The organism is Chitinophaga sp. ARDCPP14 (assembly GCF_051362515.1).
Taxonomy (GTDB): domain Bacteria; phylum Bacteroidota; class Bacteroidia; order Chitinophagales; family Chitinophagaceae; genus Chitinophaga.
The window spans coordinates 230,686-288,356 of the sequence record NZ_JBKIXB010000010.1; the positions used below are offsets into that span (position 1 = coordinate 230,686).

The window sequence follows — 57,671 nt, forward strand, 5'->3', positions numbered from 1 at the left end:
GCAGGTACTGGTTGACTTAACCAAAAACTCGGGACGTGACGCAAGCTACACCTGCACCAAAACAGGTACAGATCTGCTAAATGAAATCAAAACATACCGCGCTATTGAGCTGTGGGGAGAAGGTTTCGATTGGTTTGATATGAAACGTTGGGGAGATCCTATTGTAAGACGCGATTACGCCAACGGTGGTAACTTTATAACTTCTTTGGCTATTACCATCACTCCTGAAAGTAATAATAAATGGACCTGGAAAGTTCCGTTGAAAGAATCAGATTATAATGGTGCTTTAGAATAGTATTCAATCAATCAAAAAAATGGGCTGCAGGTAATTTACCCGCAGCCCATTTTTAATTTTATAATGGAGAAATTAGTCGGTCTCCTCACACATCTTCAGGTAACGCCGGTGATTAGCCGGGTCAATATCAACCTTGCTGAATAGTTCCTTTGCCACTTCAAATGCAGTCAGGGAAGATGACATTTTTTCTCCCTTAAAATAATAATCCTTCTTATCCCTGGCAAAGGCCTTATATACCGGGTGTACTTTAAAAGAGGCATAGTCTGCTACTATTGGGTCGAGGCTGTATGTATAGTGGTAAACCTTTTTCCCATCAGTGATATACTTAGATCCTGCGTACACTTTCATACTTCCGGGCTTCACTTTATGGATCGGGAAGATCTGATAATAGAGTGTATCGCCATTCAGGAGATATCCACATAGACAATAAGAAAGGGGCCATGCTTTACAGTATAGCCCCTTCCCGTGGTATACCCTCTATCAGAGATCAAACCGGATCCCTTGTGCCAGTGGCAGATGGGTGCCGTAATTAATGGTGTTGGTTTGTCTTCTCATATAAACTTTCCATGCGTCGCTGCCGCTTTCCCTGCCACCGCCGGTTTCTTTTTCTCCGCCGAAGGCGCCTCCTATTTCTGCGCCGGAAGTACCGATGTTCACATTTGCAATCCCGCAATCGCTGCCGGAGGCAGACAGGAAGTATTCCGCCTCCCGGAGGTTCATGGTCATAATAGCGGAAGATAACCCCTGGGGCACCTCATTCTGTATAGCTACTGCCTCTTCTGTGGTTTTGTATTTCATGAGATATAGAATGGGGGCAAAAGTTTCGGTTTGTACGATAGGGTAACCAGGCAGTACTTCGGCAATACAGGGCTTCACGTAACAGCCGCTTTCATAACCTGGTCCCTCCATTACGCCGCCTTCCACAACAAAACGGCCTCCCTGCTCTTTACAGGCTGCAATAGCCTCTAGGTAAGCATTTGCAGCATCCTTATCGATTAAAGGTCCCACATGATTTAACTCATCCAGGGGATTGCCAATCCTGAGCTGGCCGTAGGCATGTACCAATAGTTCCGTGAAACGGGTGTATATCTCTTCATGGATGATCAGCCGCCGGGTGGTGGTGCAGCGCTGCCCGGCAGTACCCACGGCGCCAAATACGCTGCCGGTAAGTGCCATATCCAGGTCAGCATCTTTAGAAATTATGATGGCATTATTCCCGCCAAGCTCCAGCAGGCAACGTCCAAACCTGGCCGCTACGGCAACACCTACATTTCTTCCCATGAGCGTTGACCCCGTGGCTGATACAAGCGGTATTCTTACATCCGTGGACAGCAGCCTGCCGGTTTCTTTTCCACCATTGATTAAACAACTTACTCCTTCCGGCACATTATTACGCTTTAGTATTGCTGCAATAATTTTCTGACAGGCAATGGCAGATACCGGTGTTTTCTCGCTGGGCTTCCACACACATACATTCCCGCATACCATTGCCAGCATTGTATTCCAGCTCCATACCGCCACCGGGAAATTAAAAGCAGATATAATACCCGTAACCCCAAGCGGATGCCATTGCTCATACATCCGGTGCATCGGACGTTCGCTGTGCATGGTAAGGCCATATAACTGGCGGCTCAATCCTGTCGCAAACTCGCATATGTCAATCATCTCCTGTACTTCTCCCAAACCTTCCTGCAAACTTTTCCCCATTTCAAAACTTACCAGGCTGCCCAGTGCCTGTTTCTTTTGGCGAAGCGCCTCCCCTATCTGCCGTACTATTTCGCCGCGTTGCGGCGCAGGTACGGTACGCCAATACGCAAAGGCTTTTACTGCAGTATTGATCACCGTGTCATAATCAGTTTCATCAGCCGTCGTAACAGTAGCAATCAGCTGCCCGTTTACAGGAGAATATGACGCGAGAGCTCCGCCCCTGCCGTTCAGCCAGTTCATACCGGTGCTAACGCCGGAATTGTGCGGCATTATACCTAACTCCTTTAGAAATTCCATTATTTTTTATTGGTTTGAGATGAATACGTGCTTTCGAATATTTTGTTGGCATTGGCTGCTTCAAAGCCCTCCCGGCGATGTTCCCTTTTTATGGCTGCCGCATCCAGGTGCCGGAAAGCAGGCAACACGCGGCGCTCCGCGAATTCTACATAAGAACCGGAGATCGCGTGCTTTTCACCATCTGCAAATGCTGCTGTTATCATACCCGCTACAGTGGAGCTTTGCAGCAAAAGGCCATCCGGACTTTCCTTGAACTTGCCGCCGGCATCATTAAGCACGAAGCCATGTTGTTCAAGAAACCGGTTGAACGCTGTAATGTCATTATAGCCAAGCTTCAGGTTGTGTACACTAATGGTAAAATGATTGAGATAATAACGGTTGTAAATAGTCCATGAAGCATATTCACTTTCTTTCGCTAATGTTGAAAAATCGCTGTAAACAGGTAGTCGCCAAAGACCGCTGTGGAGAAAATCATCTACCGCAGCGGCATCGTTCAGATCCAGTTGCAGTACAGGATCCGCCGTAACTTCATCTGTATAATGGTGTATAATATGTTGAGCTTCGGGAGAAAGGTCTTTTACCCGGAGCTCACTGATAAAGATGCGGGGCAAAGAAGGCGCTGGCGGGGCATACCAGTAAGCGTCGAGTTTCTTTTCAGCGAAATAGTAATAATCCCTTTTGACATATCCATGGTGCAGGAATATTTTCTCCAGTGATTGGATGCCCAGGTGGGGCACGCCAATTGTCCGGAATGCGATGTGATCATTTTCAATTTCGTTTGCATGTTGTATCAGTCCTTCTTCCATCATGGCTGATATTACTTTTTCCACATCCGGCACCCGTTCTTTATAACGGCGCATCAGGCCGTCCAGTATCAATTGCAGGTTACTCATACCTGTTATATTTTAAGTTAAAGATTGGATAATACTTCATCAAGATGATGCACCATATCGGCGGCGTTTTCTTTACTGAACACCAGTGGCGGTTTTATTTTCAACACATTGTATAATGGTCCGTCGGTGCTGAGCAGAAACCCTCTTTCCTTCATTTCTTCCACTACCTTGTTGATCTCATCCACAGCGGGTTCCATAGAATTCCTGTTTTTCACCATCTCTGCCCCCACAAATAAACCGTGTCCTCTTACATCGCTGATAATGGTGTGTTTATTCATTAAACCACGCAAGCCTTTCATGAGGTAATTGCCTGTTTCCAGCGCGTGCTGCTGCAAATCTTCAGATTGTATTACGTCCAGTACTGCCCTGCCGGTAACCATTGAAACGGGGTTCCCACCAAACGTATTAAAATACTCCATACCGTTGTTAAATGCGGCGGCTATTTCTTTGGTAACCACCACGGCAGCCAGTGGATGACCGTTGCCGATAGGTTTTCCCAACACTACAATATCAGGTTCCACCTGCTGCAGCTCAAATCCCCAGAACTTCTCTCCTACCCGTCCGAAGCCTACCTGCACTTCATCTGCAATGCATACGCCACCTGCTTCACGCACATGCCGGTATACTGCTTCCAGGTAATGATCCGGTAAAGGGATTTGCCCACCTACACCCAACAGTGTTTCACAGATAAAGGCCGCTACCTTGCCCGGGTTCTCCGCAAGAATAGTTTGTACATCCTGCGCATATTTAACGCCTGCTTCCGGATCGTTGTACCGGTATGCTCCACGGTATAAATCGGGAGAGATGGCTTTGTGGATATAAGGCATTTGCCCGGAGCCGCCTTTGCCATCAAACTTGTAAGGGCTCATTTCCATTGCAACAGTAGACGTGCCATGATAAGCATGATCCAGCACCACCACATCGTTCCGGCGGGTAAAATGACGGCTCATGCGAATAGCCAGATCGTTTGCTTCACTTCCTGAATTGGTGAAGTAACATACGGAGAGCTTTGAAGGCAATGTGCGATGGATCGCTTTGGCAAACTCCACCAGGTGGTCGCTCAGGTAACGGGTATTCGTATTCAGCGTGGCAATCTGTTTCTGCATCGCTTTCACTACTACCGGGTGGCAATGCCCAACATGGCTTACATTATTTACGCAATCAATAAACGTATTTCCTTTGTCGTCGTAGAGGTATTGCAATGCACCTTTTACAATTTTTAATGGCTTGCGGTAGCTGATACTCAGGTTGGCGCCGATGAATGTTTTCCTTTCCTGCAGCAACGGACTGTAATCCTCGCCGGCATTGATGAGCAAGGACATGCCACAGGCTTTCCGGAAAGTATCGGCGGCTTTCAGCGGGTTTATCCGGATCAGTTGATTCAGCAGCGACCAGGCGTCCCGTTCTGTTACAAAGTGATGGCCGTTGACAGAGCCGAGCGAGGCCTGCCAGGCCGACTGTGTTACACTGATACAAAGCCTCGCAGCCACCAGGTAATAAATAAGATCTGTTTCCTGTTCTGTTAACGGGAAGGCGCCGTGATATCCCTGTATCACCCAGGAAGCTGCCTGTAAAGGATCTTCCGTGTTCAGCATCGCATAGGTACATGCAATAGCCACATTATTCACCAGTGCGGAATACACCATATCGCCAAGGTCTATCAAACCGCTTACTTCACCGTTTTGAACCAATACGTTATAATCGTTGGCATCGTTGTGGATGCTCGCATGACGAAGGGAGTCGAGCACCGGCAATACTTCTGTCTCAAAGGCAAGCAAAAAATATCCGGCCAGCCTTCTTTTTTCATGATCGCGGATGCAGTGCAGCAGGCGGTTAGCGCTTGCGGCAGTGCTGATATCCCAGGTGTAATGCCGGTGCAGGGCGTCGTGTTGAAAATCCTGCATCGCTTCATCTGTTTTGCCGAGGAAACTGCCGAGACCAAGATAGAGCTCCTTGTTTTTGTGCGGTACCTGCGCCCAGCATACTCCTTCCAGCCAGGAGAGGATACGCAGGTAATATTGTTTACCATCCTTGAAGATGGGCGTAAGTTCCTGCCGGTTTTTGTTGCGGAGTATCTGCTGAAAGTTCCACGCCACGGCGCTCACTGAAAGATGTTCCAGTATGCGGAGTTGCGCATCCAGGAAGGAGTAGCGCTTTTCTTCCCCCGTTATTTTGAGGATGAATTTACGGCCGGAGACATCCGTTATTTTATAATTAAATTCATCGTAGCCCTGGAGTGTTTCCACTTCTACTGCAAGCAGGTAATTCTTTTGTACCAGTTGCTTTACTTCATTTGCTGTAAATTCCATGACGATATTTATTTTTCAGTATCATTAACAAGTGTGCGGCCGACCAGCTGAAATTCTTTGCATTCAGCCCTTTACCGGTAAGCGGGTGATAGTTTTCATATACCGGTTCGTTGGCTGTCATGCCTGCTGCATTTTCCAATAGTTGCTTTTCGAATGCTGCTGCCAGGCTATCATAGCCGTATTTCCGTAAACCGCTTGTACCAAAGGCAAACTGGTCCAGCCATACCGGCCCGCGCCAGTATCCTTTCATCGGATCAAAGGCAACATGATCGGCAGCCAGGGTAGGCAGCGGTACTTTCGTATTGAATTTTGCCGGGTCTTCCATTTTTTCCTTTACTCTTTTAGCCTGCTGCGAGGTGGCTACGCCAGCCCATAACGGGATCCACCCTTCCGGGCCATCCACCTGCACACGGCCATTCGCCCTGGTGTCGTAGAAGTAACCGGCATGCTCATCGTAGAACTGTGTGCGTATCAGCCGGAGCAGCTTCTCCGCTTGCTGCCGGTAAGTATGTTGTTTGTTATCCAGGAGAGATGAGAGTTTTGCCAGGTACAATTTCTCCGCATAGAGGTAAGTATTGAGATCCACACTTTCCTGGTTCAGCGACCAGGCGCTGTTGTTGTTTTGCAGCATCACCGCGCTGTCGAAGCGTACGGCATTATCCATTCCGCTTTCCCATGCTGCGGCTATGCGGGTACCATCGGTAGCGCCGTATTCGCAGAGGCCATTCCGGTCGTGATCGCGGTTAGCATACCACCATTCATGATAGGCAATAAGTTTAGGCAGCATTTCTTTGACGAATGATTTGTCTTTTGTATGCAGATAGATTTCCCACACTGCCCAGGCGGCAAGAGGAGGTTTGGTATCCCGCCAGTTGTTTTCACGTTTATCTGCATAGATACAGTCTGCCACCATGCCGTGATCATCCTGGTAATCGAACATGGAACGGACGTTGTCTTTCGCCAGCTGGGGGAAAAAGGTGGCGAGGCCCGCGGCCTGCTTCCAGCTGTCCCAGCTCCACACGCCATAAAAGCCCTGGTAGTTTACAGAGGGAAATACGCCGTCGTGCAGGATGTCTTTAGCGCTGCTTCGCCAGTTGGTAATAAGCGTGATGATACATTTGACTGCCAGCCGTTTTTTTATCTCTGTTAAATGAGATGCCAGGGAGAAATACCGGGAGAGATAACCATTCCATCTCGCTTCATTTTTTTTGAGCGCTGTTTTGAAGTTGTATTGAAAAGGTTGCCGCGTTTCACCGGGATAATACGCCTGCACCTGTGTTTGTTCATAACTTCCGCCGGGTTGTATCACTACATTCTTCCAAAGCGCTTTATAAGTAAAGCTGTCCGCCTGCAATGCAGTGTCCTTGGGGAATACGGTTACAAAACCATTTACCCGCAGGGTGGAGGCCTCCGCAGTCATCCTCTTTTTTGTTTGCCCATAGTATTCCACATCCAGCATACGGGGATAGCGGGAGCTGTTGGTAATTTTTGTGTACAACAACGCTTCGCGGCTGGAAGCAAAGAGGAGCTGCTGGCATATCACCAGGCCGGCGATTTCAAATTGCTGCTGTAACAGCCCGGGATAAAACTTAATGTTGGCTTTCGCTGCCGGCAGGTTAAGCGGTACACCGTTTTCACGGACAGCTAATCTTGAGAAAGAGCCGGAAAGCCATTCTCCCTGCATATCCATCAACAAAGGACCCATAAAGGCGCCGTTGTTTTCTTTCCCCGAGGGCAGTGCATAGGCATGCCATGCACCCATATCGCTGAATACATTGGCCTCGATACTTTCACCGGCGGGAGGCGCCGTCCGCAAATCCAATACATCAGGATAACGGTAGCGCTGCGCAGTAGCTGCCTGCACGGTGAGCAATAGTAATATCCATATTCTCATCTGCTTCATTTTATAGCGGGACGTAGCGTAAAAGAGTAACTGTAATCCTGGTAAGGCAGCAAATATTCTGCGTGTGGGGTGGCGCCCCAGCTGTTGTCGCCGCCTACGCCCATTTGTTTATAATCGATATTCCACCATACCAGGTCTTCGTTCGTCATAGAGCCACCGTGGTTGTTCTCCGCTGCGTAGCGGTCAAATTCAAGATGGTCCATATTGAAATGCAATACGCCTGTGCTGATATGCGGCTGACCCTGTGCGGTCAATCCCACGCCGTTTTTGTTGGTCAGGGTTATCCAGCGCACATCCGTTCTGTAGCCGCTTTCCTGTGCACGCGGATAAGGATGGAAAAGCTGATCGGCGTTCATGCTGTATATATCAACAGCTGCAGCAGTTTGCCGGTCGGCATAATTATCAAAAGGGCCGCGGCCCAGCCACTTCACCTGATCGAATGCTCCATGCAGGATCATGCGCATACCGAATCGCGGAAGCTCCGGCATGGGATCTCTCCCGGATTTCATTGCTACGCTGATGTTTATTACTCCATCTCCCGTTACTATATACGCTGCTTTATACACTGCTTTTACCGCAGGCAGATAGTGCCAGGTGCGGATGATTACCTGTCGTTTATTTGTGGTGTCTATTTTCAGGGAATCAAGCCGGGCTGTTTGCAATACATCTTTCCATACGGCGCAGCGGATCTGCTGACTGTTACCGATGTCATTATCCGTGGCAGCGCGCCAGAAATGCGGCTCGAGGGGCGACTTCATCATTGCCTGCTGCTGCCAGTTATAAGCGCTCAGCCAGCCAGTTTCCCGGCTGAATGCCACTTCAAAATCAACCCCGGCAATTTTTATTTGCGATGGTTCTTCTTTAACCGATATTGCTTTAGTGCTTGCAGGAGCGGGCATTTCAGCCAGTGCCACAGGCAACGGGAACTGCTCCCATGCCGCGAGGTAGTGTGCAGGCACCAGTGGCGCATCGTGCCACGTCCTCATTTCTATCGTAACAAAATATTCCGTACCGGGCTTCGCTTTCAGCACCGGCAAAGGCAGTGTAATGATCTTTTCTTTATGGGGCGCCACGGAACCGGCATTCAGTTCACCTTTGGCGATCGTTTCCCCGTTTGACCTGATAACCCAGTTGAAATAAAACTGATCCAGGTCTGTAAAATCGAGGCGGTTAATAATGCGGATACTGTTTGCCGACAACGGCACAGGCTCAAAGCCTGCCGGCTGTATTACTTTTTTAAATTCAAACGCCTGTGGATGCGGCGTGCGATCGGCTGCAAACAACCCGTCAGCACAATAACTCGTATCACTGGTAAGACCTACATTACCCATATCCCGGCCATAGGCCCAGATATCCCTTCCTGCTTTATCTTTCTTTTTAAAAGTCTGATCAGAAAAATCCCAGATAAAACCGCCCTGCAATTGCGGGTAACGATACATCAGGTCCCAGTACTCTTTCAGGTTACCACCGCCGTTGCCCATCATGTGCGCATATTCGCAAAGAATAAACGGACGGCTGCGCCACTCTCTCACATATCCCAGCAGCACACTGGTGGATTTATACATCGGGCACACGATGTCTGTAAATTCATTATCTCCTGCCGCTTCATATTGAACCGGGCGGGTATTGTCTTTTGATTTAAGATACCGGTAGGTAGCTTCAAAGTTTTCACCAAAGCCGCTTTCATTTCCCAACGACCATGTAATAATGGAGCAATGATTCTTGTTGGTTTCAAACATTCTCCGGGTGCGGTGCAGATAGGCTTCTTTCCATTGCGGTTTATCGGATAATGTTTTCAGCGGATGAAACGACATGCCATCGCATTCAATATTGGCTTCGTCTACCACGTAAATACCGTATTCGTCGCAAAGCCGGTACCATTCCGGGCTGTTGGGATAATGACTGGCACGTACCGCATTGATGTTATACTGCTTCATCAGCCGTATATCTTCCATCATATTTTCCTGCGTAATCACCTTCCCGGTGTACATGTTGTGTTCGTGCCGGTTTACGCCTTTGATCTTTACCGCCACGCCGTTTATCAGCAATAGCCCGTTCCGTATCTCTATCGTCCGGAAGCCTGTTTCATGCGCAATACATTCCACCAGCTTGCCATTTTTATCGAATTGGGAAATGAGTAGTTTATAAAGATGGGGATGCTCTGCATTCCAGCTTTTTACATTACGCAGCGTAGCATCAAAGTGATAATCTGCAGTACCGTTCAATATTTGCTGTTGTTGTATAACGATGCTTCCCTTGTCATCCAGCAGTTTTATTTGCAAACGCCCGTGCTGTGCTGTAGAATTTAGTTGTACGTCCAGGCTAAAGATACCGTTGGTGTAAGTGCTGTCCAGTCCTGCTTTTACAAAGAAATCGCGTACAGCTATTTTAGGTTGTGCAATCAGCTGCACGCTTCGTTCTATTCCGCTTAGCTTCCACATATCCTGCCCTTCCAGGTAGGTGGCGTCGCTAAAACGGAATACCTGTACGGAAATGGTGTTCTCTCCTTTCCGTAAATAATGGGTGATATCAAATTCGGCGGCAGTTTTACTGTCTTTGCTAAAGCCTAAGTACCGGCCATTGATCCAGCAATAAAAAAAGGAATTTACGGCGCCGAAGCGGAGGATTATATTCCTGCCGGCCCATTCCGCGGGAATGGTAAAGCTCCTCCGGTAGGAGCCGGTGGGATTGTCGTTCTCCGGTGGATACGGCGGATTTACGGGAATAGGATATTCCACATCCGTGAAAATAAATTTATCGAAACCTTCCGTTTGCCAGTGCGCGGGCACTTTAATATTCTTCCAGTTGCTCACGTCATAATGGTCCGCAAAAAAGCTATCGGGGCTTGCTGCGGGTGATGCATCGAGCCTGAATTTCCAGGTGCCATCCAGCGAAAGCAGGAATGGGGACGGGGAACCCGACATGGCAGCGGCCTCCGAGATGGCGGGTATAAACCATGCCCGCGGCGCCAGGGCGTTTTCTGTTTGTATCTCCGGGTGCTGCCAGGGCTGTGGATGCTGTTGGGAACTGGCAGTAAAAATATTGAGCCATAACAACCAAACAATCATCAATCCGGTGCTGTATTTCATTAAGTTCCTTGCTTATCTTGAAAAAAAATTACCGGCCGGCATACAATGGCACACCGGCCCGGTTGTTTAGTACAAATTGTTTTGCTTCAGGAGCGGGTTTACGTTGATCTCTTTCAGCGGTATAGGGTAGCGGATGTGTTTATCTTCTACATAGTTGGCTGCAGCAGCTTTACCATGGTTTGTCAGCAGGGCTTTTATCGGTTGTTTGGCGGTAGCGCCACGGCCCCAGCGTACCAGGTCGAACCAGCGGATACCAAATTCCATTGCCAGTTCTACCGGTCTTTCGTGATTTCGGATCTGCTCCCGCAGCTGTTCTTTATTCAGACTGCCTGCTGCAATTGGTTTCGCGTGACTGCGGTTACGCACTTCATTCACGAGGTCAATAGCTGCTGCCGTTCCCCCATTTTCATTCGTTGCCTCTGCCAGCATCAGCAGCACATCTGCATAACGGATCAGGGAGATGTTCGTTCCTACATAAGAACCGCCCCTGTCGTTAGGGTATGCATATTTATTGAAGAAGGCGGGGTGGGAAAGATTGCCTGCCACATCTGCGTAGGGCACGAGGTTGGCGGGAATGTTGAGATCCCACATTTTTGACGCTGGATCGTTGAAAAAGATAGTACCATATACCCTGTCGCTATAACCACCTGTTGCGGTTTTATCTTTCATCAGTGTAGTCACCAGCCAGTCAGAAGGATAAAAGAGTTCCCAGCCATCAAGCGCATAAGGCCTCACTTCAAAATTGAAAGGATGTCTTTCATCAGACACGGAACGATCGCCACTGAATTGCACTTCAAAGATGGATTCAGGGCCATTTTCCTTTGTGCCGTTGAAGTTGTCGATATAATTTGTATTGAGGGTGTACTGCCCGTAAATCTCTCTGAATTTTGCTTCTGCCGCTGTCCATTTTTCCTGGAAGAGATATGTTTTTGCCAACAGCGCTTTAGCGGCGCCTTTTGTTGCACGACCTTTATATGCATCCGGATAAGCGGTTGGCAGCACGGCTTCTGCTTCTGTCAGATCTTTTTCAATTTGTGCCCAAACGTCTGCAGCGGGGGACTGCGGCGCTTGAAGCCTGGTAAGATCTTTTTCAAATTTCAATACCAGCGGCACATTTTCAAAACCATTTACCAGTATGAAATAATTATAGGCGCGGAGGAATTTAGCTTCTGCAACAATTTCATTTCTTTCTTTCTCCGTCATAGCGGTAATGCCTGGTACTTTTTCGATCACCTGGTTAGCACGGCCAATTCCTGCATAACAGGTAGCCCAGAGATTCCAGGGACCGCCTTCATCTGCACTGTTTACAAATGCAGCCAGATTTTTTCCATAAGGCTCATTTTTATTATTATCTATATCATCAGCCTTATAGGAGAGCGTGATATATATTTCCTCAAAGAAAGTCCACATGGAGCCGTCGTGTCCCTGTAAAGCCGCATAGCTGGCGGTAATTCCCTGCAAAGCATGCTGCCGGGTGGTCCAGAAAGTATTTTCTGTGAGGTTTTGTTTATCGTCCAGTTCCAGGTATTTATCGGAGCACGCAGTGAAGAGCGCAACGGAAAAGAAGAAGAGAACGGCTATTGGTAGTTTCATGATTGTCAGTTTAAAATTTCAGATTAGAATCCAACGTTAAGGCCGAATACAAAAGAGCGGCTCAGCGGGTAGTAGCCACGGTCTACCCCACGGCCAAAGATGCCGGTGTTGGAGAGGTCCGGATCAAAGCCTGTATACTTTGTAAAGGTGAGCAGGTTGTAGGCGCCGGCATAAACCCGTAAGCGGTCGATGTGTACTTTTGCCGTGAGTTGCTGCGGAAGTGTGTAACCCAGCTGTAGGTTTCGCAGGCGTACAAAAGAAGCGTCTTCCAGGAAGTAGTCGGACACACGGAGGTTTTCGTTTTCATCTGTATTGGAAAGACGATATACCGAAGCATCAGGATTGGAGGGGCTCCAGGCGTTCAGCAGGTCTGCAGAGCGATAGAAGCGGTACAGGAACATCTTTGCGCCGTTGTACATCTTCTGGCCCTGTTTGCCGTTGAAGAACACCATCAGGTCGAAGTTTTTGTAACTGGCGTTGAAAGTAATACCGAAGTCGAGGTTAGGAAGACCGTTACCCATCAGCTGTTTATCATTATCGTCTAATGCGCCGTCGGCATTTGTATCCACGAAACGAAGGTCGCCGGGTTTGGCATTGGGTTGCAGCGGATCGCCGGATTTATTGACGTGTGCATCCACATCCGCCTGCGATCTGAAGATGCCGTCTGTTTTATAAAGATAAAATGATGCCAGCGCCTCTCCTTTCTTGGTGAGCGTGGTACCGCGGTTGTTAAAATCAACATATCCGTCGGCAATCACTCCTTCGTCATACCCCAACCGGATGATCTTATTCCGGCTGTGTGAAATATTTGCAGTTATATCCCAGTAAAATGCATTGGACGCAGGGCGGCGGTAGGTAGCCGTTACTTCCCATCCTTTATTTTCCATATCCGCGATATTGGTGAGCGGCAATGCTGTGATACCGGATGATGCAGGGATAGGCGTTTCGGCCAGCATATCAGATGTTCTGGAACTAAAGTAATCGAAACTGCCGCTCACAGCACCTTTTAAGAAACTAAAATTCAACCCTGCATTGAGGGTAGCTGTTTGTTCCCATTTGATGTTGTTATTAGCCAATGTAGCTGCAATGGCGCCGACATATACCTGCTGACTGAGCGCGGAACCCAAAGGATAGTTCAGGTAGGGACTGGAGCCTGTCAGGAATATCTTGGCGAGGTACTGAAAGTTGCTCACGTTCTGATTCCCCACGGTACCATAGCTGATACGCGGCTTTAGTTCTGATATCCACGGGATATTGAAAAAGGATTCCTTATGCATGTTCCAGCCTGCAGAGAAAGAGTAGAAAGTACCGTAACGGTTCAGAGGGCCGAATTTAGAAGAGCCGTCACGGCGGAGGCTTCCCTGGAGAAAATATTTATCGTCATAATTATAGCTTGCGCGGCCAAAGTAGGATTGCAGCGTGCTGGAAAAATTCCAGCCGCCGGCGCGGATAAAATCTCCTTTACCGTCGATGATCAGGCCCGACAGTGATTCGATCAGCGGACTGCTCAAATGATTGCCTGCGCCGGTGGTACCCTGGCTCACAGACTTTTCACGGGAGAAGCCGTACATGCCTTTAATATTGTGCTTGCCCAGTTGTTTTTCGTAATTCAGGAGATGGGTAAACACGGTGAACTCATTCCGGCCACGGCTCTCGGAGCGGCTCGGATTTTCCACCAGCGCCTGTGCGCCAAAGTCGTAAGGATCTGTTTGCGTAAACTCGTAGGTGTTTACAATATTACGGCCCAGGGTAAAGTTGTAAGAGAACCCTTTCCAGAGTTGCAGGTCTGCAGCCATATTGAACTGCAGGTGATCATCTATTGTTTTGCCGTTGCTCAGCATTCTTTCACCTACCGGGTTGCCGGAGCCCAGCTCTGTTTCGGGTTTGGCATAACCGTTCACCGAAGCAGGGTCGTAGATGCGTTTATGTGGGAGCGTGTTATAAACGTTCATAATGGGAGAAAATCCTGCATTTCCATCACCGTTCACATCTCCAAAATTCTTATTGTCAAAACGGGTATAAGCGATAATGGGACTTAATTTGAGGCGATTGTTGAGTAGTTTGATCTCTGTATTCAGCCGGATGTTATCTCTTTTAGAGCCGGAATTAATGATGGACCCGGAATGTCCCCAGTGTCCTAACGACAGGCGGTAAGCAATTTTCTCTGAAGCGCCTGCCACATCAACATCATATTTCTGTTCCACGCCTTGTTTGGTGAAAGCGCTGAGCCAGTCGGAGTTAGCGTATTTATTATCATCCTGCACATAAATGGGAGGTGTTTCGCCGTCATTGGCATAGGCTTCTCTCACCACCTTATTCATGGGAACTTTCTCCAGCAGGTCAATATTATTATTCAGCTTGTGCAGGGATGCGTATGAATTGAAGGTGATACGCGGTTCACCCGTTTTCCCTTTTTTGGTGGTGATGATGATAACACCCCCGGCCGCCCGGGCGCCATAAATGGTAGCGGCAGAAGCATCTTTAAGGATGCTTACTGATTCGATATCATTGGGGTTGATATCATATGCATATCCCAGGGGAATACCATCCACTACATAAAGGGGGTTGTCGTTGTTGATACTGTTGAGGCCCCGCACCAGCACTACGGGATTGGCCGCAGGATTGCCTGTACCGGCACTTACGATCACGCCGGCCGCTTGTCCCTGCAGCATGGTACCGATGTTACCGGAGGGTTGTTTGGCGAGATTTTTTGTATTTACGGAAGATATGGCCGCTGTCACATCTCCTTTTTTCTGAGTTCCATAGCCGATCACCAGTACTTCATCCAGTCCTTTCACACTTTCTTCCAGGGCTACTACCAGTTCTTTGGCGCTGGTCAGTTTAATTTCTTTGGCGGTAAATCCCATCGCCGAAATAACCAGGGTAGCATTTTCAGGTACGGTTAGTGTAAAGACGCCCTTGTCTGAGGTGGCCGTTCCGTTAGCCGTGTTTTTTACCACGACGCTGGCGCCCGGAATAGGGTTGCCTGCGGCGTCTTTAATTCTCCCCTTCAGGGTCCAGTTAACGGATGCTGTTTGAGCGATTGCCGTTAACCCGGTAAATAAAAGGAATAATAATATTCCGTTCCTCCGTAATAGTTTCCACATACGCATTTTGGTTTTTAGATCTTTTTTTTAAAAAGTATAACATGGATCGTCCGGATGCTGCAGCATAGGTACCTGCTTTCAAACGTGAAATCGGCAGCAACGGATCAGGGAAGTAATGTAGGCAGGAAAGATGGGCACAGGAGAGTTGTAAGCCTCTATATGAGCCTTACAGGCACCTCTACATGACCTCTACAAGAGAGACAGGTAGTTGATAATTAATTGGTTAGAAATTCTTCAGAAAATCAGACAGGTTGTCTTTGTGTTCCAGGTTGAATGCTTTACGGAGGCGGTAGCGAGCCATTTCAACTGATTTTACAGAGATATTATTCAATGAAGCGATGTCTTTGATAGAGAGATTTAACCGGATTTGTGCACAAAGGCGGCGTTCATTTTCTGTAAGGCCCGGATATTTTTGAAGGAGATTAAAGAAGAAGTCTTTATGGATTTCATTTACCGAGAGATTAAAATCCTGGGCATCTTTATTATGATCGAGGTCATGCTGGAATTTATGGACCAGGCGGTTGAAACGGGTGATATTCTCATTTCTGGCGTCGTTATGGATATCAAGGCTGGTCAGTTCATCAATAAAATTCCGGATCATTTCATTACGCTGGGAAATGTATAGCGCATAGTTTTTGAGGTCGTTATCGCGGAATTCCAGTTTACCATTCAGGGCTTCCTTTTCCATCAGGGCGCCATCAAGCTCCTGTTTGATCAGGGCACGTTTAACCTCTTCCAGTTCTTTCTCCTTTTTCTGCTTTTGTTTCATCTTGCTGTAAAACAGCAACCAGATAATAATAAGGAGTACCACCCCTGCTGCCAGCGCATTCCGTTGAAACGCCCGAAGTTCCTTCTGCGCCACCAGTGTGATGATGCGGGTTTCGTTCTCTTTTGCCTCCCGTTGCAGCTTAAGCGCCGAAATAGCTTCACTCTTGCTTTTGGAAAGGATCTGGTTTCGGACCCTGGTATATTCCTGCAGTTCGGTGAAAGCCTTCCGGTATTCTCCCAGCTCCTGGTATAACAATACTGAATTGGTAAGGTTATCCAGCAGCTTCTCCTTCTTTGTATTGGAGTTCGATTGGTTGATCAGTACCCTTGCATCCCGGAGGAGGGTTTCCGCCTGCGGATATTCCTTCAGCATAATGCGGGAGTAAGCCATCTGGTTCAGCACCTCCGCATGCGACAATACTTCTGCAGGGTTAATGATTGCCATTGCCTGGTTAAAATCAGCGATGGCCACCTGGTACTTCCCTTGTTCATTCCAGCAAATACCGCGGTTACTCAACGCTGTGGCAATCATCCCTTCCAGATGATTTTGCTTTGCGATGGCGAGCGTGCTATCAAAATACAGGCGGGCCGTTTCAAAATCATCTTTCATCAGGTAAACCAGTCCCAGTGCATTCATAGACACCGCCAGCCGGTGGGGATCGCCGCTTTTTTTATATAATGTGTGCGCCTGCTGGTGGTACTGAAGAGAGAAGTGAGCGTTCTCCGTATCATAAAAGACCCAGCCCAGGTTTGTAAAGCACCGGGCAATAGCGCTATCATTTCCCCACTCCAGGCAGAGATCCAGTGCATTATAGGCGTAATTGAGCGCCTGGTCGTATTGATCGTTATAGAGATATCCCTCGGAAAGGTTGAGGAGAGAGGCCGCCTGGAGCGGCTTGTTCTTTTCTTTCAGGGAAAGCAGGTAAGCCTCATTGGCCAGTACCAGTGCCACATTGGTGGAATCCTGGTTGTAATGGGCCGCCAGCATATTGAGCGCCGTAATCCTTTCCGGCGTGGTCATGTTTTTATTTGCCAGCAGTTGATTCAGGCTATCCGCATTGAGCTGGGCATTGGCAGTAATGCACGTACAGTAGCAGGCTGCAAGAAGGAGTAGCAATTTCATCATTCAGTCATCATTTTGGCGTGTTCGGGCGCCGATCCGTGGATTTGTGGATTGTAAAATACGGATTATAGGTATGCGAAAAGCGGGAAGGCAATACAATTTATAATTAACCATCCGTCTAAAACAGGAAACAGTAATATCCGGGGAGAATGCAGGGCATGTAGAAATTACATTGCGGAATAAGTATCATTGGAAATCATGTTCAGCCCGGACAGAAAAGACAGCAGACACAACACAATCATCATAATTTAAATTACAGTGCTATTAGCCAGGCGGCAATGCAATAAAGCAAAGCCGCCTGTACTTAGTAAAAATTGGACGTGGAAAATATTATAGTTCCACTTTTCGGGTAAAATAATCTAACAGAATAGCCGGTATGGCCTTTCAAAATTTACTCAAGCGTTGCCTGCACGATCTTTTCAATATCAAATTTTCGCATTTGCATAAACGCCTGGGCTGCTTTACCGGCCTTATTGGGATCGGTCATCAATTTCCCCAGAATAGTAGGTATTACCTGCCAGGAAACACCAAATTTATCTTTTAACCATCCACACCTGCTTTCTTCGCCGCTTTCGGTTAATTTTCCCCAATAGTGATCTATTTCTTCCTGTGTGTTGCAATGAATCGTTAAGGAAACGCCCTCGTTAAAGGCAAATTTGTGAGCATGTGCACTTTCCATTAGCATAAACTTCTGCCCGGCTAAGGTTATCACGGCATGCTTTACTTTTCCCTCTATATCGGGCTGTTCCTGTTGAGAGTAACGGAGTATCCCATCTGTTGCTGAATCCTGGAATATGGAACTATAATGCTGTATGGCCTCTTCCACACGACCATACTGATCCCCGACGAACATTAAAAAGGGCGTAATCTTTTGACCCACCGCGGCTACTGTTCCCAGGGTAACCTGCCATGAAATGCCAAACCGGTCGCTCACCCAGCCGTATTTTTCACTCCAGGGATACTTATCCAATGGCATCATTATAAAACCGTCGCTGGATAATCCTTCCCAGATATCCTTTAGTTCTTCTTCTGTTTCACAGATGTAATACATTGAAATGGATGGATTGGGTCTGAACATAGGCCCCCCATCTAACAGCGTAATATGCTGTCCGGCTATCTCTATTTCGGTGACAACAGGCGACTGCATTACTATTTTGGCGCCGGGAATTAATTTGCAATACAAAGCGGCGGCTTCTTTTGCCTGGTTATCGAACCATAAGCAAGGCGTGATTAGTTCTTTCATACATTTAAATTTTGTGTAAAGATGAACCAGCCACCAAACATCTCCTTGTACAAAACCGACATTATTTTTTCTTTAGCCCAAACTGCAGGTATTCATTGGGAGTGGTTGCTGTAAATTCCTTAAAAGAACGGATATAATGGCTCTGATCAAAATAACCATTGGCATATGCCACGTCGGTCAATTTATGAAACTGGCCGGACTTTAACTGGTAAAAAGCCATCTGGAACTGGCAGATCCGCCTGTATTCGCTGGCCGTTATACCTACATATTTTTTAAAGATCCGTTGAAATGTTCTTTCGGTGAGACTAAGCTCCTGCAGCATTTGTGCCAATACATCGGCTTCCGGGTTTTCCAATATTTTATCGGTCGCATACCGGATGATCCTGCATTCCCGCTGGTTGGCTGTAACCTGGGAAAGAATAAACTGGTGTAGCACCTCCACTTTCTCGGCTGTTGATGGAGCATAGGCTAGTTGAATGGTCAATGCCATTGCCTTTTGTGGATTCCAACGATTCAGCCCGATGGCTTCATTTTTTAACTGCTGTGCAGATAGCTTAAAAACAGGCCCTATGGCAAATGGTTTGAAGAAAAATGCGATCAGGGTAGCATTCCCCCATTCGGCCCATCTTTCTGAAGGAACGGTCTTTCCGAACAGCGACAGGCGACTTTCCTGATGCTGTGTTGTACACAATAAAGCCGGCATGCCGTTGGTAAATATGGGCAAGTCATCCGGCTCAGGGGGATCGGCACTATCAAGGATTAAGACGGCTTGGACAGTGTCTTTTAGGGCTGGGTCTAGTTTATTATACCATTGTTGCATATGAATTTACACTAGGCTTAATCAAAAAAAGGTATTTATTCCCCGGAAGAAACACTCTCTAATTAAAAATATGAAAAATGTAGCGAATCTGTTGAAACGTCACATATAAAAGCAATAAAGCCGCACAATGGCGGCCTTATTGCTGTCTTCACGTTGCTATTAAACCACTGGCGGTGTCAACTTCACCTGCCAGAAGATTTTGTTTTACGCGCATTTGATTTTTGCGACGTCGTCTTTTCTATGTGCTTAAAGAGTAATCAGTCTTATTCCAATGTGTTCTTCCATTTGGCAGTACGGCCCGTAAACCATACAGGGAGATCCGGATTATTAGAAGGACTAATAATTGACCAACCTTCCGGATCGGAAGCCTGAACGCTACCAGGATAAGTCATTCTTTCTTTCCACTTGTATCTTTCATACATTGAAGCAGGATTTGTACCCAGGTATTTAATTAACCTGCGGGCAGCGGTATACGGCACTTCAAAGTTCAACATATTATAATGCAACTGAAGCTGATTAAAAATTGCCTGAACTTTTTGAGTGCTTGACATCGCATCAAATTTCTGTGCTGCTACCTCTGCATAAACACTTGCGTTATATTCCATTGCGGGCCTGGCGCTGATTCTCGAATCGTCCATCGTTGTTGGCATAGCCGGCAAGGTTGTCTTAGAATATTGATTTGAGTTATTCAGTTCATACCAATATTTGCAGGATAAGATAATGGCATTCTTATAGTGATCGCGCGCGGCACCATTCAGTTGACCAAAACCTCTTACTGCTGCCTCTGCCAATGAAAGCTCCGTTTCAACCGCATGAATGGTTGGATATTTTAACGCAAAGTTAAATTGTGGGCGTACATTGTACTCCGCAACCAGGTTGTTTGCAGTGCCTACGTTCCAACCATTGTCATCGTAGTTGGCCACTCTGCTGCGAAGCGTATTTAACAGGAACGCCTCACGTTTACTCAGATCTGCTTTAGATGCTGCGTCCAACGCGATCGACTGGCTATTATTTACGCCGTAATAAAAGGTTGTTTTTGAAATATCGGTCAGGATAGGATCGTTGATGTAAAGGCCACGCAAAATTTTATTTAAGTAACTATTCTTATCAGTATTGCCATCCCATTTTGTATCAACACCCAGGTATCTGCCACTCCAGTCTGGAGCGAAGATATAAGAAACGCGCGGGTCAACAGTACCATCCAATAAACCTGTTGCAGAATTATCACCACTGAAATAATATAACGCTTGTCCGTTCACCACCTTACTGCTCATGGTCGGCTGGCAGTACATCACGTCCTGCAGGAATTTTTTCCCTGCACGGCAATCATCCGCTCTTTCCCTGAAAGCACGTGTAATACCCAGTTCGTTACAAATACGATTAAGTGCAATCACTGCTATGTCAGCTACACCAGCTACATCGTTATAGTCGGTCAGTAGGGGTTTGCCTTGCAACTCCGTAAGCACCTGCTTCGTAATAGCAGGCAAAACTTCGCTTACATTCATCGCACAACGCAACCTTAATGAATTAATATACTTACGCCATTTCAAAATATTTCCGCCAAAAATGATATCCTGCTGGTTAAATGATGCCTGCTCGGTAGACGTAAGTGTCAGCGTCGTCAACACTTCTTCGGCGGCCTTAAAATCACTGATTATCTTCGGATAGATGTCCGATTGGCCAAGGTATTTTGCTTTAACGCCATCAAGCCCACCCGCAGAACCTGTTTCTATGTAGGGAATCTTATCGTACATGTCGGTTGCTCTTTGGTAGGCATAACCTTTTAAAACATGCATTAAGGTGATATACAGGCTATCTAAATTGGTCCGTTTAGCTTGCGGTGTGTTGTTGTATTCACGTTGAGCCCAGAGTATTGGTGTGATCCATTGTGTATTAACAAAGTTGAAAACAGATTCGTTAAAACCACCCGTACCCCAGTCGTGCTCAACATCTGCGAGCGTGTAGGAACTTCCTTCGGTAGTTGTATTATAAATCTGAACGGCATTTGCCATAATCCTGTTTCCACTTCTCACCTGGTGGTAAACAGAACCGTAATCACCACTAAGAAAGAATCCCTGGGTTAGCTGAGAAGTGAAGAATCCGGCAATAACGCTTACTCCCGACTTATCAGCCATGTCTTTCGAATATCCGTCAGGATTTTGATATGAGTCTTCCAGGCTCTTCTTGCACGCGACAGAAGATAATAACAACGTAAGCAAGAAAAAAGATCTTAATTGTATATATTTCATCTTAGTTGTTTTTAAAATTTAGTTTTGATAGAAATACCTATTGAACGTTGTGAGGGTAATGCAGTTGTTCCATAGGAACCCACGCCCCAGCCTGTTCCGTTAGTTGATTCAGGTACTGAATTTGGTGCATCTTTGTAGAGGTAACCCACATTGTTCGCAAAAACTGATATTATCAGACTGCTCATATGGATCTTTTGAGGAATCTTTGGATTCAAAGTATAATCGATGGCCACATTACGCAGGGCTACGTAATCGCTTTTAAAGATCCTGTCTTCAGGGAAAAAGCCATTTGAAAAATAAGAATCGTAATAATAATTATCAGCAGAAACCACTTTTGTGTTCGTTTTGCCATCAGTACTAACACCATCCAATATTACACCGTCGTGAAAGGTGGATCCGCCATTAGGGTTTGTGCCTGCAACTTTCTTAGAATTGGCATCTAAATAATAAGCAGATCCTCCATGCGCCTCATCTCTATATTTCAATGTTTCGTTTAGCGCACCGGCTGCCATCATATAAGTTTCAGAGCCTGACAGGAAAGTGGCGCCAAACTGGTAGTCTATATTTGCAATAAGGCGAATATTTTTGTATGCAAAAGAAGTGAAAAACCCTCCTGTTACATCAGGAATTGTTTTGCCGATTAACTTTGCTGTGCTCGTATAATCATAAGCCGAGCCAGCAGCATTTACAACTCTTTTTCCATTGTTTGGATCACTTGGATCATTTGGATTATTGTAGGTGTAGGTTGACTTAGTCAGGTAAAGCTGACCATATTCCTGACCCACATTAGCCACTGCATTCACTGCGCCGAACGCGTTCCACAGGGTGAGAGATTGTAGTTTGCCATCCAGTTTTTCCACATAAGTTTTGCCATGTGCAAACATTAAGTTTACATCCCACTCAAAATCTTTTGTTAAAATTGGTTTTGTTTTAATAGCCAGTTCCCATCCTTTGTTCATCACGTTACCAGCATTCATACGAACATTTTTAACACCCATTCCCGGAGGAGCTGCTACCGCCATGATCTGGTCGTAGATATTTGATTTGTAATAAGAGAAGTCCACTCCAATTCTCCTGTTATGGAACAGATAGGTTTCAAAACCTACTTCAAATTCACGTTTACGCTCAGGTTTTAGATTTGGATTGCCGTTGGCATCCATTGGAGGAAGATCGGATGGAGGAGTAAGCACATATCCACCACCTGTTTGAGATGTAGCATAGTTCACGTTGCTGAAATAGCGTGGACCCGGACGGCCCACATCGGCCCATGACGCCCTTACTTTGGCATAATCAAACACCGCCGGTAATTTCAGGCTTTCGCTAAAGATCCATGCTGCACTTATACCAGGATAGAAATAACTATTCTGATTTGGAGGCAAGATAGATGACCAGTCTTGTCTGGCCTGGGCTTCTATATAAACCTGGTTTCTCCATGCCAACTGTGCAGATCCCAATAAACTGTATAACATATCCTCACCATTTGTAAACTGGTATTGAGGCTGCACTCCTAATGGTAAATTATTAAAAGAAAAGTAATTAGGAATAACCAGCTGTCCATAACCATTCACAGATGCACCTTTTCCTTCTGTGTAATTTTTTCTGATTACTCCACCTACAAAACCAGACAAATCAAAATCACTATTTATTTTGGTGTTGAAGTTAAGCATGCCCTGGCCATAGGTATTTTTGTATATGTTGGTTACATCACTATACATGAAACCACTATTAGGGCCTAATAACTGTGGATCCAACAATTTCCCTTTATACTCATTCCTCTCCGTGCTATAATCTATGCCCCCCATTAATGTGGCACTAAATATATTGGTGAGTTTTATATCGGCAGATAAAGACTGGATATTGTGCAATCTTGTAAAAATAGATTTATTCTGGAGCTGATCCCAAAGATAGCCTACCACTCCCTTCCTACCGTTGGAGATTAAATTTCTCTGGCTTGGGTTGGCAAAGTAATTATATCCATCTGGCGTTAGTAAATGTGACTTTAACAAGCCTACGTTGATATCAGCGCTATATGCCCCTATCTCTGCCTGCTGACCTTCTCCATTCATTGTACTCAGGTTGGCAGCATTCAGGTTTCTGGAAATAAAAAAGTTGCCGGTATATTTAAGGGTAATGTTATTATTTAACTTATAGGACGAGTTAAGGCTAAAAGTATTTTTGTCATAATCAGAACCTGGTCTGATGGGGGTCATACTTAAGTTAGTGTATGAAAAACGAATCTGTCCCTGATCATTCCCGCCACTTAAAGCCACATTAGTTGTGTTCTGATGCCCCGTTTGGTAAAGATCGTTATAGATATTTTTGGATTGAGCCTGCCATGGTCTTTCTACTCCGTCCCACCACAAAAGTTTCACGCTTGGGTCGAATTTTGGTCCAAATGCAGCTGCGCCAAAACCATCTCCCAATGTAGTTGCCAACGCTCTTTTTCCATTTGCATCAATATAGTATCCCTCAGCGTCATTCCTGGAGTTGCTAGGGCTGGAGCCAGTTCCATATTCATTTTGCAACTTAGGAAGGAACGCTGCGCGGTCCCATGAAGTTGTGAAAGAAGCCGCCACTCCCAGTCCTTTCCCTTTGGTGCCGCTTTTGGTAGTAATCAGCACAACACCATTGGCACCTTCACTACCGTATAGTACTGATGCTTTAGCTCCTTTCAAAATTTCCATGGAAGCAATGTCATCAGGGTTGATATCGTTAATACCTGTTCCGTTGTCGCGATCAGTAGCACCGAAACCCATTTGCGTATTCTGATCGTGAATGGGAACACCATCTACTACAATAAGTGGACGCGTTGATGAATTTTGGTCAAAAGATACCGCATTACGAATGTTGATTTTCATTCCAGCGGAGGGGCCGGCTGCTGTAGCTGCAACCTGCACGCCAGGCGCGGCACCGTAGAGTGCTTGTAAAGCATTGGTAGGTGTACCGCTGGCCATAATCCTGTCATTATCAATTTTGGATACGGCATAACCTAACGCTTTAGATTGTTTTTTGATACCCAAGGCAGTAACAACTACTTCTTCAGTACTCTGAACACTGGCTACTAGCGTTATCTGCATAGAAGATGTAGCCTGCAATTCCTGGGTTACAAAGCCAACATAAGAAATAACCAGTTTTGCATCTGGTTTTACATTGATAGTAAAGCTACCACCCTTGCTGGTCGGCACCCAATTGGATGTACCTTTTTCGCTCACGGTAGCTCCTTCAAGAACATTGCCGGTTGCGTCCTTGATGGTACCTGAAACCGTCATTTTTCCCTGCCCATAGGCAAACATGCTTCCTATGCAAAAGAGCATAAAAAGCAAAAGAGATCTTTTGGTTGACTGCATCGTTTTTTAGTTTTTATAATTGAATAGAACTGATTTTGGTATAGTATTACGAATGGAAATCTTCTATGTTGTTGGCTGTTTGTATCTTCCACATCAATCAGTGCCAGACTGCTAATTTCTATATCGAACAGACCACCCTGCTGATAACACTGATGGTAGATAGAGTTGGCGGAGATAGTATTTTTTGATGCATTAAGGTTAAACCCGTTTTCCCGGGAAGGTCACCATTGGTTGGTTATAAGACAGTAATTAGTCGCCATATACAATGTATGTAACATTGTATATGGTACTATATGTACCATTCTCGCCATGACAAAGGGTGCTCAGCTTTGTTTAAAATTTTAGCACTATAACCCGTAGGGCCGTTACCCATTCTTCCACGCAGTTTCAATCCTTGCTGCTGACAATGGCTGGATTTATATAGGTGTCATTGTTCAGTATTCATTCTTTTGGTTCATACTTTTCTGCGAAAGCAGTAGCTATTGTGCTCTTTCATAGCACAAAAAACAATGCTTAGTCATCCTGATTTATTAAGGCAATATGATCCTGTTTGAAAGACATCACTATTGTTCACCAACGCTGTTTGATGATAGAAACATTTTAACGCATATGCTTACGAATAACAAATTGATTGATAAAAAAGTCTGGTTATTTAGTGGAACTCTCGTCGACTGTTAAAAGAAATCTAATCTTTCCAATTGTTGCTGATGTTGATTGAATTTACAGTTTAAGGAAATACATTGTTGTAGGGACAAAATATGCTAATCGGTCATTAGTTAAACGTTTTAGCTACCAATAATGAATCTTTGTTTTCTTTGCTCTAATGCTCTTTTTTCGTCTTTCTCAAACCTATGTAAACTTTTTCAAGTCGCGCAATTTTTTAACAACTTTTTTAGGAAAAGGTCAAGATAGAATTGTTTTTTATCAAAATAGAATCATTAGTGTAGTTAGCTTATCCACTTAAATAAGGAAAGTTGGATAATGAACAAGACCCGGAAAGATTCCAAGCTGGCTTGTCTGGAAAAAATAACCAAAATTGATCCTAGTGTTAATGAAATTATCACTTGTCGTTGGGGAAAAGCGCTTGACGGAACTCAGCAGTGGATGAATGGGAATGGGAATGATAAATAAAATTTGATAACGATTATCTCCAGTAGTTGCATTTTATGCAACTACTGACTAAATTGCCTTTACCTCTTCAAAGCCCAAGCTCAATTGTTCAATTAACTGATAACATTCTTCCAAAGAAGTATCAAAATATTCCAGCATAATCAACGCCATTCTCCCAGAACCCTCTTCAGCATTTACTTTTAGGATATTATAAACGCGGTCATTTAGATGCTGACTCCTATCTGTAATCTTACGAATTTCCCGGCCCATAACCCTCGCCGCAATAAAAAGTAATTCAACACTCTCCTCCTCAAAGAGGTCATGGTGATGCTCCCATATAGCATCCCGATGCATATCGAAGAAATTATTCAGAATATCGCTAATGTCTTTGATGTCGTCCCGGCGCGCCTCCGGCCTATCATCCCAGGCTATCAATTTTAATAATACAATGCCTGGCAAAGTACAGACTTTAAAATGATGTCCCTCACCTATTTCTATTTCCGGCAGATCCTGGTCGTATACTTCCTTAAACCCTTCTACGTGTATGTTGGTATATCCATTGCCTTTAACGGTAACCTGGCGGTGTTCATCTTCAATTGCCCAAAAGGCAATAGGTCCACTTCAGTTCCATCTTTCCAGATTATCACGAAAGCATTACCACTATATGAGGTAAATCCCTGTACATTAATAAGATACTCCTTTAGCTCTTCGTATACGCCTTTATCGTTAATAAATACAGCAAAGTCAATATCCCCTGTAGTACGTCTGGGAGTGATTTTATTAATGCCGCTCATCCACACGTCCCTTGATACCGCTCCTACCAGGTAATAGTCAATTCCAAATTTCGATAGCACATTTTCCAAAGCTCCTAACAAATCTCCTAAACTTGGATGTTGCCGGATCTGATCAAAATTTATCCTGTAAGTACTCATCGTAAATTTTTTGAGCGGTTTCAATACATCGCCTATCACCTGTGTTAACTAAATCAACATACACAAGCAAAGGAGGGACTGTACTATCATTGGCGTTATCTTGCCAAAATTTCTGAAATACTTTTACATTGCCATTTGCATCAGAAACAAGACGATAATGTCTGATTATATCAGCTCGTTTTTCCAATGTATATAAAGTATACTCGCCCGGATGTAAGAAATTAGTGAGCAGGTCAGCGGCAGGTTCTCCGCCCCACCATGTCTTATCTTCCTTAAGAGAAAGTTTTTTCCAATGATTACGATCTTCTTCTGTTAAGAATCGAAAAGTCGCAACCAATAAGGATGGCTTTAGCTTTTCCTTGTAGGCGATCATCCATTTGTTTAACAACTCCTTTCTATTATTTAAAAAGTAACTGTTCTTATCTTTCGGGAGCAAAAAGCCTTGTTTCTTTAAATCACTAATGATCACATTAATGTTGCCGAAGCCCACTCCTGTTTTTAATGCTATTTCCCGATAAGTTTCATTTACCAGGTCTTCATTGATTAAGAAATGAAACACCAACTTAAGTCCTGTTTTAGTGAATGCCCGGCCCGCTTTTTCCGTTTCAGGGGGAATCACTTTTTGTCCATCCAGCCAGAGCAACAAATCGCCCTCATTGAAATAAATATTACCATTAGTTTCCAGGTAGCCAATATCTTCCTTCCTTAGCTCCTCTTTCAGTTTTGGAGAGATGTATTCAGCCATGACAATAAGGGGATGATGGCTCTCGTTTTGCCTTAGTAAATAGGGTAATTGGTGGTTGCGTAGCTCCTTTTTTATCGTCACAAATGCGTGATATTGCTTTTTATTATGCTTAAAAGCTACTTTCCCGTCAAGATCTTTAGGTGCATTGGGCTCCCATTTCATCTTGATGTTAGTCTGCTTTTCTAAAGCTACAATAGCATTTTGAGCGATTATTTCAGTTTCCATGTTTACATTTTTTAACTGTTTACGAATCGTAAACAATAAAATAATATAAACAAATATAGACAATCACCTTCTGTTTACAAAAAATAAATGTTTACGAATCGTGAACATCAGCTAAAACGTAAACAAGGCTTAATATTCGGAAACTCCGAATTTCTTAGCTTGGCGAGCTTTCATCATCACTTCCTCAACTATTCCCATTTTGGAAGTAGTTAACGATTCGGAAATTCCGAACAGTTCAATTAACTCTTAAAGACCCTCTGGTAAGATATTCATGTTTCTATACAATTACCACCTTAGGAACCCAATGAGCTGGTAGACATTAAAGCCTTATCCGCAATCACCCGGATAAGTCAGCGTACCTTATTCCGGCTTATAAAAAACGATAACGAGTTTCCACGGCTCCGCATTGACCGTAGCCTTTTCTTTCACCGGCAAACAGTAATGAATTATATCATCACCAAATTCGGGAACAAATGAGAGGGAAGTTGCGTAAAAAATTTTCGGCTAAATCGTTTACTACATTGAGTTTGGAAAGAAAATGGAAATAGAGAAAAGTATGAGCCCCCTACTTCCCGATACAGAAAATATAATTGGTTGGTTCAAAAATAGTTGCGATCCGAAGTTAATCATAGATTCGCCCATCGTGTCCATAGATCATGATTTGAACGATCTATTCATAATTTCACGTACTTTCATCCCCAACCTCAACCTTAAAATATGCGATCATCAACCGACCTCTGCCTATTGTGCCGCACGGCACCTGCGGATAAAACAAATTCCCACATCCTTCCACGCTTCATTTCTACGAATTTTCTTCAGGAACCAGGTAAACCGAGAAAAGGCTTCGAATTGGGCACCGAACACATAGATGGCAAGAGACCTAAGACCGTACAAGACTCGCCGAAGGAAGATTATATCTTATGCTCTGATTGCGAACATTATTTTTCCATTATCGAAGGCCTAGCTGCAGATACCTTCAAAAATTGGCGCACTCATCTGGCCGGAAGGTCTTTCACGGAAATTCCAATTACGCCACCACATCTATCAGTAGTAGAATGTGGGGCTAACATTGCCATGTATTCAAGACTGCTGGTCTATTCCATGTTCTGGAGAGCTAGTATTTCCTCGCATGACGTGTTTAGAGGATATAAACTCGAAGGCAGGCTGGAGGAGTCGCTTCGGGGCAACCTACATTCTGTAAAGGCGGAAAACAGAGCGAATGTCATTGCCAAGATCAACGCAACAGACATAATACTACACCCATATACGGCATTGACAAGCCGAGATTTTAAAGACAGTACAGCTAACAGCATCGCAGCAATAAACGATCAGATCCCTGCTTCTTTAAACGTAGATCAGTTTGGATTTCTGCTTTTCCCTGATTCCGCCTCCATTACTCCTGAAATCATAGCTCCGCTTTCCAATATTGTTGCGGTTGACCATAAAATTGCATTAATTGGTGCAGATCTATGGCACTCCATCATGGTAGAGCGTCTAATGAAAGAAGTGGTAAAGCGAGGCTGGAAATGAAAATAAAATCATAACAAATGAAGATAATAATCTTAGCAAAAAGTTATTGCATCAATGATGCCATCATTCGCAATCAATATAAACAATTGACCTATTTACAATAGTTCTAATGTCCAGATAATCATCATAACTCAAGCTTCCAAATTTCGACAATCAGGTTACGCATTATTTCCTGTCTTTCAGCAACTGTGTCCATATTCCATTCATCAAACGTCTTCAATTTAGTAGATGCGAAGCCATTAAATAACGTTTGTTCACCGATTCTTATTTGAGAAAAAGTACGGGTCAATAAGATATTGGAGTTGAGATAAGCATTTTTCTTTACATCAAACCATTGATTGGTTGAAATATCATTGGAAAAATTAAGGCTTTGATTGATGGGTGCTTCCAACAGCGTAAGATTGCCCAAACGGTAAACTGTGTTGGGATAATCGTATGGTTGCGTGTATCTATCAGCTGGAATATTTTCTCCTGTTTGAGGCAATATATGTTCTAATTGCTGAGCTTGATAAAAAGAATAGTTAGCTACTGGGAAATTAACTTTTATTCTTATGAAGTTTTCCAGTTTTCCTAAAATGTATTTTATCCTGTACAGTGGATTCAGATCTCCTTGGCCTTTAGAGGCAAATTGTGAATTGAACTTGGTTTGTTGATCTGAAAGTTCTTTTCGAAAATCGTCTTGCAAAAATGACTTTAATTGTTCACCTGTATTTATTGCCCTCAACTTTACCGCCCAATTAGCAAATTTCTCTTCATAAGATTTTGTCAGGATTCTGTTTATTGAATAGTAAAAAACAAGGCTTTCGATATTTCTTGCCAGTTGATTAATGATGTTGTTATCAATATTATCCTTTAAGGCCATTAGCAACACAAGATGTTGCCTTGAAGTTTTCTTACTGAGGTAACCAATACCAGTAATACTTGGATATACATTATCAGCATCCCTGCCGTTGGTGGCCTTTATGAATATTGAATATTTGGTTGCCGCAGATTTAAGCTCATTGGCGAACCCTACTGGGTCAGACTTGTATTTGATGTTAGCTTTGCCTTCATCAGAAATCATCCACTTATAGATTTCATCTTCTCGAATAATCCCCTTATGGTAACGCGCCATGAGAAAGTAACGGAGAAAACGAAGCGGCTTATCCCCCTCACCACTTTCATCAATGCTTTTCAACATTACTTTCCATGTTTGCTTAATGGGCTCAAAATCGTCATCCTTCGCATGGCTGAATAATAGATTCTTCAATAAATCCATAGCATTCAAGCCCACTCCCCTTTCATTAATGGTCTCAAATATCTTCAAAGCACTGCTGAGGTTATCAGGCTTAATTATTACCATTTCGACATTGGCAAGAAAATAACTGATAAAGTTTATTAATATGCCATCATCATTTACCTTTAACTCCTTCAAGAAGTCCGATATTGTTGAATAGGCTTCCATCATCTTTTTAATAGAAGGAGTTTTTATATCAGTAAACTCTTTTTCTCCAATCAACCTATTCAAATAATCTTTACTCTCAGCATATTGTAATGATAATCTAGGTGTGTGCTTACGACTGCTAATATCATACTTATAAAGTAGCTCCCTTACAACCTTTAAAAGCTCATCTCTAACCGTCCTTAAATCATCATCACACATATCCAATTGTTGCAATGAATACCTTATAGCACAAAGAGAAATCACAATAGTAGTAAGTCTTTGCTGTCCATCAACTACATCAAAAGCACCATCTTCACGTTTTACTATAATGGTAGACCCTATAAAGTAATTTGATTGCTTTCCTGAGTTAGGATTAAACTCATCGATAATATCTTGGAAGAACTGCGCCACATGAATATCAGCCTGCCAAACATACTCTCTTTGATAATCGGGAACAACAAAAAAATAATCTTTGATACTTTCGATTGATTTTACTTCTGCTTTAATCTCCATAAAACTAGTTATTCCAGTTGTTGATTAATTCTACTAATCTCCCCACTTTACACAAAAATAATAGAAACATTAACTATCGCCTTCGATAGTTTAACCTATCTAATCTTAATTTCATTGTTAGCTAAATCATACATATAGCCGACTATTTCCCCTGAAATTATCAAGTCAATAGCTTTCTCAATAATTTCCAATGGTGCAATGAACCATTCCCTTGGTGTATAACGATTCCCAGCTCTATCGAAAACATCGATATTCAAACACGCTCGACCGAAAAAATTATGTAATAGAAGTTCCAATTTCTGCGGATTCAAGTTGTAACATTTAACCGTCATTACGATGCTTACTTCTGCCATAAGGTAGGTCGGTTCCAATGCGGCATTTTTAATTCTATCTTCAACTTCGATCTTAGAAAAACCAATTTTATATAAATCATGGATACTTTTAATCTCAGGATTCTCACTCTTGGATTTGAGTATGTATATATATCCCGTTTCGAGGTCGTCAACTGTAATTGGGGTAAGCGCTTCTAATAATTCATCATCTTTGAGCGTAACCCTTCTCCCATCTTTATAAAGCTCTGCTGCCAATGATCTTAATAACATGTCAGATTCAGTCCCATTTTCAAAAACACATCTCAATCTCGCATTCGTTTTGCCATTCTCCAATTCACGCCGACCAATCTCTGCAATGTATAATAGAATCCCTTTTAACACATAAAATCGCCCTTTCTCAATCTGTTGTTCATTTTTAAAAGGATACAATTTGCGGATTCCTTTTTTTAGTTCTGCCTGGCACTCAATAAATAAATCAGAAAATTGTTCAAAATCGACACATTGTATTCTTCTGCCAATATATTCTGGCATAGTGGTGACCTTAGGAATATTTTTAAGCTCGTGAAGGCTGTCTGCCGTATCATCCGCTAAGAGGCCGAGGACATCATCCTCCAAAATATCGGCTAAAGACGTTACATTTCTTTGTTCAAATTTTAGCAGTTCAAATCGATCATAGTTAAGCAAAATCTGCTTTTTAGCCGAATTCTCGCGGATAGACTTCAATCTTGTAAACAATTGATGCTCCTGAACCCCATTTCCTTGCTGGGGCTCCCTCCCATATTTCTCAAAAAAAGAGTTAATCTCCAAAAAGGAATTGATTAGCCTTTCTTCCTCTGGCATTATGGATGAACCAGAAGGCTTAATATTTAAAAGCCCTAAAGGGTCATTATTGAATATTTCCAGCAGCTTTTTTTTATCCTTATCCATTATCTGCCTTCCGCTTTTGTTCTTTCAAAAAAATGATTCCTTCTGCCATTCTTCTTTCTAAGGGATCAGTAGACTGAAGAATAGGCTCCTTCTTAAACGTTTTTACGAAATCGTTAATCTTCGGCCAAAGTATTAAGGCTTCTTCCAATGTCATTTGAATTCTTGTAGCTTCAATCACATCTTGAATGACTTTCAGTACTTTTGGCGTAACATCCTTTGATATAATCTCAAACGCTTTTTGAAATGGATTAATTCTATCTATCAAATCAATATGCAAGTCATCTATATTTATAAACTGGCCTGCCATCCTTATAAAACGTTTATCGCCCACCTCCTTTATTTCCCCTGTTTTAACAACTGAATCAATTACTACATGTTGTCTAACTTCCTCAACTTCTCCTTCAGTTAATTCAGGGTATTTCGTTTTTATAATTTTGGGGATTAAAACTTTGTTGATCACTTCTGGATCGACATTACCGGGTATCGCCTTTAGTATCACATCACTTTGAAGAATTGTCGCCTTCAAATCATTCAGGTCAGATTCTACTATATCTTTAACTCTTTTAGAAGTCGGTGTTTTAAAACCTCTGATTTTTATTTCTCCTTCTTCGGCTTTGTCATCGTCAGAAAGTTTTGTTTTGAATTTAAAACTAGGAGCCAACACTTGTTCCATTAACAAGGATGCTGTAATAGCTTTAAGCATATTATTTACTGACTGCCTCACCAGATCGTCTGTTGCATCAGGCTGTGCAATGAGGTTGGTAAATTGTGCATGGCTTTTGTTGCTACTATCTCTCGTACATCGGCCAATAATCTGAATAATTTCTGTTAAAGAACCTCTATATCCAATAGTCAAAGCATGTTCACAAAAAGGCCAGTCAAAACCTTCTTTAGCCATTCCTAAAGCAATTATCAAATCTAAATCATCTACTGTTTTAATACTTCTGAGATAATCAACTACTTTTTCTCGATCTTTTGGATTATCATTTACTAAATCTGCAATTTTCAATACCTTTCCATCATTAGCCCTCTTTAGATGAATTATTCCTGTGTCGGCATCTACTTTAGTAATGTCTCCAAGGGTATCCAGTATTGTGTCTACTTCGCCTTGCTTATCCTTGGTAGACTCACCAGAATTTACATTTGGAATATGCAATATTGTTTTCTTGTCAGTATCTAAAATATCAAGAATGGCAGAAGTATATTTACCCTGATAAAAATGATACCCAATACCCAATGATTTCAAATAGGTATAGCCATTAAGTTGTTCATAGTAATTATACGTCACTTTAGTGAATTTAGCTTCCTCTTCAGCCAAAAGAACAGGCACACTATCACCACGAAAATAAGAGCCTGTCATTGCTACAATGTGAGCCGATGAATTTTGCATAATACTTCTTAACAACTCACCTAACCGACTGTCCCCATCTGCTGAGACATGATGAAATTCATCAAGAGCTAATATTATGTTATTGAATTTCGACTCGTCTAATTCTTCAAATGCAAAACGCAATGTTGCATGAGTACAAATCAAAATAGGTTCTTCATTGTCTAGAAAGTTTTTAAACGCTTGTACCTTACTTTTGCTTCCATCCATTCCTGGTGTGCAAAGGTTGTATTCGTCATTCGGCTCCCAATTAGCAAAAAATCCAGAATTCTTCAGATCAGTTTTGCCAAAAGAGCCTCCAATAGATTTCTCAGGTACGGCTACAATCACTTTCTTTAACCCTTGATTTATTAGTTTATCCAACGCTAAAAACATTAACGCTCTTGATTTTCCTGATGCAGGAGGAGCTTTCAATAGAAGGTACTGTGCATCCCTCGCCTGATATGCCTTTTCTTGCATCTCACGCATGCCTAACGAGTTAATATTTGAGCTTCTCCCTGTCTGGGCATATTTTACATGAATTATATCAGGCATAATTATTTCCTCTTCTTTTTTATCGCAGTTTCAAACAAAGTTTCTTTCTTGTTTTCGGAATTTATCATCTGCTGATAGAGCTTAAACAAATAGGCCAGTCGTTCCTCGTCAGTTTCAAATGGCTTACTTCTATAGCAACGTTCTACAGCAAGATCAAGTTGATGATGAGCTTCACGAAGCCCCGCTGGCATTTCATCAGGATTATAAAGCTGCGCTAATGTTTTTTCAGAATGCTTTTCTCGTTCTTCTAACACATTATACATATGTCTTTCCAATTCTTGTTTTTGATTGTTGTTGATTTGAGGGAACGGAAAAGTATTGTATCCAAGGGATGAAGAATATCTTATTCGAGTTTCTAAGCTACCGCATACTGCTTTTATCCAAATTGTATGAATTGAGGAAGTTACTATTGAAAAAATATAGTTTGGAGCTTCGTATATTGCCTGCGCAGAGGCGTAGATTACCGGCCCCTTGTCTACGAAATCAATTGGTATATATTTTCTTTGCTCTGAAGTAACACAGGGTATTACAATTGAGGGCTTATTGATATATCTGTTCTCGGCAAAGCGATGAGGGAAAGCCGCTAGTTTCTGCGTTGGAATTTTTGTGCTTTTCAGCCTCATGATTTTAACACCTTCGAGGCGATTTCTTATAAATTCGATCTCTGATACTTTTCCAGCATCTTCATCAGGAATATACAAACACCATCGGTTGATTTTGTCAATTATTTCTTGTGCACCTATGAATTTTTTTAAATACGGCATCAGACTACCATTTTTTGAAATACGCTTAAATTCGGCCTCATCAATTATCAGATGGCCTCCATCAGCCGGAATACTACCTTTAATCATTTTAGGGAATCCACTTATCGAATTTGACATTCTGCTAATTATTAAATTCGGGCCATCAACTATATAAGGGTTTATATTACTTACTATTTTTCTTAACCCCTGATTAAAAAGATATTTCGGTCTATTATTAATATTCCTTACACCTATTATTAAAACAGAAACACCTGCATTCGATTTCGCATTATTTTCCCATTTAAAGCTCTGATGAGCAAAATATATTTCCAATTTCCAATTCAACAGAACAGTATTCCAAGTCACACTAACTTGATCACCTTGAGAAATTGAATTCGTTGTTACAAATGCATATGAAGAATTGTATCCAAGTATATAGTTTGATGCTTTGTAAAACCAGCATGCGATATAGTCAAGGGTTTTATAGTTTTGTATGTGACCCAGCACAAAACTAACATCATCCTTATGTTCTTTTTTTTGATTTCTTGTACCCAGATAGGGGGGATTTCCTAAAATATAAATCTCATCTCTTCCTTTTTTAGGACAAACGGTTTGCCAGTCAATTTGTGTTGCATTTCCGCGAATAATGTTACCTGTCTCTTTAAGAGGAAGGGCTGGCTTAGTTCTTCCGAATTCTTTGAAGAATTCTTGATTCATTTGATGTTCCGCTAACCAAAGAGAGAGTATCGCCACCTCATGGGCAAAGTCATCTAACTCAATACCATAAAAATTTCCCAAGCTAATATTTGAAAGCGCAAGGCTATTTATTATTTTAAATATTTTCATTTCTAATCGGCGTAACTCTTTGTAAGCGATAATTAAAAAATTACCGCTTCCACAGGCAGGATCAAAAATTTTAATACTCCAAATACGATTAAGTAAGGCGTTAAGCTTTTTCGGAGTATTTTTAGATATTTCCAGTTCTTCTTGCAATTCATCTAAAAAAAGTGGCCCAATTACTTTCATTATGTTAGGCACACTGGTGTAATGCATACCTAGCCCTTCACGATGTTCTGGAGTAATAACCGCCTGAATCATGCTACCAAAAATATCAGGATTGATCGCGCTCCAATCTAGTTTACCACTTTCGATAAGTATTTGACGGCTACGTCTTGTAAAAATTGGGGCACGATGTTTATTTTTGAAAAGTCCTCCATTTACATAAGGAAATGCTTCTTGATAGGCAGACAAGTTCCGTCGCTTATCGTAGTCAGTATTCATTACATCGAATAACCCTTCAAGATAAACACTTAGGTCGCTCCCATCTTCTTGAGTGTGGCTTTCTATAGCAGTAGTAAACTGCGCTTTTTCAAAAATATCTGTATCCTCAGCGAAAAAACAAAATAGTAGACGGGAAAGAAAGACATTAAGATTATGAACTTCTTCATGTGTGCTAGTTATATTATCCTTTTTTATTTCATCATATAACTTTGCCATTCGTTCGGCAGCCTTTACATCGGCAGGATTCTCACTTTGGCGTTGGGCCTTTTCCATGCCTGCCCACGGCAGAAAAAAATCAAAATGTTTTGCAATTTCAGTAATAGGGATGTCTAACGTATGAAAGGTTCTACGATCAATTGCCAACAATGTTTTAAAGTCAGTGACCACTATAAAACGCGGATCATGCTTTATTCTTAAATCATTTTCTTTAATACCAGCAATCACTTCATGTATATCTTCATCTTGTACAGATTTAAAAAATACTTTTTTCTTCCATGCCACTTCTCCAATGGCTTTTGAAAGATTTAATCCACCATGTTGCAAGCGAGTAATACTAGCTTTGGGATGACCATACGCTAGAAGCAAATCGTAAATAAATGATTCGTTATTAAGGGAGCTTACTAGCTGCTGTAAATTACTTTCTATTTGAGCTAAATTCATTAATACTAATCTTTCACAAATTAAAATGACATACTTTTATACGCTGGATGACGTCCTTTTCATACTGAAAGAATGATACTATAGACCAGGAAGCGCACAATACATTCTTATATGGGCCTAGCAATTACCATCAACAAAAATCAACTTATCTATTGCAATAAGGATTGCAAAATGATCTGAAAAGTACATCTTCAAACTTATCAACATCTAAAGTGAAATAAGGAGAAGGCTTTCTCATCAATGTACTTGTGATAAATCATACTTTCATTTAAACCACTTATACTATCAACATTTCTTACTTGTATATTCTCTCAAATAATGAAACGTTCTCTAACGTTCTTACTCTCTTTCCAGGAAACAGGATGCCCCGAATCTTTATAAGCGATCCCCCTTCCCCATGTGCATGCCAGGCAGTTTCATAATCTACAGAATTTAGTTCTACCCTCGCATTAACAATCTCTGAATCTATTAATAAAGCCAACATCACTTCTCCTGAACGTCTGCCATCTCCCCCTTCATTCCCGTTTAAACTTTCTACAGTTCCAAAAAATGTATCTTCCAATTCTTTTCCAATTGGATTAAGATAACTCTTTATTTCCTCTAGTTTAGGCTTAAATTCATATGGAAATTTTATAGCCCTAGGTAAATTCAAAGGGGGCAATTTCGTCATGTATGCCCTACTCCAATTAAAAATCAATTCAAACGGCAATTCTCTTTCATCATCAAAAAGATTTATCAATGCATCACAAAAATTATAACTGATGCTCGGCCTAGAAGAAGACACTTGTGCCTCTATTAATTGATCAATACTGTCAGCCTCAATTGCATTTAACAGTTCCTTAGAAGTATAATTCATCAATTCAAAAGCACGCCTACTCAGTGGTTTAACAACCTCGTCGTCAAACAACGTCAAGGATGAGCTTCTTTCAAGTTCAACTGGGCAAGATATCTTTAAAATAAAACTCCCTTCTTCTGTATGTCTAAACTTGGTCTTCCTTAACAGCTCATTTGCTTCGTTCCTAAATAAACGCTTATGAAGTAATGAAGGATGTACTACGGAGCTACCAGCTGTTAAAATCAATTGTTTAGTCGCGTCAATTGCTTTAACTGTTTCCTGGAATGACAACGCATTGACTATTTTAGATTCAGAGAAATACCTCAAATTCAAAACATCGTCATTTACCTCCCTTATATCCTCTAATATTTTAAACTCTGATTGATTACTAAAGTCCCCTAATTTTCTGATAGCAATTAATGCCATATTCTGAAAATCTGGATTTGAACTATCTGTAGGAAAGATTAACTGTTTATAATCCTTATTGGGGCTATTTAATACAAACAATCCATCTTTTAGACCTTCACGTACTAATTCCCACCCGTAACTAAATGCGTAGTCTCTAATTTGTATTGATGATATATCTATCACTTTTCTCATGATGGAACAGTGTACGTTGGTATATTTCCTTGCCCAATTTCTTGACAAATTGCAACAAGACTATCTGGCGTTAGCAAATTAGTCTTTGGAATATAGATTGTCTGACTAACCTGATTGGTAGAGGCCGGTGCATTATATAAGCAAATCCAATATGCTGCATTCCTTAAAATTAACTCATCTATGGAACATGATAACCATTCATTATCCGAATTTGGGAGGAGAAGAACTACTAGTAATCTATGCGGTTCGCCTCTATTAGAACGCAACTTATCATATTGATCTATTCCTCGAAAAGAATACGAAAAATGAGTTGAAGTTTCGGACTGAATATTAGTCGTCGCTTTGAGTTGAATTCTCAACGAAACGTCTGTACGGTAGGTATTCGGTATAGGTGCAAAATAATCAACCAATGCATCTGTTCCATAATTATCCCCATGTCTATTTTCAACTTTGCAATTCATTCCAGCCTTACTTGCAACCGCATGTAAATACGCATAACTTAATTCAGATTCTACATTTAATGAGGATAGGGGCATAATTACAGGGATTTTTTAGAATAAAACTCACTAAATTCTACATTTAGGGTATCAAGGATCTTAATTAGAGTTGTAAATGATGGGTTTGATGCTCCTTCCTCAAGCTTCTGCACATAACTTACAGACAATTCTGAGGCATAAGCGAAATTTCTAATACTTAATTTCTTCGCCTTACGCAATTTCTTCAGCCTTTTGCCAAACTCTTTTAATATTTCCTCCTCCTTAATTTCATCCATTCATGAAATTTCAACTAAATCCGAAAATATTTTGTACCTCTATAGAGGTACAATAAGAAAATTACCCTATCTTTACGAAGTGAAAGATTATCAAATCTTTCCATAAAATGCTAAATTGGCGATTCCATTTAATATAAAATGAATCGTCTCGCAAATGCCTTGGTCCCCGAAACGACCAAATTCCAGACCAACAAGGCAACGGCGAAGCTCACGTCATAAAGGCGCGTGGGCTCGCGTTGCTTTGGTCTTTAGGCGCTTGGTCGTGCCAGGGGACGGTAACGTTGAGTCCTGCGCCTTTTTTATGCTCACGCAGCAGGCTCCAATTAAACACACTGAAATGGCTTTGGTGGTTAATACCCACTACAATCTTATCATGTCTATTTGAAATTGGAAGCTATGAGTAGATACATTACAACCGGCACACTGGAGAACATAACCCATTTTCAACTTTTCAAAGTAGGTGACGAAACAGGGCTGAACTACATATACAATAACCTGTACAAGTCGATCTTCTATTACGCCAGGCGCATAATTGAGGACTCTTTTGTTATAAACTCCATCCTCCAGGATGCCTTTCTCCGAGCCTGGGATTTCAGAACACGAATGACCAGCATGCTCCACCTTTTCCGATTCATCCGGCTACATGTCCGGTGGGGGTGCTTCGAATACCTCAGAAAGAAGGTCAATAAATTCCATTGCAGCTTTATGCACCTTGAATTTCTTGAGAATACCCATTATGCCTCCTTTAACCCGGAGCAAGAGGCAGAATATAGCCATCTGTCAGGGAAGGATCTTGAACACTTGGAAAGAATAGAAGAGGCCATTCCATATCTACCAGCCCACAGGCAAACCATCATAAGGCTCTATATGCTCTATGGCCTCAACTATAAAGAAATAGCGAAACGGTTTGCGGCTCCATATCAGCATATTACAACAGAAATTCAGGAAAGCATCGAATCCCTAAAATCGATGCTGCTGGTACTTCCGCAAAAGCAAGCCACTATTAGAAGAAGCCATCACGATAACTATACAGCACACTTAACACCAGAACAAGCCCAGATATATAAACTACGGCATCAGGACAAATACAGCTTTGACAGGATTTCTCAGGAAACGAACAGGCCATTAGCCGATGTAGTAAATCAATACGTTTCAGCCAATCAAACCTTACAAAAGATTCGCAAACATGGAAACAAGAAAAATCATTGTTACGCGTAGAATCCAGTTACTTATCAATAGTGATGATGACCAGGTAAGACATGCAACCTGGGAAACGTTGTGGCAATGGCAACATTTCTGTTTCCGCGCAGCCAATCAGATATCTACCCATCACTTTATTCAGGACCAGATAAAGGAACTCTTCTACCTGAAGGATGAAACAAAAGTCAAACTAACTGATGTCCACAAAGATCCGGACGGGATATTAACCACCTCCAAAACCAATACTACTTATCAGTTCCTCAGCAAACGATATAAACAGGAAATGCCAATGGCAATACTAGGGTGTCTAAATAATACCCTTGTATCCACATACAACAAGGAAAAAGAAGCATACTGGAAAGGGGATAGATCATTGAGGAACTATAAGCGTAGTATCCCAATACCGATACCAGCGAAGGCTTTACTCAACATAAGTTCCATTGAAAAAAGTAGAAACTATACTTTTTCAATCTATGGGCTTCATTTTAGAACCTATTTCGGAAAAGATCTGGATGATAAGTATAGTATGTGGAAAAGGGCTATAGAAGGAGATTACAAACTATGCGATAACTCTCTGCAATTAAATGGTAGTAAGATTTACCTACTGGCTGTTTTCCAGTTTGATAAGCTGGTGGGGAATCTAAAGCCAGAGGTGGTAGCAGAGGCGTCTCTTTCTATGGAAATCCCGGTGGTTGTAAAAATCAATAGGTATCAATATAGAATAGGCACAAAAGAAGACTTTCTTTATCGCAGGATGGCGATCCAGGAAGCGATCCGGCGCTGTCAGAAATCATGTGGCTTTAACAGGACTAAAAATGGGAAAGCGCGAATGCGCCAAAAGGAGAATACCTTCCGCGATGCAGAAAAAAAGTATATCAACTATAAACTCCATGTTTACAGTAAACGCCTAATAGACCTTTGTATAAAACATCAGGCAGCTACTCTTATTCTGGTGGATCAGCAGGAAACAGAAGAACTGGCAAAAGAAGAAAAATTTGTTGTTCGAAACTGGAACTATGGCGGATTACGACAAAAGATAACCTATAAGGCCAATAAAGCCGGGATTAATATAATTGTAGAATAGCCCTGGCTAACAAAATATTTGAGGGTGCTTGTACACCCGTGGAGTGAGGCTTCATGTGTACTCACTAAATATCTTTCCTTTTATGGTATCCATATAAGGGGTGTATACAATTACATGGTTCGCGGCTCATCCTGCAACCGTACCAGGAAAGCTGAAAGCTATATACAACAGAGTCAGTACTCTACAAACAATCAAACCATTTTATTATTCAATTAACCTCCTTCAATTATGGAAAATAGTAACCCGCTAATCAATTCTTCTGAAATAGAAGATGACTACAGTCAACGGCCATTCCGGCTTAACAAACAAGAAATCAATAACCCACAATTGGTAATTACTGATTTCTGGGAAAGATATTCCCTTCAAAGCTTTAGAAAACATCTATGGAATGGATTTATTAAAAATCTGCTTATGGGTAACATTGATCCATTAGGAACAGCAGAACTATACATAGACATGGAAAGAATGATTGAAGTTACTTTTCTGCTTAGAAATCAGGTTACCGATAATACACCAGAAAACAAATAACTTCCAGGACCAGGCATATCCAGGATTATAAATAATTACATTAACAACATATTAACTTTCATCTAATACAATATCAGCATGGTAATCATTGGTGATCTTCATGGAGGTTATCCGGAAATACTTTACAAGATCAAAAAATTCGGAGTGGAGAAAACGTCCTTTATACAGGTTGGCGACTGGGGGCTTGGCTTTCAGCATAAGGAGCTTGACAGAAAAGCATTATCTCAAATTGATAAATTTCTTAGGGAGAAGGAAAATATTCTGTACATATTGAGAGGCAATCATGATAATAAGTGGTTCTGGGATCATAGGGATACTTTCAATCTTCGAAACGTCAAACTGGTACAGGATTATGAAGTACTTGAAATAGAAGATCAACGGGTTATTTTTATTGGTGGAGGTATATCCATTGACCGGTTAAGCAGAACGCCCGGTAAAGACTACTGGCCGGACGAAGAAATCCGGTTTGATGAGCCTTTGCTACAATCAGCATGCGCTCAAGGTATTGACATAGCTATTTCGCATGTAGCCCCCAAAGAAACATGGCCTTACACCTTTGACCCTATCGTTCTTAATTTTATTGTTAAGGAGATGGCCGCCGGCAAAGACCTGGCTACTGATCGGGAAAACGAACGACAGATAATGAGCCAGATCTACTTACATCTTAAAGCTGCCGGATGTCGGGAATGGTACTATGGTCATTATCATGAATCCCATATGGAAGAAAGAGACGGATTAATTTTCAGGTGCGTTGCAATCCAAGAAATGTATGACACAAAATAATCTAACACAGATATATTGGTTGGAAGGCTTCAGTGGAGTTGCTCACGGCAAACATGTCATTTCTATTGAAGACCTACCGGAATTTCTTAAAAAATGTAATGAAACCGGGCTGCAGGTGGTGGGTTTAAAAATCGGCGACCCGGTTCAACGTCTGGAATGTATTCTTCACGCCAACGATAGCTATATTCAGCAATTTGGTAAGACAGCACAGGAAACCTGGTATTTCAGGCCGTAGCAACTACTGATTCATGCTACCTGCTTTCTTCCTCAATTCCCTCGCAGACTGTTCTTGTTCAGTTGCCAGTCGTAGCATTTCCAACCTGTCATTTTTCAATTGCTCCTGATGCAGCACACTATCCCGCAGGACAGAATTACAATAATATAGGCTATCGGTAGTAATTAATAATTGTTGAATAGACTTATTCCCCAGCAATTTCAGGAAGCGGTATTTTGTATCTGATGCTTTATACTGCTTCAGATTATCAGCTGTATTATACCACGCCATACTCAGGACCGCAACAACTACCACCAGAGCTATCGCTATAAAAATAACCTTTGACAAATGATGATGATGGATAAGATTCTCGGTCCGGGGAGTTTTCATGATCCGGATATTTTCAGATAAAGCAGCAGTTAGCGTGACGACTTCTTCTTTAGGTAAGGAATGTCGAATGAAAGTACCGTGCATTTCCTTCCATATTTCGACAATCTTACCGGAGCTATCGGGGATAGTCTTTACTTTTTCATCCAAGTCCTGCAGTGATTTTTCTTGCTTGTCTAACTTGGCAGCAAGTGTTTCTATAATCTGATGCATGATTTAATATTTTAAAGATGTCAAAGAGATGGGCCTTTTTTCTTTCTTCTCCTTTTTCTATCAAATGCCTCCTGGGTCAATTCATACGGAATAAAATTACCAGTCATCTCAGGTTGTAATAACCATTCAATAAAGTTTGCCAAATTTTGAATAGCCAACGTCAGGGGAGAACTGGTAGGATACTGGAGCCGATCATTATCCGTATAGTGAATATTTTTCCCGGATTGTCTTCGGGAGAGTGATTCGATATTCTTTTGCTCAAGTTGCTTATTCGCCAGTTCCTTTTTCAGGGATAAAATCTTCTCAATTTTTGAAAGGGAGAAGCCGACGTCGCTTCCTTTAATCTTTACCTTCTTTCCATCAATAAAAGAAATACCTCGACCTTTAATCACTGTATAACCCAATGCGCGCATAGCTTTTTCAAAAGCAGGATAATCATTCACGTCCCTCAAAGTATTCCGGATGTGATCTTTCAATTTCATCTTTCTTTGATCCTGCCGGGGAATTAATTGCTGGTCTTTCGATAAAAAAGCTTTGGGACTCAATACTTGTGTCAATCCTAGTTTCTGTTCCTGCTTCCGGCAAAAAGCAGCCATTCGTCTATAGCTGTTACTATCACTGGCGGCTTTACCATCAAGCCCTACCCTGTTTACTACAATATGAAAATGTTGCTCACGGGTATCTTTATGAAAAACCATTAGGTACTGATGATCTGCGACATTGAACTCCTTTACCAATGCTTCCCCCAACTCAATCAGCTGATCTTTGGTCAGATGGTCACCTTCTGCCAGTCTGATAGAAAGATGAAATGCGGGCTTTTCCACTCTTTTACTCAGGCGGGCTACATCTCTAAACTGTTCAGCCATCTCATACTTATCTCCGAAACAATTATTAAAGGCAAGTATTTCCGCTCTATCCTTATGCTGAACACCATCTCTTAAAGACATTTCCATTTTCTGATCTTCGGACAACTCTCTTTTATCTTCCAGTACATAACTGATAAGATGATAAAAAGAACTTCCGGTTATTACTGTGCCGATCACCTGAGATAATTTTTAATCTCCGCGGCAATTCCCTTTAGCACCGGCACCAGATTTTTGAGGTCCACCCGCTCCAGCATTGACAAGTCTTCATTCTTATTACGCTTTTTGGCTACCTGGTTGATGTTCGCGGCTATATGATTAAGTGTTCCGGATAGCGCCAATACTTCCGCAGGGAATACTTTAACCTGCTGATCAACCTTACCATTTACAGACATCTGCCTGATATACTCTGATATATTAAGGTTTAATTCCTTTGCCTTTTGGGCAATGACCAACTTTTCAAAAGCTGAACATTTGAATGTCAGGATAATATTTTTCCTGACTTCTTTTAATGGACGCCCTCCTTTATTCCCCCGCTGCTTATCATTCTGCGTCATAATTCAGTTCATTTTATTTTTTTGAATCCGCCTGTAAGCGGATGAAAAAACCCGCCCACAAATGCGATAGCATGCGGTGGGTCAGAAGTTTTGGTATTACCAAAACATAGCTGGCTATACCGAACCTCAAGACCCATATGCTCCTACCCGCATGGTTTTCCTATGCTATAATTTGTCGTCTGATTTGGGAGAAGCTATCTTTTTACCTTCCCCTTCAGGCCCGTTTTTCTTGGGTCCGGGCTTAGTTAATTTGTTCTGAGGTGGTAACTCCATCTCAAAAATCATGGGGTTATCTATCCCGTATTTATAGATATTCTTTTTCAAGTCCATCCAAAGTTGAATGTTATAATCCGCCAATTCTATCAGTTCATCACGGGTTAACCTGAAGGGATTATGCACAGATGCGAGGGAATTACTTTCCGAAACTCCATCGTTGCAGGCAAGTATATTGGGGCGATACCCTTCGCCAAGTTCCAATGATTTCCCTATAGCCATGCTATTTCCAAATAACTTAATCTGCTTACCAGAACTTAATTGCAGTGTTTTTCTTTTGAAGTCTGCCATAATTTGAGATTTTTAATACTTGAATAATTACTCCCGAGAGGAGTGGGTTACAGTGAAACAAAAAAGGATCATCCCCTTTTTCTGATGTTAACCTGGGCGTAGCTTTCTGAGGTTGTCTTGTGGGCGTTTGGTGGTTTCCGCAGGGTTAGAATGGATGAGGAATTGATTTAAGTCTTTGTAGTTCCCATATATGTAACTGCAATCCCGGTATTTCTTATCCAGAGATAACGCCTGATGCGTTTGGGTAATACCTGCTTTGTCTCTATCCAAATACAGATGAATAGTCTGATACCCCTCCATTAATTCCCGACTCTTTTTGAAGAAGGACAAAGAATTTAGTACCAGGTAATTCGTCACCGGCAGATTTTTCCCCTGAATGATCACCAGGAAAGATAGAAAGCTGAAGAAGCCTTCATATACGGATACTTCAGATGCACCGTTATCAATAAACGTAGTTGCCTTGGGGCTGGAACTCCCTTTGAAATAAGGATTGCGCAATTCATACCCACCGGCATCATTTTTAAAACCGATAGCGTAATAATCCTTTCCGTAAAGAGAGTACCGGACTTCCCGGCAAAACTGCTCGGCAAGTTGCAGGGGAATACCGCGCACTTCTAAATAGTAGAGCAGGGCCGGTGAAGTAATCGGCGCATCCCCTATCACCCGGATCTTTTTTTCTTCACTGGAAAAATGGGGAGCTGGCCTCGCTGGTGGAAGCTGAGAGATAACCTGGTGCCGGTGAAAGGAAAGAAAAGATTGCAGCTTCTCCAGAACTTCAGGAATAGTACAATGGTAAAACAACATTCCAAAGTCTACAATACTTCCTCCCTGACCAATTCCAAAGTCATAAAACAGATTCAATCTGCGGTTAACCTTAAAGGAGGCAGTATTCTCTTCCCGGAATGGAGATAAGTACCAATAATCCTGACTTTGGATCTTCTGGGGCTGATAGCCGAGGGATGCCAGGTAATCAACCATGTCGATCCGCTTTGCCTCGGCAATGGGGAAATCATTTGTTGCCATAAAATGGTTTGAGATGGGTTAAAGGGTTAATCTTCCGGTTCGGGTTTCTGGTTCATGGATCGAATCCGCTTAATGTCTTCCTCCAGCTCAGACAGATAAAACACCTTCTTACGCTCACCAAGGTCATGGCGGCGGATCAGGGACATTTGCACGAACTTCCGGAGCGTGGGCGCCGAAACACCTATAATTTTACAAGCCTGCCGGATGTTCAGCGGTGTTTCTGATAAACCTTTGGATAGGTTACTCTCCTGGAGGCAGGACTTAACGATACTTTCAATAAAGAGCCTTGCTTGCTCGATACTGAAACCAATAAATTGCATTTGCTCACTCATATCTCTTCACTATTGATTCAAAGCAAATATGAACGCAAAAAATGCCGGTTTTAGGCAAATACCGGAAAAAAGATGCAAAATCCGGACTTTATTTGTAGGAGGGAGATTACTTATTTTCTTTTATTGGCGGCTAACTCATTCTTAATCAAGTGAATTATGGAAGACATATCACTCTCCAGTTTTTTGGCGCTTTTGACGTCTAATCTTGCCCATACTTACCTCGGAAAAACCGGCAAATGGACTTCCATTTGCATTGAATAACCGAACTTTCTTTTCAATTACCTGCCAGGAAACGATAAGCCCCTTTGCTTCCTTCAATGCCTGGAAGATGATTTTTAGCGACTGATTGTTGAAATTCTTCTTTTTAATCAGTTCCAATTCCGGGCTATCTTCATTACTAAATATCTTACGAAAGGTAGCAACATCATAAGGGACATGAAAGTAAGGGTTGAAGGTGGTATATAAAAAATCGATCACCTCGTTGCAAGTTTCCGGAGAGAGATCTTCATTTAATTTCAGATAATTATAACTGCTGGCTTCCCTTTCCCGCTTCCCCGTTGTGGGTGTAGTCTCTTGTTTGGGAGGCGGGACAGCAGATTCTTTATTGGGATCTGTTATTTGCTCTTTCCCTATCTTCTCTTGTAGATTTTGCAAATAGTCGAATAAAATAGTCCTTTGTTCCTTATCATTTTCAACTATCTTCAAAAAATCAACATTCTTCTGAAAGTTAGATTTCTTCAATAGCGCCCATTTTTGTTTGTTATCTGCGTCTTCCAAATCATATTGATATGCCTGAGGATATTTTACAAGAAGTTGTTTCAAGTATGCCAAATTCTCATTATCGAAATGCCGGTTTGCCAACTCTGTTAATATTCCTATGCGCAGAATAGATTCTTCAAAATTGAAGTATAGATATCGGCTGCACCAATCAAAATGGGCAATTAGGCTTTCAAAACTCAAAGGAAATGGGCATGCTAAAAAGGAAATACAGAAATGATTATATCGAGCATGGTTAGCCAGTTTATCAAAGTCAATTGCCCAGCGTGTAGATTTGGATTGGTCATTGTAAGGAATTTCACGAACAAAAATGGTCGTTTCAACTACCCTTACAATTAAAGGAACATCCTTTACTTGATTAAGGTTGGTCATGTCCTGCCTTTTTTAACACTTATCAATAAATTTTTATTAATAGCGGACTGATGGATTAAAATTTTTACTAACCTGCCCCGTCTCCTTCATATGGTTAATTAAATAGCTAAACTCTTCATCTGTAACCTGAAATCCCGCATTATCAAATAGATCATATGCTGGGATATACTTTTGAATTAAGCTTACAATTTTTTCACCATAAATAGTTGTCGGTTTTAACTTAGCTATTTCTGCACTAAATCTGTCCGCAGATAAAATTAGTTTTAGCATTGGATCAAATACAAACATCTTATCATGTGGAGGTTGCATTAATGGACGAATAACAAATCGTAAATACTCTTCAAAAGTATTGGGCTTTTTTAATAAATATTTCGCATAAGCTTTTCTCGTATTGCTTTGATCTTTTACAAGTAAAAAATGATCCATAACCTTGTTGGAAAACTCAGGATCGCTATTTAAATAATGAATAAATCCATCAGAAATAATCTTTTCTAATTTTGGTTTTGAAAACCCAGACCCAATAGACCGCTCCTTAATTAAGTAATCAGCGATAATCGCTTTATTATACTCAGGCAAAGATTCGTCATTTAATATTTTCATTATAACATCAACATACTCTTCATCACTATCATAAAGACTATCTCCATCCTCCGCCAAATTTTGTTTAACGATATTTAATAAGAAATTCTGAAACCCACCCACTTTTATAAAAGCTGTTACGAACTTTTGAAACTCATCTTTATTCCTATTGATACCATACGTTTCTAATATGGCAGCAAGTTCTCTATAATCATTGAAAGCCCATTTGTTCAGAAACTGATTAAGGTCTTCTTGGTCACCGTTAATAGCTAGTGTAAATTCTTTATAGGAAATTGAATTAAATAACTGAAAAGAAAAGTATAACCAAAAATGCTCAGTGCTGACTAATGTTCTAGGCGATCTATTTGCACGATCTTCAAAAAGGTACTCAAGAACCTTCTGCAATTCAGTAAGCTCACTCTCGTCAATGAAACTCGCGTTCTTCTCCTTATAAGCTGTCCACTTTTCAGTATCAAATTGAAATTTAAATGGCGGATCAGCTGAGACTTTTACAAATTCTCGGTTAGAAACATTTATATATATATCAAATCTTTTAACTTGTAATAATGCCAAAATAAAATAATCAATAACATCTAATTCATCCATTATAAAACTGAAATTCAATTTTATAATGTTAGTGAATCGCTTTAGGTCACGCATGTTATCAATCATACCTTCTAAAAAGTGCTCAGGTCGTTTCAGAGGAGTTATCGACTGGGCAATATTACCATAAGCCAAATTATTCAAGGCGTGATCAATTTTATCTTTATAATCTTGCTTTAAACTATCGTACTGCAATAAACTTTTGAACTCAACAACATATATACTTTTCTGTATTTTCGGAAGAGGTATTATTAGTTGAAAGACTTTTTTCAAATACTCCTCCTCCTTTGAAAGTAAATTTATTCTTCTCAGTACTTGAATAACATAGTTTGGATCCAGCGCTACAATAAAAAAAGTATTGGAGAAATTTGCAGTATTACGAATAAGCTTTAAAACATTTAGTATCTCAATAGCATTAAGTCTATCAATGTCATCAATAAAAACAATGATCCTCTTCCCTGTTTGCTGAATGCCCTCATTTATAGAATTATAAGTTTCAGAAATGGATTCATCTGGTATAACTTCATTAATAAGTGTATCTAACAATCGGAAATAGATTTCCTTTCCAGGTTGAAAAAGTTTTTTTGAATAAGACTTTAGTTTATTTCCAATGGATTTATTATATTTTTTAAGTGAAGAAGAAAGCGTCACAAAAAAATCCTCGATCAAGCTATCTGTACTACTTGTTTTCCAAACATTAAAATTGATAATTAGATTATCTGAATTTAATTTCAGTTGATTTTCCAATCTATTTAAAAAATCAGTCTTACCGGCCCCCCACTCAGCAAAAATTCCTATAGAGAAAGAATTTTTAGAAGTAGTGCTGTTTATCACGCTGGCTACCTGATCGGCATACCCTGATCGACTTAATGAATCATTTTCTGAATCTGGACAATCCTCAATTAATGATATCTCATTTTGGATTTTAAGTGGTCTTTTATATGATTTATAATTACTCCATAATAGCAAAAGACTAAATAATACTAAATCAGTATAGTATAATATCGGCAATCCCCAATTTTGAAACGAAAAAAATACATAATTGTCATTGAACCGGATAATAAAAAAATATATTAATAATATAGTTATTATATTAAAGAAGCCATTGCCTGGAGGGATTAATCCATTCTTTATTTTATCAAATAGCTTAAAAATCCCATAGATAAAAAAAACACTAATAATTACATTAAGTACGTGCCCCTGGTCCAAATAGGTAAAAACTTTAGAAACAACTAAGTTGTCTCCAACTTCAATGACATACCTTTTCATCACTAGTGTAATTACTAAGACGAATAGGCATTTGATTAATTGCGAGTATTTAAATGACTTTCTATATTCTGACCAATTATACGCCTTATAGGGATTTTTCATAGAGAAAATATTGTCTATGTCTTTAAGATAAGTATTTCTTTGATAATAATTACTAGCCTCTCAATGCATTTGCCTGTAAATACCTATTAACATAATCATCCACTGAAAAAGCAGCACCATCACCCTGTCTCTTCACCCACTCCAATATCTCCGACTTCTTAAACTTATACAGCTTCCCCATCTTAAAAAAAGGTATCTCCCTTTTGGAACACTTACCATAAATAACATTCACATCCATCCGCAGCAGATCCGCCACCTCCTTAGCCGACATAATATTCTCGTGGGCATGCGATTGAAAAGCCCCCTTCGACAAGTCGAGTAATTCAGACAACATACTTTTGATCTGCTGGATATCGCTCTCCATCCGATCCAACCTCTGCTCAATAGGCGATAAACTCATGTGGGGTTAATTTAAATGTTTATTAATAGCCTTGCTGGCTGCTTTAGCCCTATTCGTGTCCGGCACCTTCGCATAGATCTGTGTAGTCTTCACATGCTTATGATTCAGCATTTTGCTGACAACATAAATATCTTCACCCTTTTCTATAAGGTCAGTTGCATACTTATGCCGCCAGTTATGGAACTTGGCTTTATCTTTTAAACCCACGCTGGCAAACCATTCCTGCAACCTTGTACGGGTGCGGGAATAATTGAGATCCGGAAATATTAGCCTATCCTCTTCCTGCTTCTCTCCTAATATATCAACCGCTTGTTGACTAATATAATGCTTGAAAGACCGTTCCGGCTTGGGGTCTATAATATACACGTACCAGGTACACAATGCTTCAGAGAAATGCAAATCACTCCATTTCAGTATTTTAATAGCACTAAACCGGAAGCCACTCAGCAACGCAAAAATGGAAGACCGGAAAACAGTATCATCATCAATGGGATTCTCCAATAATAACCTCAGCTCTTCATCATCAATGATCTGCCGGAAGGTATCTACGTTACTGATTCGCGGTACACGCAAAGTATAGTCTTCCGGTAGATACTTATCTAAGAAAGCACTCTGAATAATGAGAATAAATTTATCATAGTAAGAAGCAGCCGAATTCTGAGCCAGCTTCGCTTTTGAAGACTTTAGAGAATTAGTCGTTAACAGATACTCTTTGAACTTCTTCAGGAATATTTCATCGATGTTCCGGAATTTAAAATGCTCTCCCATCCATCGTTTCAGATACTTGATGGCTGTTTCATGATGCGTTGTATCAACTCCTTCCCGCTGTTTTCCACGGATGAAATTCAACGCATACACGTAGAAATCGGCATCCAGTGCATCTTTGTTATACAAGCCATTAGCATCCAGCATCAGGGCTTTCATTCGTTTGAGATAGATTTTCTCAGCAATCTCGTTATACAGTTTGTTTTCCTGTTTCTCCAGTGGAGTAACAGGATTAGCGTGTAGATGCAGGTTAAGGAACTCACGGCGGGTGTATTGTTTAGCCTGTGGATTCCATACAGGCGGGTAATAGTCTATATAAAGACTGAGCTTCCCACTCTTCAGCTTCTTATTTCTCAGCGCTCCTCTCATATATTCCCGTATTTGGTGGTTAAATAATCTATCACGGTTTGCCGGTGAAAAAGAAGACTACGCCCTACTTTCAGCTTGGGGAAATCTTCATCTTTTATCAACCGGAATAAAGTACGTTCGCTGATGCTGGTAAGGGAGGATAGCGCCTTAATATCTATCAGGTCACCCAATGGTTTTGAGGCTGGGGTATCAACCAACCTGGATCTAGAAAGAAGTTGAGTGTTTGTTTCTGACTCTACTTTCTGTACACGTTCTTTCTTCTCACGTAATTTATAATTGCGCCGGGCGCAGGTAAGCGAACAGAATTTGGTTACTGTCTTTTGGGCGATGAACACTTCTCCGCAATGCTCACAAATCTTCTTTATCCTTAAATGACTACTCATTTTTTAGAAGTTGAAATTGGAACTGTTGGGAGGCTACTGTCTGGGGATGAACTAAACTGTCTATTACTGCCTTATACTGTCAATTACTGCCATTATTTCTCTATTTCCCCATGTACATTTGTACCTCCGTATCTTATTACTAATTTAGAGGTTTATGGATCAACAACAAAATAAAACAAAGGAAAAATCAGGCATCCTGTCAAGATGCAACACTGATAAGCATTACGTTAGGCAAATAAAGAAAAGTAGATGTAAATAAAAGAAAGGGCTTACTTTCCGATACAAAACTTACTGAAAATATAATCCAGCCTGTCCTCATTTGTCACCTCACCCGTTATCTCTCCCAGATAATGCAAACAAAGCCGGATATCCAGTGCCAGCAAGTCTCCCGGCAGACCGTCGTCCATTCCCTGTTTTACATCCTGTAATGATTTCAGCACTTCCTGCAGCGCGGCGTGATGGCGGGCATTGGTGATGATGGTATCTTCTGTGTTGACATCGCCTGCCAGTACCTTATGTACCAGTGCATCTTTCAGCTCCTGGATGTGTGCATGATTCTTTGCTGAGATAAAAAGTATTTCAGGTATACCGGTGAATTTGGCGCGGATGGCTGCTTCACCGGTGATATCTGTTTTGTTTCCTACCAGGAGATAGTTAACGTTTTGTGATTCAAAAGCAGTAATCTGATTACGTATATCCGTTTCAGAGAGTTCATTCACATCAAAGAGATAAACGACTACACCGGCCTCGCGTATTTTCTCCATTGTTTTCTGCACACCAATGCTTTCAATGGTATCCAGGCTTTCGCGGATACCGGCAGTATCTATAAGGCGGAAGAGGATGCCATCAATGTTGAGTATTTCCTCGATGGTATCGCGGGTAGTGCCGGCGATATCGCTGACGATGGCGCGGTTCTCATTGAGAAGCGTATTCAGTAATGTTGATTTGCCGGCATTGGGTTTACCTACTATGGCGGTATTCACACCATTTTTGATAACATTTCCCATCCGGAAGGAGTCGATGAGGTGCTTCACTACTCCGGTGGCATTAGTAACAAGGGTATATAAGCCGCTACGATCGGCAAATTCCACGTCTTCCTGGCTGAAGTCCAGTTCAAGTTCGATCAGGGCGGAAAAGGTAATTAATTGCTCACGCAGGGCATGTAATTCCTTGGAGAAGCCACCACGCATTTGTTGCATGGCAGTTTGATGGGAGGCGGCAGAATTACTGGCTATCAGATCGGCCACAGATTCGGCCTGGGTAAGATCCAGTTTACCGTTCAGGAATGCCCGCTGGGTAAATTCACCTGGCTTCGCCAGCCGTGCACCTGCTTTAATGGTGGCATCAATAATTTGTTGTTGGATATAGGGAGAACCATGACAGGATATCTCAATCACATCTTCGCCGGTATAAGAACGGGGGCCTTTATACAGGCTCACCACTACCTCGTCGATGATGTGACCATTGGAAACGATGTTACCAAAATGCAGGGTATGACTGGCTTGTTGCAGGAGATCCTTACCAGGGAATAGTCCGTTACAGATCGCATAGGTATCGGGGCCGCTCAGCCGTATTACCGCAATAGCGCCGAGGCCCGGGGCTGTTGCTACCGCTACAATCGTATCATCAAATCCTGTTAATTTACCCAGCATACCGTATTTAGTTTATGAATATTCCCAAAGGGCACAAATTTACGGACAATCGGGGCTATCACCAATTCCTGAAAATCAAAGGTCCCGTTCCAACTATGTTGAAACGGGACCTTTGAAAATTATATTGATACAGTACTACTCCTGCAAAGTAAAGCGGATAGGGAGGTTGAACTGTACAGAAACCTGGCGGCCATTTTGCTTACCAGCTTTCCACTTAGGCATGGTTTTCACCACACGCACAGCTTCTTCTTCCAGGCCACCACCTTTTGCGGCGCCTACTGTTTTTACATCTTTAATATTTCCTTCAGAATCTACTACGAACTGAACGAATACTGTACCGGAGATACCATTTTCCTGCGCAACGCGTGGGTAACGGATATTTTTGCTCAGGTATTTGGCCAGTGCTTCTTCTCCACCCGGGAAGGTTGGAGGTTGCTCTACGAAAGTGAAGATTTCTTCTTTTGCAGGAGCAGGAGGCGGGCCTACTACACCGGTACCTTTACTATCTTCCAGTAATCCCGGATCAACTCCGTTTGGATCACCGTCTACAGTTTTAGTACTGATGGCTTTATCCTTAATATCCTCATGTTTCGGAGGTTCCTCATCCGGTGGTACTTCATTATCCTTCTTAATAACAGGAGGAGTGAACTGTACTGACGGTTTTACCGGTGGTGGCGGCGCAGGCGGTGGAGGTGGCGGAGGTGGCGTTTTCGGATCATCCGGTAACTTCACATCCTCCATCTTAATTTCCTGTATCACCGGCTTCTTCGTGTTTTCACCCTCAGAAGCTTTAACCCACTGTGATATCATGTACGTTGCAAAGAATATTACAAACAATGACGCGGTTCCCAAAATGGCATTCCGCACACGCTTATTATACTGTCTCCGCAAATCGTACGCCCCATAATCCTTGTTCCTGCCGTCAAACAGGATATCAAGAAAATCGGACTTTAAGACTTTAGCAGAATCCATTGTTGTTGTTTTATGATGGATGCAAAAAAATAATTAGTTATTTAGCCGGCGGAGTTGCAGGAGTGCTACTAGGTACACCGTTAGCTGTTTCTGTAGACTGTATCCATTTTTTATCCTGGTCACTGATATCTACGGTTGCATAACGTTGAATCCTGTTGATGGCCATTTCATCAAGAATATCTACGAAATTCTTGTAATTAGCCTGATCATCAGCTTTAATAATCACTACAACATCTTCTGGTTCACCTTTTGCATTTCTCAGTTTGGCAACCTCATCCCTCTTTCTGATAATCTCATCTCTGATTCCTCCGGTATTGGCAAATGATGTTGCCTTGAAGAAGTCAGGATTAGCAGAGGCATTCGGGTCTTGTGCCAAACCTTCGTAATAGTAAACACGATTATCTTTTCCGAGTAAAATGGTCAGGGCCGTACTTTCTTTTACTTTGTTCTGGTCCTTCTCATTTTCGGTATCCTTTGGCATGATCAAGTCCATTGTTTTGGGCTTGGACATGGTAGTGGTAAGCATGAAGAAGGTAATCAGGAGAAAACCTAAGTCTACCATCGGTGTCATATCTACACGGGTAGATTGTTTCTTGGATTTCGTCCCACCGTGTTTCTTGCCACCGCCACTACTACTGGTATCCATTTCTGCCATAGTAGCCAATTTTTTTTAGTTCTTAAATCAACAGCCTTCCAGGTCAGGAAGTAATTACTGCCGTTTACTTCTTAGGTGCATTTGCCTCTTCCCAGGCAGCAGTACCTTTAGGTGCTTCTTCCAGGTTAGTAACCAGGTTCAGCTTCTGAATATGCTTCTTTTTGAAGGTATCCAGGATTTCCTTGATCTTTGGATAAGGAGTCTGGTTGTCTGCTTTGATACAGTACTTCAGCTTCGCAATGCTTCCGCCTTGTGCTGCAACACCATATTCGATCCAGGCACCTAACTCATTATTAGCAGAATCTGTAGGAATTCCCTTGTCCAGGCCTGATTTTTTACGTTCGTCCTCAGAGAGGGAGAGGTATTGTTTCAGGTCTTTGATAGGTGCTCCTACACTGGCTCCGGTTACAAAGCTTTTAATTTCTTTATCGTCCAGGCCCAGTTTGTACTGCGTGTTCAGATCTTCTATCAGCTTCTTTCTTTTGGGCTGACCATCCATGCTGAAAAACACTCTGCCATCCTTATCCACTGTGAATAACAACACATCGGAATCAGGTAAAAGGGTGGTGTTTATAGAGGATGGGGTAACTACTGTTACCGGTTCATCCGGTTTAAACTTAGTCGCCAGCATAAAGAAAGTTAACAGCAGGAAAGCCACATCACACATTGCTGTCATGTCAATGGCCGTGCTTTTCCTTGGCATTTTAACTTTAGGCATCTTTACTCTGTTTTATGGTTTACTTTAAATAGATTCAAAACCGCTCAAATTCCACAAAATAATCTCAGATTATTTGTGGTTTGCTGCGAAGCTCTGAGTTAAAGTAAAGCCAGATTCGTCAATAGCGTAAGTGATGCTATCAATATTGGTAGTAAAGTAGTTGTACATTACGATCGCAATAGCGGATGTACCGATACCCAGTGCGGTGTTAATCAACGCCTCAGAGATACCTAACGCCAGCTGTGCAGAATCCGGAGCACCACCAGAAGACATTGCAGAGAACGCCTTGATCATACCCAATACTGTACCGAACAGACCCAACAGGGTTGCTACAGACGCAATGGTAGACAGGAACACCAGGTTCTTTTCCATCATTGGCAGTTCCAGTGCAGTGGTTTCTTCAATTTCATTTTTGATGGTCAGGATCTTCTGTTCTGTATCCAGATCAGCATTGGTAACCATTTCTTTGTACTTTTTCAGACCAGCTTTCAGTACATTTCCTACAGAGCCTTTCTGTTTGTCACACTCAGCCAGTGCTGCGTCTACATTTTTGTTAGCCAGGTGGTACTGTACTTTACGTACCAGCTCAGAACCGCTGAATTTACCTTTTGCTTTTGACAGGTACAGGAAGCGCTCGATCACGAAAGTCAGACACACCAGTAATACGGAAATCAATACCGGTACTACCAATCCTCCTTTGTAAACAGTACCAAACCATTTACCGATACCTGAATCTATAGGATGTCCATCGGGATTATTACCCTGGAAATTGGCTGGATTACCTAATACAAAAAAGAAAAACAGGAATCCTATCACTAAGCAGATAGGCACAGCCAACGTCGCGAACAGGTTGGATGACTTTTTAGGTTGATGAGAAGAAGCCTTAGCTGTAGCTGCAGTCACAGTTGTTTTAGTCTCAGCCATGTTGATTGAAATTTTAGTGTTAAAAATTAAACTATTGTTTGTTAGAAGTTTCTGTCCCTTTAGAATGCCCCTCAGCACCCAATTTACTGTT

At 41.9% G+C, this 57,671-nt stretch carries 46 protein-coding genes (1 of these 46 running past the window's edge); 7 read left to right on the forward strand and 39 right to left on the reverse strand.

Annotated elements, in window-relative coordinates; genetic code table 11:
- Positions 1 to 295: the 3' portion of a RagB/SusD family nutrient uptake outer membrane protein gene (locus ACLHR0_RS24995; RefSeq protein ID WP_436490298.1), read on the forward strand. Its footprint begins 1,232 nt before the window's first position; the window shows 295 of its 1,527 coding nt (coding positions 1,233–1,527); the start codon falls outside the window, past its left edge; its stop codon occupies positions 293 to 295.
- 72 nt (positions 296 to 367) lie between these two features.
- Here the strand turns inward: ACLHR0_RS24995 and ACLHR0_RS25000 are convergent, their stop codons facing one another.
- The 16 genes from ACLHR0_RS25000 to ACLHR0_RS25075 all read right to left on the reverse strand — a co-directional run bounded on the left by ACLHR0_RS25000 (position 368) and on the right by ACLHR0_RS25075 (position 27,755).
- On the reverse strand, positions 368 to 643 hold the full coding sequence (locus ACLHR0_RS25000) for a hypothetical protein (RefSeq protein ID WP_436490300.1): 276 nt from the start codon (positions 641 to 643) through the stop codon (positions 368 to 370).
- Positions 644 to 775: 132 nt separating this feature from the next.
- A complete protein-coding gene (gene amaB / locus ACLHR0_RS25005; RefSeq protein ID WP_436490302.1) occupies positions 776 to 2,299 on the reverse strand; it encodes an L-piperidine-6-carboxylate dehydrogenase in 1,524 nt (507 codons plus the stop codon).
- A complete protein-coding gene (locus ACLHR0_RS25010; RefSeq protein WP_436490304.1) occupies positions 2,299 to 3,192 on the reverse strand; it encodes a DUF1338 domain-containing protein in 894 nt (297 codons plus the stop codon). The genes amaB and ACLHR0_RS25010 overlap by 1 nt, the downstream gene beginning before the upstream one ends.
- A gap of 17 nt (positions 3,193 to 3,209) precedes the next feature.
- Complete coding sequence (locus ACLHR0_RS25015) at positions 3,210 to 5,501, reverse strand: aminotransferase class III-fold pyridoxal phosphate-dependent enzyme (protein WP_436490306.1); 2,292 nt, start codon at positions 5,499 to 5,501, stop codon at positions 3,210 to 3,212.
- Positions 5,482 to 7,395, reverse strand: coding sequence for an MGH1-like glycoside hydrolase domain-containing protein (locus tag ACLHR0_RS25020; protein WP_436490308.1), 1,914 nt, complete (start codon positions 7,393 to 7,395; stop codon positions 5,482 to 5,484). Before ACLHR0_RS25020 ends, ACLHR0_RS25015 begins: the two co-directional genes overlap by 20 nt.
- 5 nt (positions 7,396 to 7,400) lie before the next feature.
- On the reverse strand, positions 7,401 to 10,493 hold the full coding sequence (locus ACLHR0_RS25025) for a glycoside hydrolase family 2 TIM barrel-domain containing protein (RefSeq protein WP_436490310.1): 3,093 nt from the start codon (positions 10,491 to 10,493) through the stop codon (positions 7,401 to 7,403).
- Between the two features lie 66 nt (positions 10,494 to 10,559).
- Positions 10,560 to 12,086 (reverse strand): RagB/SusD family nutrient uptake outer membrane protein, encoded by a 1,527-nt coding sequence (locus ACLHR0_RS25030; RefSeq protein WP_436490312.1) that lies wholly within the window; start codon positions 12,084 to 12,086, stop codon positions 10,560 to 10,562.
- A gap of 23 nt (positions 12,087 to 12,109) precedes the next feature.
- Entirely contained in the window at positions 12,110 to 15,193 is a 3,084-nt protein-coding gene (locus ACLHR0_RS25035; RefSeq protein WP_436490314.1) for a SusC/RagA family TonB-linked outer membrane protein, read from the reverse strand.
- Positions 15,194 to 15,416: 223 nt separating this feature from the next.
- On the reverse strand, positions 15,417 to 17,087 hold the full coding sequence (locus ACLHR0_RS25040) for a tetratricopeptide repeat protein (protein ID WP_436490316.1): 1,671 nt from the start codon (positions 17,085 to 17,087) through the stop codon (positions 15,417 to 15,419).
- 388 nt (positions 17,088 to 17,475) lie between these two features.
- Positions 17,476 to 18,327 (reverse strand): VOC family protein, encoded by an 852-nt coding sequence (locus tag ACLHR0_RS25045; RefSeq protein WP_436490318.1) that lies wholly within the window; start codon positions 18,325 to 18,327, stop codon positions 17,476 to 17,478.
- 61 nt (positions 18,328 to 18,388) lie between these two features.
- Entirely contained in the window at positions 18,389 to 19,030 is a 642-nt protein-coding gene (locus ACLHR0_RS25050) for a helix-turn-helix transcriptional regulator (RefSeq protein WP_436490320.1), read from the reverse strand.
- A gap of 380 nt (positions 19,031 to 19,410) precedes the next feature.
- Positions 19,411 to 21,396, reverse strand: a complete 1,986-nt coding sequence (locus tag ACLHR0_RS25055) for a SusD/RagB family nutrient-binding outer membrane lipoprotein (RefSeq protein WP_436490322.1) — start codon at positions 21,394 to 21,396, stop codon at positions 19,411 to 19,413.
- Positions 21,397 to 21,407: 11 nt separating this feature from the next.
- Complete coding sequence (locus tag ACLHR0_RS25060; RefSeq protein ID WP_436490324.1) at positions 21,408 to 24,743, reverse strand: SusC/RagA family TonB-linked outer membrane protein; 3,336 nt, start codon at positions 24,741 to 24,743, stop codon at positions 21,408 to 21,410.
- Between the two features lie 1,179 nt (positions 24,744 to 25,922).
- Positions 25,923 to 26,312, reverse strand: coding sequence for a hypothetical protein (locus tag ACLHR0_RS25065; RefSeq protein WP_436490326.1), 390 nt, complete (start codon positions 26,310 to 26,312; stop codon positions 25,923 to 25,925).
- Between the two features lie 77 nt (positions 26,313 to 26,389).
- Positions 26,390 to 26,785, reverse strand: coding sequence for a hypothetical protein (locus ACLHR0_RS25070; RefSeq protein WP_436490377.1), 396 nt, complete (start codon positions 26,783 to 26,785; stop codon positions 26,390 to 26,392).
- Positions 26,760 to 27,755 (reverse strand): type IV toxin-antitoxin system AbiEi family antitoxin, encoded by a 996-nt coding sequence (locus ACLHR0_RS25075; RefSeq protein WP_436490328.1) that lies wholly within the window; start codon positions 27,753 to 27,755, stop codon positions 26,760 to 26,762. The genes ACLHR0_RS25070 and ACLHR0_RS25075 overlap by 26 nt, the downstream gene beginning before the upstream one ends.
- A 717-nt stretch (positions 27,756 to 28,472) precedes the next feature.
- Between ACLHR0_RS25075 and ACLHR0_RS25080 the strand changes: the two genes are divergently transcribed.
- A complete protein-coding gene (locus tag ACLHR0_RS25080) occupies positions 28,473 to 29,285 on the forward strand; it encodes a hypothetical protein (RefSeq protein ID WP_436490330.1) in 813 nt (270 codons plus the stop codon).
- Positions 29,286 to 29,409: 124 nt separating this feature from the next.
- On the opposite strand, the gene ACLHR0_RS25085 is transcribed toward ACLHR0_RS25080, so the two are convergent.
- The 7 genes from ACLHR0_RS25085 to ACLHR0_RS25115 form a co-directional block, all read right to left on the reverse strand.
- Positions 29,410 to 31,221 (reverse strand): DUF262 domain-containing protein, encoded by a 1,812-nt coding sequence (locus ACLHR0_RS25085; RefSeq protein WP_436490332.1) that lies wholly within the window; start codon positions 31,219 to 31,221, stop codon positions 29,410 to 29,412.
- A gap of 95 nt (positions 31,222 to 31,316) precedes the next feature.
- A complete protein-coding gene (locus ACLHR0_RS25090; RefSeq protein WP_436490334.1) occupies positions 31,317 to 32,480 on the reverse strand; it encodes a GIY-YIG nuclease family protein in 1,164 nt (387 codons plus the stop codon).
- Entirely contained in the window at positions 32,473 to 34,335 is a 1,863-nt protein-coding gene (locus ACLHR0_RS25095) for a DEAD/DEAH box helicase (RefSeq protein ID WP_436490336.1), read from the reverse strand. Before ACLHR0_RS25095 ends, ACLHR0_RS25090 begins: the two co-directional genes overlap by 8 nt.
- Positions 34,336 to 34,403: 68 nt before the next feature.
- Positions 34,404 to 37,085, reverse strand: coding sequence for a class I SAM-dependent DNA methyltransferase (locus tag ACLHR0_RS25100; protein ID WP_436490337.1), 2,682 nt, complete (start codon positions 37,083 to 37,085; stop codon positions 34,404 to 34,406).
- 295 nt (positions 37,086 to 37,380) lie between these two features.
- Complete coding sequence (locus tag ACLHR0_RS25105; RefSeq protein ID WP_436490339.1) at positions 37,381 to 38,520, reverse strand: hypothetical protein; 1,140 nt, start codon at positions 38,518 to 38,520, stop codon at positions 37,381 to 37,383.
- Complete coding sequence (locus tag ACLHR0_RS25110; protein ID WP_436490341.1) at positions 38,517 to 39,056, reverse strand: DUF4365 domain-containing protein; 540 nt, start codon at positions 39,054 to 39,056, stop codon at positions 38,517 to 38,519. Before ACLHR0_RS25110 ends, ACLHR0_RS25105 begins: the two co-directional genes overlap by 4 nt.
- Positions 39,057 to 39,058: 2 nt before the next feature.
- Entirely contained in the window at positions 39,059 to 39,292 is a 234-nt protein-coding gene (locus ACLHR0_RS25115) for a helix-turn-helix domain-containing protein (protein ID WP_436490342.1), read from the reverse strand.
- Positions 39,293 to 39,688: 396 nt separating this feature from the next.
- Here ACLHR0_RS25115 and ACLHR0_RS25120 point away from each other — a divergent pair, with 396 nt between their 5' ends.
- The 5 genes from ACLHR0_RS25120 to ACLHR0_RS25140 all read left to right on the forward strand — a co-directional run bounded on the left by ACLHR0_RS25120 (position 39,689) and on the right by ACLHR0_RS25140 (position 43,122).
- Complete coding sequence (locus tag ACLHR0_RS25120) at positions 39,689 to 40,510, forward strand: RNA polymerase sigma factor (RefSeq protein WP_436490344.1); 822 nt, start codon at positions 39,689 to 39,691, stop codon at positions 40,508 to 40,510.
- Positions 40,479 to 41,576 (forward strand): hypothetical protein, encoded by a 1,098-nt coding sequence (locus ACLHR0_RS25125; RefSeq protein WP_436490346.1) that lies wholly within the window; start codon positions 40,479 to 40,481, stop codon positions 41,574 to 41,576. The genes ACLHR0_RS25120 and ACLHR0_RS25125 overlap by 32 nt, the downstream gene beginning before the upstream one ends.
- A 228-nt stretch (positions 41,577 to 41,804) precedes the next feature.
- Complete coding sequence (locus ACLHR0_RS25130) at positions 41,805 to 42,104, forward strand: hypothetical protein (protein WP_436490348.1); 300 nt, start codon at positions 41,805 to 41,807, stop codon at positions 42,102 to 42,104.
- Between the two features lie 78 nt (positions 42,105 to 42,182).
- Positions 42,183 to 42,887, forward strand: coding sequence for a metallophosphoesterase (locus ACLHR0_RS25135; protein ID WP_436490350.1), 705 nt, complete (start codon positions 42,183 to 42,185; stop codon positions 42,885 to 42,887).
- The gene (locus tag ACLHR0_RS25140) at positions 42,874 to 43,122 is read left to right on the forward strand and encodes a hypothetical protein (RefSeq protein ID WP_436490351.1); all 249 of its coding nucleotides are present in this window, start codon (positions 42,874 to 42,876) and stop codon (positions 43,120 to 43,122) included. The genes ACLHR0_RS25135 and ACLHR0_RS25140 overlap by 14 nt, the downstream gene beginning before the upstream one ends.
- A 3-nt stretch (positions 43,123 to 43,125) precedes the next feature.
- Here ACLHR0_RS25140 and ACLHR0_RS25145 read toward each other — a convergent pair whose 3' ends face one another.
- From ACLHR0_RS25145 to ACLHR0_RS25220, 16 genes are all read right to left on the reverse strand, one after another.
- Entirely contained in the window at positions 43,126 to 43,701 is a 576-nt protein-coding gene (locus ACLHR0_RS25145; RefSeq protein WP_436490352.1) for a hypothetical protein, read from the reverse strand.
- Positions 43,702 to 43,721: 20 nt separating this feature from the next.
- A complete protein-coding gene (locus tag ACLHR0_RS25150; RefSeq protein WP_436490354.1) occupies positions 43,722 to 44,744 on the reverse strand; it encodes a relaxase/mobilization nuclease domain-containing protein in 1,023 nt (340 codons plus the stop codon).
- On the reverse strand, positions 44,741 to 45,121 hold the full coding sequence (locus ACLHR0_RS25155; RefSeq protein WP_436490355.1) for a plasmid mobilization protein: 381 nt from the start codon (positions 45,119 to 45,121) through the stop codon (positions 44,741 to 44,743). The genes ACLHR0_RS25150 and ACLHR0_RS25155 overlap by 4 nt, the downstream gene beginning before the upstream one ends.
- 165 nt (positions 45,122 to 45,286) lie before the next feature.
- Entirely contained in the window at positions 45,287 to 45,685 is a 399-nt protein-coding gene (locus ACLHR0_RS25160) for a hypothetical protein (RefSeq protein ID WP_436490357.1), read from the reverse strand.
- 87 nt (positions 45,686 to 45,772) lie between these two features.
- Entirely contained in the window at positions 45,773 to 46,708 is a 936-nt protein-coding gene (locus ACLHR0_RS25165; protein ID WP_436490359.1) for a CHC2 zinc finger domain-containing protein, read from the reverse strand.
- A gap of 26 nt (positions 46,709 to 46,734) precedes the next feature.
- Positions 46,735 to 47,040, reverse strand: a complete 306-nt coding sequence (locus tag ACLHR0_RS25170; protein ID WP_436490361.1) for a hypothetical protein — start codon at positions 47,038 to 47,040, stop codon at positions 46,735 to 46,737.
- A 168-nt stretch (positions 47,041 to 47,208) separates the two neighbouring features.
- Positions 47,209 to 48,189 (reverse strand): hypothetical protein, encoded by a 981-nt coding sequence (locus ACLHR0_RS25175; RefSeq protein ID WP_436490363.1) that lies wholly within the window; start codon positions 48,187 to 48,189, stop codon positions 47,209 to 47,211.
- A 36-nt stretch (positions 48,190 to 48,225) separates the two neighbouring features.
- Entirely contained in the window at positions 48,226 to 50,640 is a 2,415-nt protein-coding gene (locus ACLHR0_RS25180) for a KAP family P-loop NTPase fold protein (protein WP_436490364.1), read from the reverse strand.
- 154 nt (positions 50,641 to 50,794) lie between these two features.
- Positions 50,795 to 51,142: a helix-turn-helix domain-containing protein gene (locus ACLHR0_RS25185; protein ID WP_436490366.1), complete on the reverse strand. Its 348-nt coding sequence runs from the start codon at positions 51,140 to 51,142 to the stop codon at positions 50,795 to 50,797.
- Between the two features lie 6 nt (positions 51,143 to 51,148).
- The gene (locus ACLHR0_RS25190; RefSeq protein ID WP_436490368.1) at positions 51,149 to 52,276 is read right to left on the reverse strand and encodes a tyrosine-type recombinase/integrase; all 1,128 of its coding nucleotides are present in this window, start codon (positions 52,274 to 52,276) and stop codon (positions 51,149 to 51,151) included.
- Positions 52,273 to 52,659: a helix-turn-helix transcriptional regulator gene (locus tag ACLHR0_RS25195; protein ID WP_436490369.1), complete on the reverse strand. Its 387-nt coding sequence runs from the start codon at positions 52,657 to 52,659 to the stop codon at positions 52,273 to 52,275. Before ACLHR0_RS25195 ends, ACLHR0_RS25190 begins: the two co-directional genes overlap by 4 nt.
- A 269-nt stretch (positions 52,660 to 52,928) precedes the next feature.
- Complete coding sequence (gene mnmE / locus ACLHR0_RS25200; protein WP_436490371.1) at positions 52,929 to 54,311, reverse strand: tRNA uridine-5-carboxymethylaminomethyl(34) synthesis GTPase MnmE; 1,383 nt, start codon at positions 54,309 to 54,311, stop codon at positions 52,929 to 52,931.
- Between the two features lie 135 nt (positions 54,312 to 54,446).
- Entirely contained in the window at positions 54,447 to 55,283 is an 837-nt protein-coding gene (locus ACLHR0_RS25205; protein ID WP_079470954.1) for an energy transducer TonB, read from the reverse strand.
- 37 nt (positions 55,284 to 55,320) lie between these two features.
- Positions 55,321 to 55,938, reverse strand: a complete 618-nt coding sequence (locus tag ACLHR0_RS25210) for an ExbD/TolR family protein (RefSeq protein ID WP_429051552.1) — start codon at positions 55,936 to 55,938, stop codon at positions 55,321 to 55,323.
- 64 nt (positions 55,939 to 56,002) lie between these two features.
- The gene (locus tag ACLHR0_RS25215) at positions 56,003 to 56,656 is read right to left on the reverse strand and encodes an ExbD/TolR family protein (protein ID WP_079470956.1); all 654 of its coding nucleotides are present in this window, start codon (positions 56,654 to 56,656) and stop codon (positions 56,003 to 56,005) included.
- A gap of 69 nt (positions 56,657 to 56,725) precedes the next feature.
- A complete protein-coding gene (locus ACLHR0_RS25220; protein WP_336389237.1) occupies positions 56,726 to 57,580 on the reverse strand; it encodes a MotA/TolQ/ExbB proton channel family protein in 855 nt (284 codons plus the stop codon).
- Positions 57,581 to 57,671: the final 91 nt, after the last annotated feature.

What these genes read in the sequence shown, in the direction of transcription:
- ACLHR0_RS25000 (WP_436490300.1), bottom strand. Translation starts at nt 643, where the DNA reads ATGAAAGTGTACGCAGGATCTAAGTATATCACTGATGGGAAAAAGGTT.
- amaB (WP_436490302.1), bottom strand. Translation starts at nt 2,299, where the DNA reads ATGGAATTTCTAAAGGAGTTAGGTATAATGCCGCACAATTCCGGCGTT.
- ACLHR0_RS25010 (WP_436490304.1), bottom strand. Translation starts at nt 3,192, where the DNA reads ATGAGTAACCTGCAATTGATACTGGACGGCCTGATGCGCCGTTATAAA.
- ACLHR0_RS25015 (WP_436490306.1), bottom strand. Translation starts at nt 5,501, where the DNA reads ATGGAATTTACAGCAAATGAAGTAAAGCAACTGGTACAAAAGAATTAC.
- ACLHR0_RS25020 (WP_436490308.1), bottom strand. Translation starts at nt 7,395, where the DNA reads ATGAGAATATGGATATTACTATTGCTCACCGTGCAGGCAGCTACTGCG.
- ACLHR0_RS25025 (WP_436490310.1), bottom strand. Translation starts at nt 10,493, where the DNA reads ATGAAATACAGCACCGGATTGATGATTGTTTGGTTGTTATGGCTCAAT.
- ACLHR0_RS25030 (WP_436490312.1), bottom strand. Translation starts at nt 12,086, where the DNA reads ATGAAACTACCAATAGCCGTTCTCTTCTTCTTTTCCGTTGCGCTCTTC.
- ACLHR0_RS25035 (WP_436490314.1), bottom strand. Translation starts at nt 15,193, where the DNA reads ATGTGGAAACTATTACGGAGGAACGGAATATTATTATTCCTTTTATTT.
- ACLHR0_RS25040 (WP_436490316.1), bottom strand. Translation starts at nt 17,087, where the DNA reads ATGATGAAATTGCTACTCCTTCTTGCAGCCTGCTACTGTACGTGCATT.
- ACLHR0_RS25045 (WP_436490318.1), bottom strand. Translation starts at nt 18,327, where the DNA reads ATGAAAGAACTAATCACGCCTTGCTTATGGTTCGATAACCAGGCAAAA.
- ACLHR0_RS25050 (WP_436490320.1), bottom strand. Translation starts at nt 19,030, where the DNA reads ATGCCGGCTTTATTGTGTACAACACAGCATCAGGAAAGTCGCCTGTCG.
- ACLHR0_RS25055 (WP_436490322.1), bottom strand. Translation starts at nt 21,396, where the DNA reads ATGAAATATATACAATTAAGATCTTTTTTCTTGCTTACGTTGTTATTA.
- ACLHR0_RS25060 (WP_436490324.1), bottom strand. Translation starts at nt 24,743, where the DNA reads ATGCAGTCAACCAAAAGATCTCTTTTGCTTTTTATGCTCTTTTGCATA.
- ACLHR0_RS25070 (WP_436490377.1), bottom strand. Translation starts at nt 26,785, where the DNA reads ATGAGTACTTACAGGATAAATTTTGATCAGATCCGGCAACATCCAAGT.
- ACLHR0_RS25075 (WP_436490328.1), bottom strand. Translation starts at nt 27,755, where the DNA reads ATGGAAACTGAAATAATCGCTCAAAATGCTATTGTAGCTTTAGAAAAG.
- ACLHR0_RS25080 (WP_436490330.1), top strand. Translation starts at nt 28,473, where the DNA reads ATGCGATCATCAACCGACCTCTGCCTATTGTGCCGCACGGCACCTGCG.
- ACLHR0_RS25085 (WP_436490332.1), bottom strand. Translation starts at nt 31,221, where the DNA reads ATGGAGATTAAAGCAGAAGTAAAATCAATCGAAAGTATCAAAGATTAT.
- ACLHR0_RS25090 (WP_436490334.1), bottom strand. Translation starts at nt 32,480, where the DNA reads ATGGATAAGGATAAAAAAAAGCTGCTGGAAATATTCAATAATGACCCT.
- ACLHR0_RS25095 (WP_436490336.1), bottom strand. Translation starts at nt 34,335, where the DNA reads ATGCGTGAGATGCAAGAAAAGGCATATCAGGCGAGGGATGCACAGTAC.
- ACLHR0_RS25100 (WP_436490337.1), bottom strand. Translation starts at nt 37,085, where the DNA reads ATGAATTTAGCTCAAATAGAAAGTAATTTACAGCAGCTAGTAAGCTCC.
- ACLHR0_RS25105 (WP_436490339.1), bottom strand. Translation starts at nt 38,520, where the DNA reads ATGAGAAAAGTGATAGATATATCATCAATACAAATTAGAGACTACGCA.
- ACLHR0_RS25110 (WP_436490341.1), bottom strand. Translation starts at nt 39,056, where the DNA reads ATGCCCCTATCCTCATTAAATGTAGAATCTGAATTAAGTTATGCGTAT.
- ACLHR0_RS25115 (WP_436490342.1), bottom strand. Translation starts at nt 39,292, where the DNA reads ATGGATGAAATTAAGGAGGAGGAAATATTAAAAGAGTTTGGCAAAAGG.
- ACLHR0_RS25120 (WP_436490344.1), top strand. Translation starts at nt 39,689, where the DNA reads ATGAGTAGATACATTACAACCGGCACACTGGAGAACATAACCCATTTT.
- ACLHR0_RS25125 (WP_436490346.1), top strand. Translation starts at nt 40,479, where the DNA reads ATGGAAACAAGAAAAATCATTGTTACGCGTAGAATCCAGTTACTTATC.
- ACLHR0_RS25130 (WP_436490348.1), top strand. Translation starts at nt 41,805, where the DNA reads ATGGAAAATAGTAACCCGCTAATCAATTCTTCTGAAATAGAAGATGAC.
- ACLHR0_RS25135 (WP_436490350.1), top strand. Translation starts at nt 42,183, where the DNA reads ATGGTAATCATTGGTGATCTTCATGGAGGTTATCCGGAAATACTTTAC.
- ACLHR0_RS25140 (WP_436490351.1), top strand. Translation starts at nt 42,874, where the DNA reads ATGACACAAAATAATCTAACACAGATATATTGGTTGGAAGGCTTCAGT.
- ACLHR0_RS25145 (WP_436490352.1), bottom strand. Translation starts at nt 43,701, where the DNA reads ATGCATCAGATTATAGAAACACTTGCTGCCAAGTTAGACAAGCAAGAA.
- ACLHR0_RS25155 (WP_436490355.1), bottom strand. Translation starts at nt 45,121, where the DNA reads ATGACGCAGAATGATAAGCAGCGGGGGAATAAAGGAGGGCGTCCATTA.
- ACLHR0_RS25160 (WP_436490357.1), bottom strand. Translation starts at nt 45,685, where the DNA reads ATGGCAGACTTCAAAAGAAAAACACTGCAATTAAGTTCTGGTAAGCAG.
- ACLHR0_RS25165 (WP_436490359.1), bottom strand. Translation starts at nt 46,708, where the DNA reads ATGGCAACAAATGATTTCCCCATTGCCGAGGCAAAGCGGATCGACATG.
- ACLHR0_RS25170 (WP_436490361.1), bottom strand. Translation starts at nt 47,040, where the DNA reads ATGAGTGAGCAAATGCAATTTATTGGTTTCAGTATCGAGCAAGCAAGG.
- ACLHR0_RS25175 (WP_436490363.1), bottom strand. Translation starts at nt 48,189, where the DNA reads ATGACCAACCTTAATCAAGTAAAGGATGTTCCTTTAATTGTAAGGGTA.
- ACLHR0_RS25180 (WP_436490364.1), bottom strand. Translation starts at nt 50,640, where the DNA reads ATGAAAAGGTATGTCATTGAAGTTGGAGACAACTTAGTTGTTTCTAAA.
- ACLHR0_RS25185 (WP_436490366.1), bottom strand. Translation starts at nt 51,142, where the DNA reads ATGAGTTTATCGCCTATTGAGCAGAGGTTGGATCGGATGGAGAGCGAT.
- ACLHR0_RS25190 (WP_436490368.1), bottom strand. Translation starts at nt 52,276, where the DNA reads ATGAGAGGAGCGCTGAGAAATAAGAAGCTGAAGAGTGGGAAGCTCAGT.
- ACLHR0_RS25195 (WP_436490369.1), bottom strand. Translation starts at nt 52,659, where the DNA reads ATGAGTAGTCATTTAAGGATAAAGAAGATTTGTGAGCATTGCGGAGAA.
- mnmE (WP_436490371.1), bottom strand. Translation starts at nt 54,311, where the DNA reads ATGCTGGGTAAATTAACAGGATTTGATGATACGATTGTAGCGGTAGCA.
- ACLHR0_RS25205 (WP_079470954.1), bottom strand. Translation starts at nt 55,283, where the DNA reads ATGGATTCTGCTAAAGTCTTAAAGTCCGATTTTCTTGATATCCTGTTT.
- ACLHR0_RS25210 (WP_429051552.1), bottom strand. Translation starts at nt 55,938, where the DNA reads ATGGCAGAAATGGATACCAGTAGTAGTGGCGGTGGCAAGAAACACGGT.
- ACLHR0_RS25215 (WP_079470956.1), bottom strand. Translation starts at nt 56,656, where the DNA reads ATGCCTAAAGTTAAAATGCCAAGGAAAAGCACGGCCATTGACATGACA.
- ACLHR0_RS25220 (WP_336389237.1), bottom strand. Translation starts at nt 57,580, where the DNA reads ATGGCTGAGACTAAAACAACTGTGACTGCAGCTACAGCTAAGGCTTCT.